Origin of the sequence: Dyadobacter alkalitolerans DSM 23607, from assembly GCF_000428845.1 — a bacterium.
Classification (GTDB): domain Bacteria; phylum Bacteroidota; class Bacteroidia; order Cytophagales; family Spirosomataceae; genus Dyadobacter; species Dyadobacter alkalitolerans.
Window position 1 is genome coordinate 56,306 of record NZ_AUAS01000016.1, and the last position, 57,671, is coordinate 113,976.

The 57,671-nt window shown below is 44.7% G+C and carries 41 protein-coding genes (2 of these 41 running past the window's edge); 16 read left to right on the top strand and 25 right to left on the bottom strand.

Going from position 1 to position 57,671, the window contains the following annotated elements:
* The 11 genes from G395_RS0123055 to G395_RS0123105 form a co-directional block, all read right to left on the bottom strand.
* Positions 1-873: the 5' portion of a glycoside hydrolase family 92 protein gene (locus G395_RS0123055; protein WP_035361911.1), read on the bottom strand. Its footprint begins 2,292 nt before the window's first position; 873 of the gene's 3,165 nt are visible here — the first part of the coding sequence; its start codon is at positions 871-873; its stop codon lies beyond the left edge, outside the window.
* A gap of 17 nt (positions 874-890) precedes the next feature.
* Positions 891-3,050, bottom strand: coding sequence for an FN3 associated domain-containing protein (locus G395_RS0123060; protein ID WP_026632231.1), 2,160 nt, complete (start codon positions 3,048-3,050; stop codon positions 891-893).
* A gap of 13 nt (positions 3,051-3,063) precedes the next feature.
* On the bottom strand, positions 3,064-4,524 hold the full coding sequence (locus tag G395_RS0123065) for a DUF1501 domain-containing protein (protein WP_026632232.1): 1,461 nt from the start codon (positions 4,522-4,524) through the stop codon (positions 3,064-3,066).
* A 16-nt stretch (positions 4,525-4,540) separates the two neighbouring features.
* Complete coding sequence (locus tag G395_RS0123070; RefSeq protein WP_026632233.1) at positions 4,541-6,862, bottom strand: PSD1 and planctomycete cytochrome C domain-containing protein; 2,322 nt, start codon at positions 6,860-6,862, stop codon at positions 4,541-4,543.
* A gap of 291 nt (positions 6,863-7,153) precedes the next feature.
* Positions 7,154-9,019: a RagB/SusD family nutrient uptake outer membrane protein gene (locus tag G395_RS0123075; protein ID WP_026632234.1), complete on the bottom strand. Its 1,866-nt coding sequence runs from the start codon at positions 9,017-9,019 to the stop codon at positions 7,154-7,156.
* Positions 9,020-9,033: 14 nt separating this feature from the next.
* Positions 9,034-12,201: a SusC/RagA family TonB-linked outer membrane protein gene (locus G395_RS30075; protein ID WP_051350320.1), complete on the bottom strand. Its 3,168-nt coding sequence runs from the start codon at positions 12,199-12,201 to the stop codon at positions 9,034-9,036.
* A 314-nt stretch (positions 12,202-12,515) separates the two neighbouring features.
* Positions 12,516-13,247, bottom strand: coding sequence for a GntR family transcriptional regulator (locus G395_RS0123085; RefSeq protein WP_026632235.1), 732 nt, complete (start codon positions 13,245-13,247; stop codon positions 12,516-12,518).
* Between the two features lie 67 nt (positions 13,248-13,314).
* Positions 13,315-15,066 carry a class I mannose-6-phosphate isomerase gene (locus G395_RS0123090; RefSeq protein ID WP_026632236.1) on the bottom strand — a complete coding sequence of 584 codons (1,752 nt, stop codon included), beginning with the start codon at positions 15,064-15,066 and terminating at the stop codon, positions 13,315-13,317.
* Complete coding sequence (locus G395_RS0123095) at positions 15,047-16,006, bottom strand: ROK family protein (RefSeq protein ID WP_026632237.1); 960 nt, start codon at positions 16,004-16,006, stop codon at positions 15,047-15,049. Before G395_RS0123095 ends, G395_RS0123090 begins: the two co-directional genes overlap by 20 nt.
* 44 nt (positions 16,007-16,050) lie before the next feature.
* Entirely contained in the window at positions 16,051-17,421 is a 1,371-nt protein-coding gene (locus G395_RS0123100; RefSeq protein WP_084439787.1) for a sugar porter family MFS transporter, read from the bottom strand.
* Positions 17,422-17,423: 2 nt separating this feature from the next.
* On the bottom strand, positions 17,424-18,641 hold the full coding sequence (locus tag G395_RS0123105) for a DUF5005 domain-containing protein (RefSeq protein WP_026632239.1): 1,218 nt from the start codon (positions 18,639-18,641) through the stop codon (positions 17,424-17,426).
* A 181-nt stretch (positions 18,642-18,822) separates the two neighbouring features.
* On the opposite strand from G395_RS0123105, the gene G395_RS0123110 reads away from it, so the two are divergent.
* Positions 18,823-21,207 (top strand): GH92 family glycosyl hydrolase, encoded by a 2,385-nt coding sequence (locus tag G395_RS0123110; RefSeq protein WP_262485403.1) that lies wholly within the window; start codon positions 18,823-18,825, stop codon positions 21,205-21,207.
* Between the two features lie 18 nt (positions 21,208-21,225).
* On the opposite strand, the gene G395_RS0123115 is transcribed toward G395_RS0123110, so the two are convergent.
* The 11 genes from G395_RS0123115 to G395_RS30095 all read right to left on the bottom strand — a co-directional run bounded on the left by G395_RS0123115 (position 21,226) and on the right by G395_RS30095 (position 34,758).
* Positions 21,226-22,254 (bottom strand): LLM class flavin-dependent oxidoreductase, encoded by a 1,029-nt coding sequence (locus G395_RS0123115; protein ID WP_026632241.1) that lies wholly within the window; start codon positions 22,252-22,254, stop codon positions 21,226-21,228.
* A 105-nt stretch (positions 22,255-22,359) separates the two neighbouring features.
* A complete protein-coding gene (locus tag G395_RS0123120; RefSeq protein WP_026632242.1) occupies positions 22,360-22,818 on the bottom strand; it encodes a nuclear transport factor 2 family protein in 459 nt (152 codons plus the stop codon).
* Positions 22,819-22,879: 61 nt separating this feature from the next.
* Complete coding sequence (locus tag G395_RS31270) at positions 22,880-23,956, bottom strand: acyltransferase family protein (protein WP_051350322.1); 1,077 nt, start codon at positions 23,954-23,956, stop codon at positions 22,880-22,882.
* A gap of 58 nt (positions 23,957-24,014) precedes the next feature.
* The gene (locus G395_RS0123130; RefSeq protein WP_026632243.1) at positions 24,015-25,286 is read right to left on the bottom strand and encodes a hypothetical protein; all 1,272 of its coding nucleotides are present in this window, start codon (positions 25,284-25,286) and stop codon (positions 24,015-24,017) included.
* A 35-nt stretch (positions 25,287-25,321) separates the two neighbouring features.
* Complete coding sequence (locus G395_RS0123135; protein ID WP_169720066.1) at positions 25,322-26,842, bottom strand: MATE family efflux transporter; 1,521 nt, start codon at positions 26,840-26,842, stop codon at positions 25,322-25,324.
* A complete protein-coding gene (locus G395_RS33120) occupies positions 26,839-27,483 on the bottom strand; it encodes a CatB-related O-acetyltransferase (RefSeq protein ID WP_051350323.1) in 645 nt (214 codons plus the stop codon). The genes G395_RS0123135 and G395_RS33120 overlap by 4 nt, the downstream gene beginning before the upstream one ends.
* A 7-nt stretch (positions 27,484-27,490) precedes the next feature.
* A complete protein-coding gene (locus tag G395_RS30090) occupies positions 27,491-28,678 on the bottom strand; it encodes a Coenzyme F420 hydrogenase/dehydrogenase, beta subunit C-terminal domain (protein ID WP_051350324.1) in 1,188 nt (395 codons plus the stop codon).
* Complete coding sequence (locus G395_RS0123150) at positions 28,675-29,877, bottom strand: polysaccharide pyruvyl transferase family protein (RefSeq protein ID WP_026632245.1); 1,203 nt, start codon at positions 29,875-29,877, stop codon at positions 28,675-28,677. The genes G395_RS30090 and G395_RS0123150 overlap by 4 nt, the downstream gene beginning before the upstream one ends.
* Before the next feature lie 54 nt (positions 29,878-29,931).
* Positions 29,932-32,283 carry a GumC family protein gene (locus tag G395_RS0123155; RefSeq protein WP_026632246.1) on the bottom strand — a complete coding sequence of 784 codons (2,352 nt, stop codon included), beginning with the start codon at positions 32,281-32,283 and terminating at the stop codon, positions 29,932-29,934.
* A 312-nt stretch (positions 32,284-32,595) separates the two neighbouring features.
* A complete protein-coding gene (locus G395_RS0123160; protein WP_084439789.1) occupies positions 32,596-33,963 on the bottom strand; it encodes an exopolysaccharide biosynthesis polyprenyl glycosylphosphotransferase in 1,368 nt (455 codons plus the stop codon).
* Between the two features lie 72 nt (positions 33,964-34,035).
* The gene (locus G395_RS30095) at positions 34,036-34,758 is read right to left on the bottom strand and encodes a hypothetical protein (RefSeq protein ID WP_157486788.1); all 723 of its coding nucleotides are present in this window, start codon (positions 34,756-34,758) and stop codon (positions 34,036-34,038) included.
* A 922-nt stretch (positions 34,759-35,680) separates the two neighbouring features.
* Here G395_RS30095 and G395_RS0123170 point away from each other — a divergent pair.
* The 15 genes from G395_RS0123170 to G395_RS0123245 all read left to right on the top strand — a co-directional run bounded on the left by G395_RS0123170 (position 35,681) and on the right by G395_RS0123245 (position 52,889).
* A complete protein-coding gene (locus tag G395_RS0123170) occupies positions 35,681-36,160 on the top strand; it encodes a glycosyltransferase (protein ID WP_026632248.1) in 480 nt (159 codons plus the stop codon).
* A gap of 35 nt (positions 36,161-36,195) precedes the next feature.
* Complete coding sequence (locus tag G395_RS30100; RefSeq protein ID WP_157486789.1) at positions 36,196-37,044, top strand: polysaccharide lyase family 20 protein; 849 nt, start codon at positions 36,196-36,198, stop codon at positions 37,042-37,044.
* A 148-nt stretch (positions 37,045-37,192) separates the two neighbouring features.
* Positions 37,193-38,821 (top strand): DUF1800 domain-containing protein, encoded by a 1,629-nt coding sequence (locus tag G395_RS0123180; protein ID WP_026632249.1) that lies wholly within the window; start codon positions 37,193-37,195, stop codon positions 38,819-38,821.
* Positions 38,822-38,835: 14 nt separating this feature from the next.
* Positions 38,836-40,359, top strand: coding sequence for a DUF1501 domain-containing protein (locus G395_RS0123185; RefSeq protein ID WP_026632250.1), 1,524 nt, complete (start codon positions 38,836-38,838; stop codon positions 40,357-40,359).
* A 283-nt stretch (positions 40,360-40,642) separates the two neighbouring features.
* Positions 40,643-41,458, top strand: coding sequence for a polysaccharide biosynthesis/export family protein (locus tag G395_RS0123195; RefSeq protein ID WP_051350328.1), 816 nt, complete (start codon positions 40,643-40,645; stop codon positions 41,456-41,458).
* A gap of 5 nt (positions 41,459-41,463) precedes the next feature.
* On the top strand, positions 41,464-43,821 hold the full coding sequence (locus G395_RS0123200; RefSeq protein WP_026632252.1) for a GumC family protein: 2,358 nt from the start codon (positions 41,464-41,466) through the stop codon (positions 43,819-43,821).
* A gap of 56 nt (positions 43,822-43,877) precedes the next feature.
* On the top strand, positions 43,878-45,230 hold the full coding sequence (locus tag G395_RS0123205) for a flippase (protein WP_026632253.1): 1,353 nt from the start codon (positions 43,878-43,880) through the stop codon (positions 45,228-45,230).
* Between the two features lie 9 nt (positions 45,231-45,239).
* A complete protein-coding gene (locus tag G395_RS0123210; protein ID WP_051350329.1) occupies positions 45,240-46,472 on the top strand; it encodes a hypothetical protein in 1,233 nt (410 codons plus the stop codon).
* A gap of 3 nt (positions 46,473-46,475) precedes the next feature.
* The gene (locus G395_RS0123215; protein ID WP_026632255.1) at positions 46,476-47,423 is read left to right on the top strand and encodes a glycosyltransferase family 2 protein; all 948 of its coding nucleotides are present in this window, start codon (positions 46,476-46,478) and stop codon (positions 47,421-47,423) included.
* On the top strand, positions 47,413-48,570 hold the full coding sequence (locus G395_RS0123220; protein ID WP_026632256.1) for a glycosyltransferase: 1,158 nt from the start codon (positions 47,413-47,415) through the stop codon (positions 48,568-48,570). The genes G395_RS0123215 and G395_RS0123220 overlap by 11 nt, the downstream gene beginning before the upstream one ends.
* Positions 48,557-49,618 (top strand): glycosyltransferase family 2 protein, encoded by a 1,062-nt coding sequence (locus tag G395_RS31275; RefSeq protein ID WP_051350330.1) that lies wholly within the window; start codon positions 48,557-48,559, stop codon positions 49,616-49,618. The genes G395_RS0123220 and G395_RS31275 overlap by 14 nt, the downstream gene beginning before the upstream one ends.
* A 32-nt stretch (positions 49,619-49,650) precedes the next feature.
* Entirely contained in the window at positions 49,651-50,178 is a 528-nt protein-coding gene (locus G395_RS0123230; RefSeq protein ID WP_026632257.1) for a serine acetyltransferase, read from the top strand.
* On the top strand, positions 50,175-51,299 hold the full coding sequence (locus tag G395_RS30110; RefSeq protein WP_051350331.1) for a glycosyltransferase family 4 protein: 1,125 nt from the start codon (positions 50,175-50,177) through the stop codon (positions 51,297-51,299). The genes G395_RS0123230 and G395_RS30110 overlap by 4 nt, the downstream gene beginning before the upstream one ends.
* A gap of 51 nt (positions 51,300-51,350) precedes the next feature.
* Positions 51,351-51,791 (top strand): glycosyltransferase family protein, encoded by a 441-nt coding sequence (locus G395_RS0123240; RefSeq protein WP_026632258.1) that lies wholly within the window; start codon positions 51,351-51,353, stop codon positions 51,789-51,791.
* An 84-nt stretch (positions 51,792-51,875) separates the two neighbouring features.
* Positions 51,876-52,889 (top strand): acyltransferase family protein, encoded by a 1,014-nt coding sequence (locus G395_RS0123245; protein ID WP_026632259.1) that lies wholly within the window; start codon positions 51,876-51,878, stop codon positions 52,887-52,889.
* Between the two features lie 30 nt (positions 52,890-52,919).
* Here the strand turns inward: G395_RS0123245 and G395_RS31280 are convergent, their stop codons facing one another.
* From G395_RS31280 to G395_RS30120, 3 genes are all read right to left on the bottom strand, one after another.
* Positions 52,920-54,122: a T9SS type A sorting domain-containing protein gene (locus tag G395_RS31280; protein ID WP_026632260.1), complete on the bottom strand. Its 1,203-nt coding sequence runs from the start codon at positions 54,120-54,122 to the stop codon at positions 52,920-52,922.
* Positions 54,123-54,238: 116 nt separating this feature from the next.
* Complete coding sequence (locus G395_RS0123255; protein WP_035361914.1) at positions 54,239-54,928, bottom strand: hypothetical protein; 690 nt, start codon at positions 54,926-54,928, stop codon at positions 54,239-54,241.
* A 164-nt stretch (positions 54,929-55,092) separates the two neighbouring features.
* On the bottom strand, positions 55,093-57,671 hold the 3' portion of the coding sequence (locus G395_RS30120; protein ID WP_051350332.1) for a response regulator. Its footprint extends 736 nt past the window's final position; the window shows 2,579 of its 3,315 coding nt (coding positions 737-3,315); the start codon falls outside the window, past its right edge; it ends in the stop codon at positions 55,093-55,095.

The following is a 57,671-nucleotide window of genomic DNA, read 5'->3' on the forward strand; positions in this document are numbered from 1 at the left end:
GGCATATACCTGGAATGTGGCCGATGCAGGCCGGCTGACGGCAGGCATAGGCGCTTCCAGCATATAGCGATCCTTTTCGATTTTCTGATTCAAAATGGACTGTCCCTCGAGCTTCACTTCAATCACCGGCTCGCCGCTAAGCTGGGTAATGTCAACTAGCAGAGGCTGAACCTGTTTTCCGTTAACGTTCAGCTCATAATCAGCTGCGCTGACGTTTCTGAGCAGCGCTTTGCCCGGAGCTGAAAGCATGGCCTGGGCAGGGCCATCAAGTCTGAGCTGATCAAATGCAAGCCAGCCGCCTTGCAGGGTCGTCATGACAATTTCGTTTACTCCGGTTTTAATCAGCTCGGAAGGGATTTCAATTTTAACCAGCTGCTCTTTTGAATGCGTGGTTGTTCTGTCAGGGTCCTTCAAGCCGGATCCTTTTGCCAGCTGAAAACCCCAGGATCGGCCGTTGATGAGCACTTTAAAAAAAGGCGCAGACAGTGAATCCGTTTCAAGAACATCTATCAGCAGAACCCATTTACCAGAAACAGGTTTATTTCTAATGTCAAATAATACGGTCAGAAAGTGCGAGCGGATCCCGGAAGTTCCTCCTGTTCCACCCCAACCATTAACAGGCCCGGGCAGCACGTAAGGCCAGTCTTTGCTCGCATCGGATGCCCCGATCAGAAAAAAATTATCCTCATAACCAAAATCCTTTTCCAGAAACCGATTATACTGATCAGGCGCCAGGGCAAAACCTCCCGGTGAGTTATCAGCCTCCCCTATCTTCCAAACCACTTTTTGCTGACCGTAACTCTGGTGAAAACCAAAAAATAGCAGTAAGAAAAATAGCATTAACAAAGAACGGATTCCGACCTGTCTAAACATGGTGATTTTGATTTACTTTAATTGACAAACACCTCATCGATAAATACCCAAGCCTTGTTGCCTTTGCCCGAATGCCAGCCTGGCAGTTTTGGCAAATGCCTGGCAACCAATTTGATGCAGCTCAGTTGCTGCGGCGCAAATGCGGCTTCGTACAGGATCGTTTCTACGCCGGGAATATCTTTGACCGGCATTTGCGGCGTGATGACTTTGAGTAATTTAAGCGAGTTCTCATCGGCGCCTCCCCACACCTCTAAACGCGTAGGCGGAAAAATAGAGCCGTTCAAATTTCGGAGCATGCTAAGCGTAACGCGGCTGGCCTGCACGGGCTTTTTGAAATACAGATAACCCTGAAAATCTTCATTATAGCCCAGCCACTTTCCGCTGTTTTGCTCATCTTCACTTTTTACGCCATCGATCAGCGTCGCCCCGGCTTTGCCTGCATAGCGCTGATCGGCTGGCTTGACCAATCTTACACTGTCTATTTTCATACTAGCCTTAAAGAAACGTCTGCTGACGGGCTTGCTGCCATACCACCCGTCTTTGTAGGCTCTGGCTTTTAAAAGCGTGTTTTCAGATAGCTGAATCGGTTTTTTATACACCAGCGACTGGGTGCTGTCGGGCTCAGAGCCGTCTAATGTGTAGCGAATGGTGGTCTGGGGAATCTGGTGTTTGAGAGAGACCAATCCGTCGGCTGCAAGGATCTGGCTTTCGTTGACAATAGTAGGCGGCGAGAGCGCAAGAATAACGGTATCGCTTCTAAACCCTGTTTCGAAGGCTATTTTCTGGCCTTTCCGCAATGCAGCAAGCTCGCTGGTATTCAGGCCGGTGCTCCATATGAAGACCTTTTTCAAGGAAGGAAAAGCTTCCAGCGACTTTACATGCTCCATTTTCACGGCTGTTCCGCTCAGTGAAAGCTCTCTTAGCTTTTCGAGTTTTTTTAGCTCTCCTAATGTTGCCCCGGTAATGTCTGTGAAGTTCAATATCAGCTTGCGCAGCTCGGTAAACTGGGTAAGGGTTTTAAGATCAGCATCTTTCAATGGCATTTTACTTAAATCCATAGAAACAATCTGGTCCTTTAAGGGCAGCAGGCCTGCTATTTCTTCACTTGTAAAATTAGCGCTGTTGTAAAAATTCACATACAATGCTGGAGATTCGGCAGAAAGCGACTTGATGAGCCTGTAAGTGGAATTTAGGTTCTTTACCTCGTCTACATCTGCTGCACTGAAATCGTACTGCTCCTCGGTGCGGTCGCCTCCTAATGTATTCTGGGCATAAGCATATACAGGATCCTGGCTTGATAATGTGCTGACCTTCTGATCAAAACGCGAACCGGCCTTCACCCAGGCTGCCAGTAAAACCACCTCCTCTTCGGTAAGCTGAACTTTCCCGCGTGGCGGCATGTGTTTTTTGTCGTCCAATGGCAAATGCAGCCTGCTGATCAGCAAACCCAGGTCTGCTTTGGTCGTATCCCAAAGCGCGCCACTTTTCCCTCCTTTTACGAGCAGTGCCTGCGTCTGCATTTGCAGATTGCCTTTTGATTTTTCTTGATTGTGACAGGAAATGCATTTCTGCTCCAAAACGGGCTTTACCAGATGCTCATAAACCTCTGCCTGCTCCAATGCAACTTTGGGACGCTCCTCAGCCGAAGGGCCAAGCGGCGAGATCAGAAAATCCTCCCCATGCGTTAAATTTCCTCCCAGGTGTCCTCCTACAAATAGTACCAACAAAAAGATGCCCGCAACTAGCTTTGATAGCAGCTTCCAGGGCATCAGATACTGCCGTAGTCCGTACCAGCTAATGCTCATAAGCGAAATAGCAACGCCCAGCCATTTGTGCCACTGCAATGTATCCGACTCGTATCCATCCTCGCGCGAGAGCACAAAGCCCGAAAATGCGGCAACCGCCGCTGTAACTGCGCCAATGGCCAGCAGTGTATCAGCAATCTCTGCATTCCAGCGGGTAGAGTCGGCCTTCTCGATGGTTACCACCCAAATGCTGTACAAAATCAGCACCACCAGCGGAAAGTGCAGCACCAATGGATGCATCCTTCCCACGGCTTGCATCCAGAACGGAACCGCAAAGCGGCTTTCGAAGATCAAAAGAAAAACGAGTAACCCATTCAGAAAAAGGGCTGTGTTGAAAATCAACCCTTTCCAATCTGATACAAATCGGCGCATTGTAAGCTTTTATTTACGCAATAATACCTTTTACCAGTTTGCCTGCCACATCCGTCAGGCGGTAACGGCGTCCCTGGTGTTTATAAACCAGTTTTTCATGATCCAGTCCCAGCTGATTGAGTATCGTAGCGTGAAAATCGTGCACGTGCACCGGGTCTTTGGCAATGTTGTAGCCAAATTCATCCGTTTCGCCGTAAACGATGCCGGGTTTTACACCGCCGCCCGCCATCCACACGGTGAATGCCCTCGGGTGGTGGTCGCGCCCGTAATTATCTTTGGTTAATGTTCCCTGGCAATAGTTGGTCCGCCCAAATTCCCCTCCCCAGATCACCAGCGTTTCATCCAGCAGCCCGCGTTGTTTTAAGTCCGTCACCAGCGCTGCCGAGGCCTGGTCCACATCCATGCACTGGCCTTTGATTTCATTCGGCAGCCCGCCATGGCTATCCCAGCCCTGATGATATAGCTGCACAAAGCGTACGCCCTGCTCGGAGAGTTTTCTGGCCAAAAGGCAATTAGCAGCATATGTGCCCGGCACCAGACATTCAGGCCCGTACATTTTGACAATGGACTCAGGCTCCTTGCTCATATCTGTGATTTGCGGAACGGCTGTCTGCATCCGGAAAGCCATTTCATACTGCTGGACTTTGGCCGTAATTTCAGGATCACCGAACTCGTTATACGTTCCCTGGTTGAGCTCAGAGAGCTTATCGAGCATCTTACGGCGCTGGGTCCTGTCCATGCCCTCAGGATCATTCAAATACAAAACCGGATTTTCACCACTGCTGAACTGCACGCCCTGGTGCACTGAATCCAGAAATCCATTCGTCCACAACTTGGAATAAACGCCCTGCCCATTTCCTTTACCACGGGAAAGCAGCACGCAAAAACCCGGAAGATTTTGATTTTCACTGCCCAGCCCGTAACTCAGCCACGAGCCGAAGCTTGGCCGGTTGCCTACCTGGGCGCCCGTCTGAAAAAACGTCAGGGCCGGATCATGGTTAATGGCCTCGGTATTTAATGTTTTAATGATGCAAAGATCGTCGACTATGCCAGACATATGTGGCAGCAGCTCGCTCATCCATGCACCCGATTTTCCGTATTGTTTAAAATTGAAAACGGAGCCTGCCAGCGGAAATTTCGCCTGATTGGCCGTCATCCCCGTTAAGCGCTGCGTGCCGCGTATGGATTCGGGCAGGTCCTGCCCGTGCATTTTATTAAGCATGGGTTTGTAATCAAACAAGTCCAGCTGCGATGGCGCCCCGTTCTGAAAGAGGTAAATCACGCGTTTGGCTTTGGGCGCAAAATGCGGCAGGCCGGCCATGATCGCATCCGAATTAACTTCCCCGCCGCTTCCCTTAAACAGGTCGGGAATTAGCAGCGAGCCCAAAGCTGCACCTCCAAGGCCCAAACTCATTTTGGACAAGAAGTGTCTTCGTGTGGTATTCAGTCCGTAATCAAAAACTTGTTTTTCCATGATTTGAAGCTGCTAATCAGCCTTTTGTAATGGTTTCTTCCATGTTGTACAGTGTATTGATCACCCGCATCAGGGCGGCCGCCTGCACTTCATTTACTTTTTCATTCCTGGGATACTCACCCACATTCAATACTTTGAAAGCATGTTTTTTATCCTTTGCAAACATGGAAGCTTCACTGTTGTAATACTCGGTAAGCAGCTTGACTTCCTTATCCGTAGGCTGGCGGCAGACGATTCTCTGAAAAGATTCCTTAATGTTGATTTCGATGTTGGATGATTTGGCTGTGAGCCTTTCTGCCAAAACCCGGGATGCTTCCAGGACCGTAGGATCATTGAGCATAACCAGCGCTTGCAAGGGTGTATTGGTCTTGGAGCGTTTGATTTCACAATGGTCGCGGTTGCTGGCATCAAAAATAATCATGGACGGCGGCGGAACCGTCAGCTTAATGAATGTATACATTCCCCTTCGGTATAATGCTTGCTCTTTATCCTGCTGGTAGGTTTTCAATGTGCCCCTTCCTGAGGTAGCCGCCTCCCATAATCCCTTTGGCTGGTAAGGCTTCACGCTAGGCCCTCCTATTTTGGATACCAATAACCCGCTCGTAGAAAGCACCATATCCCTGACCAGTTCAGCAGGAAGCCTGTACCGGGGCCCGCGCGACAGGAATATATTATCAGGATCCGCTTTGAGCTTTTCCGCGGTAATCTTGGCCGATTGGCGGTAGGTAGCCGATGTTACAATCTGTTTAACAAGCCTTTTAATATCCCAGCCATGGTTCATAAAGTCAACTGCGAGCCAATCCAGCAGCGCAGGATTGGTAGGCAAATCACCCTGCATTCCAAAATCGCCTGTGCTTTTTACAATGCCCCGTCCGATAAATTCCTGCCATATCTGGTTTACAAAAACGCGGGCAGTAAGCGGGTTGCTCTTGCTGGTGGTCCATTTGGCCAGGCCCAATCTGTTTTGAGGAAGTCCGTTGGTATCAAATTTCATGACCGCTGGCAGCGCTGAGGCCGTAACCACGCGGCCGGGGGCGTCATACACGCCGCGGTTTAGAATATGGGTGGGCCGGAGCGTATCGCGATCTCCCATCACCGATACCATCAGCAGACTCGTATCGGGCTTGTTGATAAATGTCAAAAGGGATTTGGCCTCCTCGTCTGAAATACGCAGAATAGGGTTTTTGGCAGGCTTTGTGCGCGAGATATCTCCTTCAAAACCAAGCTCCTTGGAATTATTGAAAAATGCAAAAAGACGGTAATAATCTTCCTGTGAGATGGGGTCATACTTATGATCGTGGCATTGGGCGCATTCGACAGTAAGCCCCAGCACACCCGTACTGTATGTTTTGGTTTTATCAATGTTGTATTCGATCCTGTACTCCTCGGGAATTACGCCACCCTCCTCGGTATATTTATGATTTCGGAAAAATGCGGTTGCCAAAATCTGCTCTTTGCTAGCATTAGGAAGCATATCGCCGGCAATCTGCCAGGTAAGAAACTGATCATAGCGCATGTTTTTATTGAATGCACTAATCAGCCAGTCGCGCCATGGCCACTGCGTGCGTACTTCATCATCCTGATAGCCGTAAGAATCGGCATAGCGCGCCACATCCAGCCTGTAAATAGCCATTTTCTCTCCATAGGCTTTCTGGCTGAGCAGCTCATCGACGACCTTTTCATAGGCGCCTTCGCTTCCGTCAGCGGCGAACCGGTTCTGTAAATCCAGCGAAGGCGGCAGGCCCGTCAGATCCAGCGAAACCCTTTTGAGCAGGTGGCTTTTGTCTGCCTGCTCGTTGGGAGCAAGCCCGGCTCCTTCCATCTTTTGCAAAACAAAATGGTCAATCTCATTCTTGGGCCACTCTTTGTCCGAGATTTCGCGCAGAGCCGGCAAAACCGGCGCTGTAAATGCCCAGTGCTTTTCATACTTGGCACCTTGCTCGATCCACTTACGAACGAGGCCAATTTCAGTTTCACTCAGTAAGCCCAGGTGTGATTCCGGAGTGGGCATCTGATAGGCCGGGTCCACCGAAGTGATCCTTTTGTAAACCTCCGATTGCTCGGGCTTACCCGGAAAGATCGCAACCCCTTTTCCATCTTTCAGCTTGGCATAAGCATTTTCGGCTACATCGAGCCTAAGGCCCGCCTCGCGTTTGTTAGCATCCGGGCCGTGACAGGCGTAGCATTTGTCGGAGAGGATCGGACGAATGTCAAAATTGTAGCTCACAAGCCCTTCGCTGCCGCCTTTTTGTAAAGTATTATTTTTTTGAAAGCAGGAGACGACCACAAAAAAGGCTACGCTACTCAATGCCACGAAAAGGAAAAGCTTTTTTTTCATATCTAAAACAGGCTCACAAAGCCTGCCGTTACATACTATGTTTGTACAAACTACTAACCTAACGCAACTTTATCAGCACAATATTGCTTTAAGCCAAATAATTAAATACAAAGTTAAATTATTTACTGGCAATGCAATGCTAAAACATATACTTTGTACATACAAAGTATCGCTATTTATCCCGGGATGCTTTAAAACGGAATATCACTAAAAAAAACAATGGCTGAGCAATGCCCGGCCATTGATAAAGTACATGAAACGATTTATCTAACCTAACTAAAAGGTAGATGATCAGTAACCAGGGTTTTGTTTGAGCGCCCCGTTGCTTTTTCTGATCTCGGTGTTTGGAATCGGAAACAGATAGTAATGATCCCCTTTCCATGGTTTTCTAACCTCAGCTTCGGGGATGACACCATAAGTGTAGGTAAGCTTTCCGAGCGCATCACCGGGCTTGGCCCCGGTCCAGTCCATGGTTACTTTGGTCAGTCCGCGTACGGCAATGTCCACATGCCCGGGCGCCGCCTTCCAGCGCATCAGGTCAAAAAAGCGCGAATCTTCCAGATGCAGCTCGATGGCCCTTTCGTTGCGGTAATCCCTGACAAGTGCAGCTCCCGTGCTTTTGATATCGGGCATGTTCACAGAGGATCTTTTGCGGACCTTGTTGATGTACTCTCTGGCCATGGCCTCATTTCCCAAAGCCATTTGTATTTCGGCATAGTTCAGATAAAACTCGGTTATGCGCATAAATACGATGACCTGGTTGTAATCATTATCATAGCTTGCCCGCGGCCCTGCAAAGTCATCCGTTTTTTTGAATGTATAACCTGTCTGCACGCGCCAGTGGAAGGGAGTAAGCCCTTTCACCCAATAGGTTTTCGAATCCCTGCCAAAGTCAAAAAGGTTCTGGCCATTTTTGGGATCCACCTTATTGGGGTTAATGTAGGGAGCTGCATTGTCGGGGTTGGGATTGGCATCTTCCCAATATTCATAGGTGCGCACCGTGCTCTTTGATCCATCGATAATGTTAAGCGGACCTGCTCCCGGATAAATGACGGCGTCATAGAAACGCGGGTCGCGGTTCTTTTCGGGCTTTTGAGGATCATACCCTGAGGCTGGATTCACGGTCACGCCGTCAGCAAGATAAGGATATTCACCATTTTTGAGCTGAAACATATTGACAAAATTCTGGGTCGGAACCAGCCGCTGCTGGGCGTCAAAGCCACTGGGCCAGTAATCATAATTGTAGCCCCAGCCTGGTATCCTGGTTGCGGGTGTAAATGATTTGCCAAAGATCGTCTCGTCGGTTTTCAATGGTTTTTTAAAAAGCTCGGCATACTGCGGGTGCAAGGTAAAACCCAGATCAAGGACGGCTTTGGTGGCAGCCTCGGCGGCCTTCCATTTGGCCAGGTCTTTGGTTGGGTTATTCAGCGGGCTGGCCAGGTACAAAACTACCCTTGCCTTGAAGGCCAGGGCTGCGGCCTTGCTGACTTTCCCTGTATTTACCGGCAGGCCATCCAGAAAACCAATGGCAAGATCTGTTTCACTGAGTATAAACTGGGCGCATTCCTCAAAGGTATTTCTGGGCACATCAAAGGTCTCTGAATTCAGCTGAAAGCTGTTTGTAATGATGGGCACACCGCCAAATGTCCGCATAAGCTCAAAATACATCCAGGCGCGCAGAAAATGCACTTCTCCTTTCATGGGCGCCAGCTTGTCTTCGGCGATGGCAGAGCTTTCTATATTTTCAAAAAACACATTCGCCTTCCGGATGAAGCCATACTCATAGTCCCAGAGCGGGATAGGCACGGGCTGTTCCTTGGCAACCGAAAGCAGATCATTTACATTGTCGGGTGTCAAATTGCCTTCCAGATAATTGCGGATACCGGCTGAGCGCTCGTGGGTTTCGGGCTGATTGACGGCAATATCTGTCAGGGCGTCGAAGCCTCCGGTACCCGGGGCCCAGGGCGGCTTGATGCCATTATAAATGTTGTAAACATAGTTTTGCAAAAACACAGCATCATTGAAAACCGCTTCATCGGATATGGCATCAAGCGGCTTTTTGTCCAGAACATTACAGGAGGTTGCCGTTGCAATGATGCCGATAAATGAGATACTCAGCGCCCTTTTTACCAATCTATTTTTAATGAAATATTTCATAGGTCGTTCTCAGATTAAAAAGTAAGATTAACTCCGAAGCTCAGCGTTTTCATGTTGGGATAAGCACCGCCGTTCCCGCTCAGGAACTCAGGATCACCATTACCGTATTTTTTGAGTGAATTAAATACCATAAAGATGTTGTCGCCCGAAACATACACCCGCAATGCTGCGATCCTGACTTTTGAAAGCAGGCTTTTGGGAAGCGTGTAGCCCAGCTGAACATTCTTCATGCGCATCCAGGTTGCGGCGCGGTAATAAAAGTCGCTGTCTGAACCTGCAAAGCCTGTGGGGGAGATCATGGGAAGTGCTGCGTTTACATTCGTTAATGTATAGCTGTTCAGGGCCACATACTCCAAACCATTACCACCCGCGCCCGAGTTGAATGCATTACTCATGCGGAACTTTGCACCGCTTTGCCCTTGCATGAGCATGGCCAGGTCAAAATTCTTGTAATTCATCCCAATACTCAAGCCATACTGCGTACTCGGAAAAACAGTGGTGACATCTGCGCCAGTAACCGGATCCTTTGCCGTGTTATTGGTTGTATTAAACATATACTGGTCATTGCTGTCTATGATCTTGTCCCCATTCAGATCGGCGAAAATCAAACCCCCCAATGATGCTCCGGGATAATTAACATTGTTATCCAGGTCCTGCTGGGTGCGGTATATGCCGATGGATTTGTACACCAGCCTGGATCCGAAAGGCTCACCTTCCAGCTTTTGATACTCCTCTGCCTGGGGCGTTTCGTCGAAGTAAATGATCTTGTTTTTGTTATAAGAAAAGTTTCCGTTGACCCGCACGGTAAGATCTGAGAAATTGTGCCGGTAACCTGCCTGAAGCTCGATACCCTGGCTGTTCATTTTACCAATGTTTTCATCGGGCAAAAGCAGCCCGGTATAACTCGGAATCGAGGCCTGTCTTTTTCCCAGAATGTTTGACGTTTTGTTCTGGAAAAGGTCCAGCTCGAAGGTCAGGCGGTTATTGAGGAAAGCTGCCTCCAGACCAATGTCCGTTTTCTCGCTCACTTCCCAGGTAATGTTGGGATTAGGCGTGGATTGCACGGCGATACCGCGCGCGTCTACGCCATTTACAACCCATCCGTCGGTATACCCGTAAGCGGCAATGTATTGGAAAGGATCCACCCGGTCGTTACCCAGCTTTCCCCATGAAGCTCTTAGTTTCAAAATACTAAGTACATTTTTTGGAATAAATGCCTCGTTACTGATCACCCAGCCTGCTGAAACCTGCGGAAAAAACCCAAAACGTTTGTCCTTTGGAAAGATAGGCGAACCATCGTAGCGGGCGCTGAAGCCGAACAGATATTTTTGCTTAAAATCATAGCTTAACCGTCCGAAAAAATTCTGGCGGGCCGACTCCGTAGCAGAACCATCGTTGTTCCAGTTCAGTCGGTTGGTAGTGCCGGCAAATAGCTGATCGATCAGCGGGGAATCGTAACCAAGGCGCTGGGCAAAAAAGGTGTTATCATCATAAGTCATCTGCTCATAAGCCACGAAAGCTGAAAGTTTGTGATCCTGTGCAAACGTCCTGTTGTAATTGAGCTTCACATTTCCGGTGGTGCGCAGGCTTTGTCTGAAATCTTCGCGCAAGCCAATGTCCTCTACGGATCTGGACTGCTTTTCTACAATGTTGCCGTCCGGATCCTTTTCAAAATAAGGCCAGATGTAATTAAACTGCTTATCGTATCCCACAGTTTTAACAACAGACAAATAACCATCGATGCTGAATCCTTCCAGAAAGGACATATTGTACTTGAAGCGGACTGTTCCGCTGGCTACATCGGTTTTGTATTTACGGTAACCTGGGCTCAGCAGGCGGGCGGCGGGGTTCAGATGCGACCATCCTTCTCCCGGATAACGGTAATCGCCTCCTATATAGGCTTCCTGCAAAGGGCTGGTGGTGGCCAGAGAGCCTACTTCCCCGCCCGGGCCGCCCTGAGGCGTTTGCGTTGCTTTTTCACGGATCGACAGGTCCAGGCCTACTTCGAGGTCTTTGGTCACGGTCACATCTACATTGCTTCTTACATTATATTGCCTGAGCTTGGATTTGTTGTCGCCCCGAAGGATTCCACCCTGGCTGGCTGTACCCAGCGAGACAAAATACCGCACCTTATCCGTTCCGCCGCGCATAGTCAGCGAGTATCTGGTCTGCCTGACGGGCGGACCGATCAATGCCTTCCACCAGTCCTCAGGCCTTCTTGTTCCGTTCCGGAATGATTCTACCAGAGCGTCAGGAAAGTCGGCCGGTGTTCCTTCCAGTGCCCTGCGGTCATTGAGGGCCTGCATATATTGGAATGCATCAGCTGATTTGACCTTCATAGTCGGCGACTGCCAGGACTGCGTTGTGGAAAAATCAAACGCGGGTTTGCCTGTCACGCCTCTCTTGGTGGTGACCAGGATAACGCCGCCCGCAGATTGCGCCCCATATATTGCCGCCGAAGCATCTTTGAGCACCGAAATAGACTCTATATCATTGGGATCAAGCCTGTTCAAACCGTCGGGATCTGCATTGGCAACGCCGTCGATTACGATCAGGGCGGAGGTGTTGCGGTAAGTACTGGCGCCCCTGACCAGGATCTGGGCGTCGTCAAAACCCGGGGCAGCGCTCCTTTGCGTCACATAAACGCCCGCCATCCTTCCGGCCAGCGAGTTGGACAGCGATGCTGCGCTGGATTTTTTGATCTCCGCACCCGTCGTTTGCACGACGGCATTGGTAAGCTCGGATCTTTTCTGGGTTCCGTAACCCACAACCACTACATCGCTCAGCTCCTGGGAGGAAACCTCCATTTTCATGTCCAGAACGGCCTGCGATCCTGCCGTTAACTCTTTGGTAATGTAGCCAATGTAGGAAAATACCAGTACGCTGCCAGCGCCTTTTACCAGGATCGAGTACTTTCCATTTGCATCTGAAACCACACCATTGGTAGTTCCTTTTTCCAGCACGTTTACCCCTGGTATGCCCGCATTGTTTTCGTCGGTAACCGTTCCGGTAATGGTCTGTTCTGCCGCAGGGCGGGCCCCTTTGACATTTTTAATGGAGCCCGAGGCCTTGTGCAGGGGAATAGCGGCCTGGACGGCAGAAGCCAGAAAGATTCCCAGCGCCAAGCCCAGACAGGTGCTCAACGATCTCCGCCCGTTTTTTGCAAGTAGTTTTGGTTTCATAAAAGCAGTTAGTGGTTAAATGGCTTTTTTCCCACGAAGTGAGGATTTAGGATTTAATCAGTACGCAAAGCACTCTATCTCAATACATTTTACATATGTACAAACATATAAACATATTTTTGAAAAACAAGGACTCCTAATATATTTTAAAGAAATAATGACATTTATAGAGAAATGCGAAAGAGCCGTTGATAGGAAGATAATCGCGCAAGCTGCCACTACATTCGGGCGAGATACTTATATAGGCAAAGACGGCGCAGGCAATAGCCTAACGATTAGCTGTAAACGCAGCGCAATTATATTTGAATGCTATATTATTCCCGTACGCTTTCGACGGTGTAGACAAAACTGTCGGCGCGGTAATAGCCCAGGTTGTATTCAATGGGCCTGTCGCCCTGATCAAAAACAAAACGTTTCCTGAACAAAATGGGGCTTCCTACCTCCACTTCCAGTTTTGCGGCAATAAATTTATCGGCAGCAATGGCGCCAACTTCTTCCTTGGAAAGCGTGGCTACAACCAAATGGTCTTTTTCTAGAATGTCGTAAAGTGGCCGCTTGAAATCTTCCTCTCCTGTCAGGCCCACCCGGGGATGGAAATAGGAAATGAAGTAAACAAAAGGCCCTTCGACTTTACCCCTGAGCCGTTCGAGTTTCAGGATCTTTTTGGAAGGATCTATGTCAAAAAAATTGGCCGTTTTCTCATCGGCCGTAACCCAGGTAACATGCAGCTCAAAATTTTTGACATTAATCCCCCTGGCATTCATTTCCTGGGTAAAGCTCAGCCAGTTCTTTGATTTTGAACTGATTACGGGCTCTGCTACTTTGGTGCCAATTCCTTTTTTTCTGATCAGCAATCCCTCGTACACCAATTTGTTGAGCGCCTGACGTAGCGTAGACCTGGATATAGCCAACTGCTTGGCCAGCTCCACCTCGTTGGGAAGGAATTTACCATTTAAATGCTCGGGATCATTGATCATCGTCCGCAGCAGGTTTTCTGCCTGAATATGTAATGGAACCGGGCTTTTATGATCTATGCTAAATTTCATGGTCGACAAATTGAGTAGAGAATCACAAAAATAGCGAATTCAGATTCCTTTCAAGCAACCAGACCCGCTAAGTTCTCACGTATGCTTTCAGCGTGGCGCATTGGGTTCCTGCCGCATTGCCCGCTGGCGTAATGGTGTAAACAGCCACACTAGCCGGCACTATAAAGGTTTCAGCATAATGGATCACGTAAGGCTCAAACAGATTATCCGGACTTTCCACAAGCACCTGGCTGCCTTCCACCAGATTGACCACATTCAGGGACCCGTTGGTATAATGCGTTACTTTTGAATCAAACCAATGCCTCCGGGTCTCAATGAACTGCGTTTCATGCAGGCCGGTCGATTCCTCTTTGAGATGACCATTGAGCGAAATGCTGGTAATGTTATTCACCAAATGCTCCTTAACCCAATCCTCATCCCTGCTGTAATCGATCACATTTTTGCCGTGCTCGATGTTGATCGGCCGCGGCTTGCCATCCATGCCCAGGCGCCCCCAATCCCACAATTTGAAAGTGAAAATGTAGGGTGTGGCCGAAATTTCCAGCACCACAGCATTTTTGCCAGAGCAGTGGATCGTTCCCGCAGGAATCAGAATGTGGTCGTGCTTTTTTACAGGCAGTTTGTTGACATATTTCTCCGCGTCAAAATCAGTCATTTCTTTCTGGGCTTTTTCCAGGTCGGCGATCATGGCTGCCGCATCTACATTATTACGTGTTCCCAGGTATACGCATGCGCCCTGGTCTGCTTCCAGGAAATAATAACTTTCATCCTGGGTATAGCTCATGCCGAAATGCTCCTGGATATAGGCCCGCGTGGGATGCACCTGCAAGCTTAGATTACCGCCCTGCATGGTGTCCAGAAAATCAAAGCGGATCGGAAATTCGGCTCCAAACTCCTTATAGACCGCCTGCCCAAGCAGCTGCTGCGGCCGGGTGAGAACCAGGTTGATCGAGGGAAGCTCGAAGATATGCTCACCAATCTTAAAAAGCAGACTGTTCTCTTCGGGAACGCAGTCAAAACCCCAGGCATAGTTAATTTCATCACGGTCCAGATCGGCGACTTCTTTGAGCCATTGTCCGCCCCACGGGCCTGGATCAAAGAAAGGCACCACCCGGAAGGGCCGCGCGACGGTCTGATCCAAACCGCTGCGGTATAGTTCAGCGCCAAGCATTTTAGGGTCGCCGGCCATGTTGGCATCAATGAAATAGTCGATCTGATCAAAAAAAGCGAGCTTATGCTTGTCAAAAACCCGCCAGTCCAGAAAATAACCCTGTTTGTATTTTGCTGCAAAGCTCTCATCAAGATTATTAACTCCAAAATTGCCTACCTGTCCGCGCTTCATTCTCTTCTGGATTTCCCAGCGCGCCAGGTCTGCGTAAATTAAAATGTCCGCATCAGCAAACAGCGCCGCTCCTTCTCCGAAAACCACCACTGTGCCTGAGGCTACCTCTCGAATCTGGTCTTTTTGTTTTTCCAGCTTAGGCCTATCAAAAAAGTCGTGGATTTGAAGATTATTTATTTTACCAAAAATAGCATCATCGGTTACATATGGAAACACCATTTGCTGGATCTGAGCTGCATCTTTGAGAAAAGCATTTGTTTGGATAACTGTGGCTGTTGGCAGATGCGTCTTTATGGCATCCAGCATTTCCGCTGCGTCCACGCCATGATACACGTCCATGCAGATCACGGTTTTGCTTTGGCCTTTCAGCTCAGCGAGCCGCATTATTTCATCAAAAATGTGCTGCCAGCCAGCAAAACACAGCTCCGAGGATTCACTAATTTCTACGTATGGATACTTATCGTAATTCGATTGCATTATCAGTAATTTTTTGTTTCAATAATTCATATACACCCAATATCCCCGCATGTTCAGGGTGCGCAGCCACAACCAGATCCACATCGGTAGAGCTGATCCAGCTGTGCTTATCGAGCATTTGTTTGATGTAGGGCAAAATAATGTGACTGCTTTTGATGATCCCCCCGCCAAAAATAACTTTCTCGGGATCATAGGCATGGATTAGGTTAATTACGCATAACGACCAGACTTTCAGGCAGCGCTCCTGCAATGTTATGGCCAGCGCGTCGCCCTGAGCTGCCAGATCAAACAAGTTTTTAAAATCAATGATCTGTAATTCAGCCAGTTTGCTAGAAGCAAAATCGGCAGATGCTTTTGCAAGCTGGGTCAGTGCCCAGGTGGAGCTTTCAGTTTCCACGCAGCCCACATTGCCGCAGTTGCAGATGCTTCCCTCGAAGTTGATGGTGGAATGTCCTCCCAGGTTGCCGCCTATAAAGTTCTTTCCCCGCAGCGGAGCGCCGTTGACCAGGGCGCCTGTGCCCACACCGGTTCCCAGCGTTACCAGCACCAGATCGGTGCTCGTCATGCCTGCGCCATGTTTCCATTCCCCTATGAGGGCGGCCCTGGCATCATTTTCAACGGCTATGGGAACGCCAAAATTCGCTTTCGCCCACGCTTGCAGATCTACATTTTCAGCGCCCGGATATTTTACATATTTGGATAAAATCCTGCCTGTATAAAAATTGACAATGCCTGGAAAGGCAAAACCGATCCCTATCAGCCTGTATGCGCCTTGCGATAGCAAATGCTTCATTTCCAATGCAATATCAGTGAGCCTTTGCTCAAAGCTCCGCTCAGAAGCCGCTTCAATGTTGGCATCGGCAATGATCTGCCCCTGAAAAACAATCCCTAATTTGATGCGGGTACCGCCAAAATCAACTCCTATAAAAATGTCTTTCATTTCAGGTTCTGCAATAGCCTTTTCCCAGATTATTCTTTGTTCTCCTACCAGCTTCTTTCAATTTCTTCCAGGGTCCTGTTTTTGGTTTCCGGGATTTTTTTAAGTGTAAAAATCCAGATAATGACTGCGTTCACCATGAAAATCCAGAATGTAACCGCCCCGCCGAATGTTCCTAAAAAATAGGGCGTAAGCTGCGTGATGGCCACAACACCAATCCATAATATCAATGTAGCCAGCGACATAGCAATCCCCCTGATCTTAGTGGGGAATATCTCAGACATCAGCACCCAGGGAATGGGCCCCAGCGATACAGCAAAACTGGCAATGTAGCCCAGGATAAATATAAGCACCCAAGGTCCTTTGTCGAAATGAAAATAAAAGCAGATTCCTGTTGCAAAGAGGCAGATTATCATGCCGGCCACACCCCAGATCAGAAGACTTCGCCTGCCGGCCCGATCGATAAGCCAGATGGCCACCAATGTAAAAAGCAAATTGACTACGCCGATAATGATGGTTTGTGTAAAAGCCGATTCGGCGCCAAAACCAATGCTTTTGAATATTTCGGGTGCATAATAAATGACTGCATTGATGCCGGTAATCTGTGAAAAAAGTGCCAGCACAATTCCGATCAAAAGTGGTTTACGAAGCTTTGGGTCCAATAAATCGCTTAGCCTGCCTTTTTCGTCGCGCAGACTTTCGGAGATCTCTGTAAATATCTGCTGGGCAACGGCTTTACCGTTGATCTTTTCGAGGATCTTCTTAGCGGCTTCATCTTTGGCCTGCGCTGCCAGCCACCGCGGACTTTCGGGCACAAAGAACAATAATATAAAGAACACCACGGCCGGAATCACCTCCGAGCCCAGCATATACCGCCAGCCGTATTCAATGTTCCAGGCCTGGTCACCTGCCTGGCTTATTTTCAGATTAATGACGTAGATGATGTTAATTCCCAGCACGATGGCAAGCTGGTAAAGCGTCACCAAACGGCCTCGCAGGCGCGAAGGAGCAATCTCAGAAATGTACATGGGGCACAGCATGGAAGCTGCCCCTACCCCAATGCCCCCAAGCAGCCGCATGATAATAAAGCTCGTCAGATCATTGACGACGGCTGAGCCGTAGGCGGGCAGCGCAAAAAGAACCGCTGTGGCTATCAGAACGGCCTTGCGGCCATAACGGTCGCTGAGATAACCTGCCGACATGGCTCCCAGCACACAACCCCATATGGCACTGCTGGCAGCCCAGCCCACCATCAGCGGAGACAAATTAAACTTGACTTGCAGGTAACCAATCGCCCCGGCGATCACGGCCGTATCATAGCCAAAAAGAAAGCCTCCGAATGCAGCAACGCTGGTAATGAGCATGATGTAGGGCAGCCGGTTTTTAGCTGGTAATGTATCGGTCTCTTCGCTTATCATACTCAATGGTTTGTTTGGGAAGATTGTTGGCTGAACTTAACCTTTACAAACCGCGGGCGATACAGGTTAGGTTTTCTTGTGATGACCTCAAAAAATTTAAAACTATTCACATTATAGGAAATCAGCAGCTCACCCGTCCCTGACAATGCCGGGTGAGCTTTGGCATTATAAGTAAACAAATCCGGGTCCTGGATATCATTCGTGGTTTTATAAAGCACAATCCTGGGGCCAAACGGGCCTACTGGCGTGGGGCCGAGCTGCATGCAAATCTGGGGAAAAATACTGCCCAGCTGATAAACCAAGGCGTATTTGCCTTTGGCCAGCCGGCTTACGCTCATTTCATTGGAGACTGAATCGCTTAATGCTTTCACAGACTTGACATCCTTAGACCAGCCCTGGCCATTCCAAAACTCCCATTCGCTGAAGGAATCGATCCGTCCGGGCTTGACCCGGGCTGAAACGAGTTGCTTACTTTTGCCTTTTATCCCATAAACATATGCAAAACCATCCGGCTCGGCCTCTCCCGCAGACGCACTGTTGTTAAAAATGCCTGCTCCAAAAGATATGGTCTCTCCCTCACTTTTGTAATCATTGAATGGCAGCGGTTTTTGCTGCTGGTTGGCATAAGGGAAAGGACTTCCGGCTGGCACGCGGATCAATACATTACCCGTTTCTTTGAATGGAAAAGGCGATTTGTCGTGCGTATTGGTGATTTGATAAGCAAAAATAAAAAGGTCTTTACCAGCATCGGGATTCACAAACCCATCGCCTAGCCAAAAGTAGGTGTCTTTGTCTGGCTTGTTTGTTTTGGGGCTGAAAATGGCTTTATAGGTCCCGTTTTCGCTGGCTATTTTGAATGCCATCTTGGAGGAATCAGCCGATTTAGCTTCTAATAGCGACACGGAGTTATTGACCATGACAAAGCCCGGCTGCAAGGAATCTCCCTGAATTTCTCCCACCATTGTATCACTGAACAGAAACAGCAGACTGTCATTTTTCTCATTATCGCGGCCCGAAAGCGGAATAGCAAAGATCCCGTCACCGCCGAACCATCCTGATTTTCTAAGGAACATGTTGGTCCACTCCGAATCGGGTTCTGCCGTAAATTCCTTTTCATTGATATAGACCTCATCCTCATCTTGCTCCTTTGGCCCGCCACAGGAGGATAGTGCCGTCAGCAGAATCAGAATGCTAGAAATAAAGAAGGGTTGCAGTTTCATTTGTTTGCGATAAATGTCAATGCTAAACAATATGTTCGTATGTATGAACATTTAAATGTATAGAAATTATGGTGAAACAACAATAGTTTAAGTAAATTTTGCCTGAATCTGTGATCAGCATGTTGACACATTGAAAAATACAAACAAAAGATCATAAGTTTATAAACAAGATCCAAAAGCGATTACTAAATCTACCTTTATGAAAGCCAAATTCCGTGTTGCCATTGCCTGGCTGTTGTTCTTATCAGCATATGATCCTGCTAAGGCGCAAAGTTTTCTTAAATATGTCGATCCAAACATTGGTACTGCACATAGCCGCTGGTTTTTTTATACACCTGCTGCGGTTCCTTACGGCATGGCTAAGCTTGCTCCTTCTACAAACGGGCATTATGGCAACCCGTCGGGATGGGAAGCCGTTGGCTATGATACGCGCCAGAATTCGATAGAAGGTTTTGTGCATTTTCATGAGTGGCAGGTAGGCGGTGTAAGCTATATGCCGGCGACTGGGCCGCTGAAAACCAAGCCGGGCGATCTGGATTCTGCCCATACCGGTTACCGTTCCGGCTTTGACCGAAAAAGCCAGGTGGCCCAGCCCGGTTACTACAAGGTTTTACTGGAAGATTATAACATTACCGCTGAGCTCACGGCCACCAAAAGGGTTGGTTTCCAGCGCTATACATTCCCAGAGCACAAGCAATCCCACATTATCCTTGATATCGGAAACAAGCAGGGTGAAAGCGACATTGTAACTGATGCCCGCATTAAAATGCTGGATGATACGCACTTTGAAGGCTACGTGATCACCTATCCCAAATACGTGAAAATATATGATCCCAAGGGAAAAATTGCCATGTTCCTTTATGGTGAGCTTAGCAAAAAGCCAGCCTCCGTTACAGCTTTCACTGCTGATAAGGTAACAGCAAACCAGCGTAGCTCGGCAGGAAAGGGTGCAGGCCTGGCACTTCACTATCAGACAAAAAATAAGGAAATCATTGAAGTGAAAACCGGCCTGTCCTACACCTCTATTGAGAACGCAAAACAAAATTTTCTTGCTGAGGCAAAGGGCTTGTCCTTTGAGAAGGCCAAAGCGCAAGCCCAGACCGTCTGGCAGCAGCAGTTGGGGAAAATTGCAGTTGAAGACGGCGATGAGCAAAACAAAATCAAATTTTACACCGGCCTTTATCACGCCTTACTGGGAAGGGGCATTGCCAGCGATGTCAACGGCGCCTACCCCATGCACGGCGGAAAGACGGGGCAGCTTCCTGTACAAAACAGTAAGAACCTTCCCTACGAATTGATCAACACAGATGCTATATGGGGCGCCTTTTGGAACATTACCCAGCTGTGGGCCCTATCCTACCCGGAATGGTATGGCAGCTTTGTCAATACACATTTGCAGATTTTCAAGGATAAAGGCTGGTTTGGTGATGGCATTGCCAACAGTGAATTCGTATCGGGCGTAGGCACTAACTTTGTGGGGCTAGCCATTGCAGGAGCTTATAACGCAGGTATCCGCAACTACGATGTAGCATTTGCCTATAATGCAATCAAGGCAAACGAGCTAAACTATAAAAACCGGCCGGTAGGCTCTGGTAAGCTGGACACCAAAGCCTTTACAGCGCATGGCTACGTGCCTTTTTTAGAGCGGACAGGACAGGATTTTATCACCGATTCCACGGGGTCTAATTTTTCAGGATCACATACTCTGGAATACAGTTTCAGCGCATTTGCCGCCGCGCAAATGGCCAAGGCATTAGGTAAGACCCAGGATTATAGTCAGCTCATTAAACTATCAAACGGCTGGCGGCATATTTTCAACCCGCAAAACAAACTGATGCAGCCCAAGAAGATAGATGGCACTTTTATAGGCAGGTTTGATCCTTATCAGCCATGGCGCGGCTTTCAGGAAGGAAACTCGGTACAATACACATTCTATGTTCCGCATAACCCGGCCGGCCTCATTGATGCCATTGGCAAAGACAACTTCAATAGCAGGCTCGACAGCATCTTTACTGTTTCTGAAAAACTGGGTTTTGGCGGCGGTAAAACCATTGATGCATTTGCCGGTGTAAATTCCATTTATAACCATGGAAACCAGCCAAACCTGCATACCAGCTGGTTATTTAATTTTTCCGGAAAACCGTGGTTGACCCAAAAATGGACCCGGGCCATCGGGCGCGAATTTTACGGAACCGAGCCCATACATGGCTATGGTTACGGCCAGGACGAGGACCAGGGCCAGCTTGGATCCTGGTATGTAATGAATGCACTGGGACTCTTTGATGTGAAGGGCTTCACTGATCTAAGGCCGGTGATAGAACTGGGCAGTCCCCTATTTGATAGGGTTACCATCACTTTGGGCAACGGTAAAACCCTTGTGATTGAAACAAAAAATAACGGCAAGGATCAGGTGTATGTCCAATCGGCAACATTCAACGGAGCGGCTCTGGATAACTGCTGGCTGTATCGTGATGAGCTAATGAAAGGCGGCACCCTCAGCTTTGTCATGGGCGATAAGCCCAACAAGCAATGGGGAACAAAGACGCCGCCTCCATCAGAACAGTAGATTACCCGGCAGTTATAATCATGCTGAATGCGCTGCTAATACCTGATTCTGCACGCCTTTCAGGATCTCATAGCTGTGGATACGCGCATCAGGATCATAGATGTGGCTGGTAACCATCAGCTCGTCGAGCTGCGTATGCCGCTGGAAATAAGCCAGATCTGCGCCAATTTTCTTCTGGGCACCGATAAAGGTGTATTTCATCATTTGTCTAACGGCCGCTTCTTCGTAATCTCCCCAAAGTCCGTCCATGCTTTCCACGGGTGGTTGCAAAGGCCGGCGTCGGCCCGTAATAATGCCCGTAGCCAGCTGAAAGAAAGAGGTAGCAATCCGCTCCGCCTCCTGATTGGTGTCTGCGGCAATCACGTTTACGCAGGCCATTACATATGGCTGGGCAAGATATTGAGAGGGCCTGAAATTGCGGCGGTAAAGCTCTATGGCCGTCAGGAAATGGGTCGGAGCAAAATGGCTTGCAAATGCGTAGGGTAATCCCAGGTGGGCAGCCAGCTGCGCACTATCGGTACTCGAACCCAGTATCCAGATGGGTATGTCTGCCCCTTCACCGGGAATAGCACGCACTTTGGCGTTTTTATTGTCCGGCGAAAAATAGTTCTGCAATGCAATCACATCATCGGGGAAATCCTGAGCGGATTCCATGTAGTTGCGCCTGAGCGCGCGGGCAGTAACCTGGTCGGTTCCGGGCGCGCGTCCGAGTCCCAAATCTATACGCCCCGGATAAAGCGAGGCAAGCGTGCCAAACTGCTCGGCCACGACCAGCGGGGCATGATTAGGCAACATTATACCGCCGCTGCCTACACGAATTTTCTTTGTGCCACCGGCAATGTAACCGATCAAAACCGAGGTTGCCGAGCTGGCAACACTTTCCATATTATGATGCTCGGCAAGCCAGTACCGGTTATAGCCCAGCTCTTCGACACGCTGTGCGAGCCGGAGGCTGTTTTTAAATGTTATGGATGCATTATTCCCTTCGGTGATCGGTGCAAGATCAAGAATGGAAAAAGGTATATCTTCAATAAGTTTGTCTGCCATATCTGTTTTTACTAACAATAAGAATACTGTTAGTAAAAAACATTTAGCTGGCCACAGAGTTCCCTCTTACCGATCATTGCTCAAATAAACAGGCGAGCTTCTGAGCTACTCGGTAAAATTGTCGTAGTAGGTAAAATCCTGTGTAATCTTGCCGTCTACTATTGTAAAAATGGTGCAGATGGGCATGGTGAATTTTGACTTATCAGGAGCGGTGCCCATCGAGATGAACTCGACGATCATGTGCTTATCGCCGGAAGGATAAATGTTGACAAGACTATCGCGAACATCCGGGATCATTTGCTGCAACTCGCCATACTTCTTGATGATCTGCTCGTGGGACTGTTTGACAATACCCTCACCCAGCGATGGATCTTTAAATTCTGCCGTATCTGAATACATGGCTGCCATCTCTTTCCAATTGTGCTGATTGAACTTCTCAAAGTAGTCTTTGAGAAGTTTTTCATTGTCAGAACTGGCAGTTACCGGGCTATCCTGATCCGCTTTTCTGGACTGGCAGGATGCAAAGATTAATAGGCTTACAATTAAAATGTGGAGGGTTTTCATTGGTTTCTGGCGGCTCATAGTCGTTAAAGAACAAATAAGAGCCAAAATATATCAAAAATTCCTAGCTTCTACTCACAGCAACATCAGTAAGTTTGGCAGCAACAGGATTTGCGTGCGAAGCTCCTTTTTTCAACAAAAATGGCTTTTCAACCAAAATCCAGGAAAGATATCCCAGCAGACAGGCGCCAAAAATCACAATCCACAGATAATTTATGTTGCCCGTCATGCCTAGTGAAACAAGAATATTGAGAATAAGGCCGTGATAAATATAAACGCCATAACTGATATCGTTGCCTTGGAGCAGCCTCTTAGACAATCCAACACCGGAATAAGCCACCGAAATGGTGCATACTGACAGGTAAAGCAATGAGAAAATGGAAAGCACGGGAGAACTAAGGGCTGGGAAGAGAATTTTAATGAGAATGAACCCAGCAACCCAGTAAATCCCTTTTCCATAGATCCACCTGGATTTGTATATCTGAAAGCGCTGCATTGCCACACCGGCCAAAAACAGGTAGAAATGGGGAAAGTACGTGTATCGCAGCAACTTTTCGAGGCGGACCTCACTGCTGGTACCAATGCCGGGGAAATAAATTTTGGCAATGAAGGCGAAAGCAAAAAACAGAAGAAACGAACCGACGATGAGGAAGTTCAAACGCTTTGTCCTCCGGCCGAGAAAGTAAACAACAGGAAGAACAAAATAGAACTGCATCTCTACACAAATCGTCCACAGACTACCATTGTATGAGCCAAAGCCAAAATCAGACAGAAAATCCGGTGTATAAATTATTCCACCCATCTGGCCCAGGAGCCAAATTAAGGCTGCCTTATTAAAAAAATTAAAACCAAAGAAGCTGGCCACGCCAATAGTTATGATTAAACATGCCCAAAGCCCCGGGAAGATCCTTAAAAATCGGTTGCGAAAATAGTGCCTAAGATCGCTGCTGCGCTCAAAGGAAGCAGAGATCAGATAACCGCTGATGGTATAAAATATCGGTACGCCCGGAAAGTATAATAATGGGGTCGCCCAATCAGGCGTAGGGATGTGCAGGTGATCAAATGTATGGAATATCAACACTTGAATAGCAGCGAAGATCCGGATAAGATCGAAATTATTGATTCGGAAGGACTTTTCCATTAGAGTAGGGAATAAATAGAATAAAAATTTTGGGTGTAATACACATAGATACTGAGAATTAGCGCGTGCCAACTTCGAGTGATAAGGGAAGAAAGTAGCTCTCCTCTTTTAAATCCTCCTGAAAACAACGCTCAAGGATATATAAGCAAAAACAGATAATAATTGTATCATGGAAAACCCATGAAGCGGCAATGTTGGCAAATGCAAGATATACGATAAAGAGCTTAGCATAGACGAAGGGGGCAGGAACCCTTTGCCTAACGGCCCGAAAAAAAATTAGACAATAACAAATCAAGCCAACAATACCAAGCCTTATATAGATTTCGGCATATCCGACATCACTACCAAAAAAAAACTTCTCTCTTGCAAGTTTAGACTCCATTTCACCAAATGGCCCTTCTGAGTGTGCGAATCCATTTCCAATAAGAACCGTAAGCCAATTTTTGGAATATTCACTAAAAAAATACTTATACTCTTGTAGTCGTATATCCTCTTCTTCAATTTGATTCCGCTCTATCTGTTCCTCCGAGATCGAAATCAGTCTGCCCAAAATCCCACTATCATCTGCAAAAAAACCAGATCCAAACCAAAAGCATAGTAATGAGACAAGTGCAATTTTCCAGCCTATCTTCTTCTCACTTAATAAATAAAATGCACTTACAACCACTGTAATAAGAATAACTTGACGTATCACGTGCATAACGATCACGGTAAACAATGCGACTGCGACAATAGTCCATAGATACCGCCCAGTTGTACAAAATTTGTTTAAGGCGAGAAAATAGCACAACACAATAATGGTCTTTCCGGGAATAAACAAACGATAAAAACCCCGCTCATTTGAAACTACACCATCTCTGTCCAGCCCGAAAACAAGCTGTGGGGCCTTATATATCCCAAACATCCATAGAACTATATACTGAATACATAAAAACCAAATTACTTTCTCAATGAATGCGAGATCCGGCTTATGCTTTTGCAATAAGAAAAAATAGCAAATTGCTAGATAAACAGCGGTTACTCGATAACTTACTGAAAAGTCCTGATCCCAAAATAGATATGCGCATATCATTGAAATAACAATAAGACAAAATATATTGCGAATAATCGAAGAATATAATGTTATGGGATTACGTCTAAACATCTCCGGGAAAACCGCAACTAATATTATGGGAAGTGTAATAAAATAAACAAACTTTAGTATTTGATCATTAATACCAACATATCTATAACAAAAATAGGATGCAATAGGAAAAAATAGAATTCCAAACCTGGCCAAATTACCCAAGTTCCCAGCATTACTCTCAGTTATATCCTTAGTTAAAATCATTAGTCAAATAGGTACATCGAGGGTATATATACTTACTATTGTGATGAGAGTGACGCTCTTGCCCGTAGCTCCCGAATATTTTGAATGGGAATAACCTTGAACAACACCAGCATTGATAAAAATAGCACCATCCACAAAGCACTTTTTATTACAATAAGAAAAAGCAGATTGCTGAACTGAAAATTCATTAGACCCACTATTACTGCAACTATAATACCTATTGCAGCCGGTACGATGAACGATTTAAACACTTTCCAGGATTGCAATTTTAGGACCGCCGTATTAAAATACAAATAGTAAAATGACATTTGGATCAGCACGTAAATTGCGTATCCTAAAACAGCAGATCCAGCACCTAGTTCTGAGCAATAAAAAGCGTTAACTGCCAGCGATATTACACAAGCAATACCAGAGCTATAAACAAGCATCTTAGTCTTTCCAGTGGCCAGAACCAAGCTGGCGATCGGGCTATTATGCAACGAACAAAGGATGGCAATTATCCATAAAGATAGCCAAGGCATTAGATGCAGATAGTCGGGGCCAACATAAATCAGTATTAACTCCTTCACACTCAGAATCAACGGCACACATAAAACAACACATATAATCGAGGAATAAGTTGTTGCCTTATATGCAAATGAAGTCAGTTTACTTGGTTCCGTTTCCAAAATAAGTTTCGATGCTTTCGGCAGGAAAATGGTAGTTAACATGCTGCCTATCGAGATAGTGAACATGGTAATGGTCTCCATCACCTGAAAATCTGAAACAATTTGTATTCCCGATGTAGTAAAAATACTTAGGACGATAGGTCTAAGCTTAACGGCTGATAATTGAAATAGCGCCATGACCATAATGGCCATGCTGTATTTGAAGATGATTCCGAATTGCTTCCAATTGGTAGCAGGGTAAAATGAGGCGACCAGTCCACTGCGTCTACACCTGAAATATAAGGGAAAAAGCACTAAGCTGTTGATTATCAAATAGCACAGGAAATATGTTATTATATCAAAACCCAAACTTATAACAGCAATGGTAAGGATCAATTCGAGAATGCTTCGGATTATATTCACTTTTTGAATGTAATCAAGCTGCTCGTTCGCAGTAAGCAATTGATTATAAATGGATGTACTCCAGTTGACGACAGTGAAAAACGCTAAAATGACTAAAAGGCGGCCCATTATAACCTGCTGGTCAGCAGTTATAGAAAAAACGGAAAGACCAAATAATGCCAAAAGCACTAAAAAGACAGCATTTGCGATTCCTACGACTCCATAAAATGTCACACTGGTTCGCGCAACCGAATCTATAAGGTCAAAACGGCCCTTTGCTATCCATTCAGAAAAGTACTTAACAGAACCGGTATTGATTCCCATATCAAGCAATTGAAGATATCCGTTTATAGAAAAAACAAGTGCAATGATCGCATTCATATCTTTTCCAAAATAATGAAGTAGAAGTGGTACGGTTATTACCTTAACAACAGCTCCTATTATTTTTGAAAAAGCTCCCCAAATAAATGACACGATATAATAGTTCTTCGCGAGATTCTGCATCAATTATTTTCGAGTTGAGAAAAGTTAATCATCGAATTTAACTTGTTAATATTTTTAAATAGTTCTTCTTTTTCCAAAAGCCACCACTTTGAGTTCTCCAAGGTCTGAATAGTAGCAGTATCAAAGCGGCTCTTTATTTTCCTCGCAGGATTACCGGCAACAATTGTGTAGGGAGCGACGTCTTTGGTCACCACCGAACCGGCACCAATAATTGAGCCATTACCTATTGTTTTGACATTTGGTAAAATCACTGTCCATTCACCTATCCAGACATCATGCCCAATTTCGAGTGGAGGCCTGTTCAGCATATCGTTTTTAACATATCCAAGGCTGGGATTATAAAGAATAGGGTGCGAAGTAAAGGTGTCTTTGGGATGATTGGCTCTAAAAATTTTAATACTCGGTGCAATGGAGCAATAATTACCAAAACGTACACCCGGTGCCAAATTTCGCGGCGTAAAACAGCCACCATAAGATCCGTATCCAATTTGAATTTTGTGACGTCTTGCATATATATGTCTTATTCGTTCAGACCACATATGCCCTCCATCCAGTTTTGCAATTAAATTCTCTAATCTATCTAATAAAGAGTTAGGTAACTTCAAATGCAGCCAAACCAGTAATTGCAGAATTATAGCTTTCATGTGCGATTTACAAAAGCCTTTTTAATGTACCCAAACATTCCCTTACAATGACAGTTGGCGAAGCACTTATCATGTTTCTCCATAAATTCAGATTTATAAAACGGATATTCCAAAACCGAGCTATTTTAACTGCAATTATACGCGCTCCTACGTGCTTGCGGCGATAGTATTGAAAAGGCTGCATTTTTTCAATCACACCTGTTTGTAATTCTTTTCGGACCACTTCGTTGGATGCTGCAATAAGATTAAAAATCTCGACAGCTTTTTCTGATCTTAACAAGACAAGGCTTTCGCCTTCTCTCTCTTGGAAATCCGGATATCCGCTCTTTGTTTCCCAAGCATCGCCAACAGCAATGTCCGCTTGCAGTCCTATGCCGTCAGGACAAATTTTACATCTGAAATGAATCTGCTTTCCTAACACCTTCCCCCACGAATCATTATAAGACATTTTGTAGGTTTTTGCAGTTGCATCCTTGAAGGAAAAGTATCCGGGCCATCCCATTCCTCGATAACTTAGATCAGTTACAGGCATCTCTGCACCTTCAAATGAGTTGATTACGTCGTTCGTAGCACTAAAAGACGGCATACCAGCACAAAAAATTGCAATTGTTAATTTTAGCCGCGAATCATACTGGGGATATAGGTTTACTAAATTCTTTAAAGCCGAAACGTCGCAGGGCTTTCCGATAAAGCAGAATGTACCCGATGTAGATTCAAGGATATTTAATATATCATTAAATACACTAGCCGGAGCATACCTTGATGCGGCGCACGCCAGTACATCTTCTCGGCTTCTTGAAACCTTCAACTTATTGTTATAATGGTTACTCGGGTCTCCTCCAACCTGTAAAACAAAGTCGACCATTTTGTTCTCAAGAATATGAATAGCAATGGCGCTTATTATCCCTCCTGAGGAACCTTTCGTTCTTATCTCATTATCAGTAGAATGCCCTGAATATAGCCCGAGAATTTTCCCCCAAATGCCATCAACGTTGTCAGAATTCTGTTGATTGTCAACCAGGATACTGGGGCAAACTTTTGAAATGATTGTATTTAATGAATTATTGTTTTTGCTGGCAGGCAGATGAAATCCCTGAGGAGTGACTTGCATCTCTACCGATTCCCTGCCACTAATGCTCTCGCAAAGCCCACACCCTATACATAAACCCGCCTTTACAACTTTTGTCGCTATCATGCTATATCCAGGAACTTTTTAAATTCATTCATGAGTATGCTATAACGAGGCGTCACAATGGTAGTAAGAGAATGTTGTAAATTCTTTGACAGCTCCTTGCGATTATAAAAGGCGTGTTTCATTCCGTCTAGCAATTCGTCAGAGTCCTGATTTCGAAGGTCCCCCAAATATGGATATTTAAGCGTGTCTACAAAAAGCCCATTAAACTTTCTACTGTATGCGATTGGATATACGGGGACGCCTGATGAAAACGCTGCAATGCAAGCGTGCATTCGGGCACCAATGAAAAAATCCAAGCCACTTATATAGTTCTTTGCGTCAATTGGATCCAGGAACAACGGCGCCGTTACAAGTTGGCTAGAATGATATTCGTCGTGAATTTCTCTTGAAATTTCGTAATCATTTTCAACATTTGATTCTATGTCAACCACGTGCGGAACCAGATGTAGCCGGACCTCAGAATTGGCTAGAAAAAAATCAATTATTGCTCGCATGGCCAGTTGATAGTCTGCCTTGAAACTAAACTGATCCTTTTCATATCCATTGTACCACATCAAGGAAGAGATATTCAGCCCAACATTCAACTTATCGTTCAGATGTTTCTTTTTAACGTAAGGCATATAAAAGGCAACGTCAATCAACTCCCTCACATTGGTTTGCGTTGTATTGTCTAATACATAATTATAACTTAATCGATCTCGAACCAGAACCGTTTGGCTTTTCTCCAAAGTTAATTTTGCTGCATTTTTTAGACTAATGTCTTTGAAGGGTCCGATGGTTTGCGGTAAGAGAAGTAACTTCTTACCAAAAAATCTAAACAGTCTTTGTGGCACATTTATAACATTGAAGCGATCAAGGCCGTAAATGTCAGAAAAGCTGTCTCCCTGGCCCATATCCATAACGTATTCTGCATCTTTAATCGATTTCCTTGAAATGATAAGTGAGATTAGAGTACTAATTTTACCTTTAACACCGCTTCCAATTTGAAGGGGGAACTGGGTAAATTTAATTTTATTTGCTCCTATGGTCAATTCTTTATTTTCCATCTTCTTTGACGATCCGACTATTTGAATGTCAAAAGGTATATCACTACTTTGCGATAATAGATCTAAAAGGTAAATAGTAGAATATGCCAATGCACCAACTCCTCTGTTTCCACTATAAGGGTTTATTCCAAGTAAAATTATACGTTTCGTCATTTGATATTATTCAGAGATGTAAGGTTTACGGTGAGTATTATAATATGGTTCATGTTAAAATCTGTCTTTAAAATCACTAAAAATCGCCAGGCTCTGCTTCGTATGATAGTAACTTTGATCATTACCCTCTCCATATCCATATTTTACCGGATTTATTCCGTTAAAAATTAATTCAAATCTGCCTAAAACATTCTTAATAAAAAGCTGATGGATAAAAGATAACTCAGTTCTATACGTATGACCTTGCCTAATAACGTATAAAACTTTATCCACGAACCTGGAAATAACTATTGCATCAGGAACCAAATGAACAGGTGCCGTATCAATAATAATGTAATCATAGAAGCTTCGCAAGTACATGATCAAATTATCTAACCTTTCAGATTCAAGCAATCCCGAAGAATTTATAAAGTTGGAGCCGCTCGTAATGACATCAATTGGTTCGTTAAGATCTAACGTCTGAATTATATCACCGATATTGGCTGATCCATTCAAGAAATCAGTCACACCTAAATGATTTTCGTTTAAATTAAATATTTTCGCCATTTTAGGTCTGAAAAAGTCCATTTCCAAGATGATCGTTTTCCGACCTACCTGGCCCATTGAGAGCGCTAAGTTTACACTTACAAAGCTCTTGCCTTCACCAGATAAACTTGATGTTATTAAGGTAACTCTACCTCCATCTTGCTGATCGGCTGGATGTCGCAGTTTAATTCGCAAAGTACGAATCTGCTCAGCTATGGCAGATCCCAGATTCGAATGATGCAGGGCAACCAGGTTTTTCACGGGAGAGAATGAAAGCTCACTAATTATGGGAATGTCAACGGCATCTGCTATTTCAAACACACTTGTTATTTTTGGTTTGAGAACGCGCCTGAAATATATAATTCCGGCTGGTAACCCAATTCCCAATAACAGTGCCGCTAATAGGGCGATTTGTTTTTGCTTGTTATTCCGGCCCCATAAATAGGCATTATCGACAATTCTATTATCTGCAAAGGCTGATGCGTACTTAACAGAAATCTCCTCTCTTTTTTGAAGAAGATAGATGTAAAGACCCTCTTTGATTTCCTGCTGCCTTTTTATATTGATAAACTGACGCTCCTGAATCGGTATGTTTTTTATTGATGATTCAAATCTATTATTAATTGATTCCAGCTTGGCACGTGTGTTCAGCAATGAACTTTTAATGCCGGCGACATATTGCTTTATTGAAAGCTTAGTTGCCACTATCTGCCTATTGATGGGCTCAAAGTCAGGATTCGATTCGGGGGTTGTTGCCAACAATTTTTCCCGCTGCAGCTGCAGCTGAGAAAGCTGCTCGACAAGGCTACTTAGGGCAGGATCTACTATTCCCATGGTTGCAGGAACTTTCTCTGCGCTATGTGAGGAATTGATAAAATCTTCTATTCCTTCGACAACACTTAATTTTACACTTACTTCATTAAGCTGGCTATCATTTTGCTGTAAGTTTTCAAGACTAATTTGTGATTTGGATTTAATATCAGTGAGTCCTCTGGTACTTTTAAAGTGCTCTATTCCTTTTTCTGCCGAGTTTAAATCCGTTGCCAGAGCCGCCAACCGTTCATCGATAAAAGCGAGTGTGTTCTTAGTTCGACGGGCTTTTTCCTGATCTCCTTCCAGGTTATAATTGTAAATAAGAGAATTCAAAACATCTTTTCCGCGATTACTTACTACGTCATTAATCGAAAGCATTAGAGTTGTTGAGGACTTATTGGACAACTCAACCTTCAACGAACTCTGATATTGACGTGCTGCGTCGTCGGCATTCAAAACTGAAATGGCAATCTCTTGACCAGCATGTTCTTTCAAGTGCTTTGTAGCCGTCAGCTCCCATGTGCCAAAGTCGCTTCTCACTTGTTTATTGTATTGAAGAAGGTTGGAATGACCGTCTGGCCCTAACAATTTGAAACTTTTACCATCAAGCGGAACTATTCGAATGGTAGCGGGAAGAGCCGTGCTGATTGTTTGCCTTAATTTAAGCCTAACGGGAGTTTCGTCATAAAGATCAGTTGAGTAGAATTCGTGCTTACCCTTATATGAAATATTCAATTGAAGATCAGAGACAACTTTGTCCATTATATCTTTTGATCTTAAGATCTCGAGCTCATTGTCAATGATCCTACTTGAATTCAACAAATCTATCTCGTGAAGCGGCGACTGGTCCGTGGGTGCCTTCTTTTGATCTGGAATGAGAATGGATGCTTTGATCTCATAAATTGGCTTGATAGTTTGTAAGTAGCCGACCAATACGATACCTGCAATCCCCAAACCGAAGGCAAAAAGCGGCCAATGGTAAAGGTATGTTTTGATATTACTAAATATCTCGGTCAACTGGTTTCCGTTGACAAAAATGGAGGAAGATTTATAACGTGCTTGTTGCATGCTTGTATACTTGCCGGTAAAATTTAGACGGTCACTATGGAATCAGATGTCGGATTGTGATATCGCTTTGCCGACAACCTTGGCACTTGTATTAGGTTCATGAATTTTTGATTCGGTTGCAGCAAATTGGCATTAGCTAACCTTTAATGTGAAGTTCGCACTCTTAAGAGCAGTATAAATAGCTGCACATTAACGAGGGCCTTCACCGGTATACGAAATAACAGCCTGCGGGCCACTTAGGTAAGCCTTTTGTGGCATCTATTGTCGACTTTGGGGTACAACGACCTTAATCAGGGGTCAGCAACTGAGCAATTATCTTCCTTTACCCAGTAAAATCACCTGGATCGTCAAGAATATAAGGTAGATATCCGTTGCAAGGCTGTATGAATTCAGATAAAGCATATCATATTTGAGCCTGAGCAGATTTTCTGATATATTACTTGCGTAGCCGACCTTTATCTGCCCGATGGATGTGATTCCCGGCCTGATTGTCAGGACCTTCTGAAATGAATGACTGGCCTCACCCATTAGCATGTCAACGTCATATTTGTGAAGTGGCCTTGGCCCGACAACTGACATATCACCTTTGAGCACATTGAGAAACTGCGGAAGTTCATCTAAACGTGTACGGCGGAGAAATCTGCCTACTACCGTGATACGAGGGTCCAATGCACCCAGGGAATGCTGAAGTCCGTAGGTGTGCGCGTCGGTATACATGGTGCGGAACTTGATAATTTTAAACTTTCCACCCCACCTTCCTGTACGCTCCTGCAAGAAGAAGATGCTGCCCTTTGAAGAAACCTTCACAGCAACCATGACCAGTAAGAATATAGGAAAGCCTAAGACCATTACAATAGAAGAGAACAGCAGATCGAAGGCACGCTTGGTAAATTGCTCGTTTGAGCCCGTATGTGCTTTGGTCTTGACATCGATGATTGGGAAATCTTCAAGTCTTCCCGTGTGAAGCTTTCCGGAAAGAAATTTCGGATAGTCTGGCACGAGGCGAAGGTGCGTATTTTTTCTTTCGGCCAGCCTGATCACACCTTTAACTTGATCTTCATTCATCTCAGCCAATGCACAATAGACAAAATCAGGTTTACGGGTTTCTATGAAATTTTCCAGTTTTTCGAGTTGCGTCTGCTCGCTATCAAATTGGAATGAGCCGCAATAAGAATGTCCAAATTCATAATGGTTCTCATAGAAAGGCTTTATCAGATCATTCAGATCCTCGTCTCCCACGATAACGTACCGCTTCACCATGACCCGGGACTTTTTAAGCAACCATAGCGCAGCAGTGATGGTAAGGTGTACGATAAATACGAGAATTGTAAACACCTGGTATCCGGCAAAAATCCAGTTCTCACTTATCTGGGTTGGATTTCCGCTCAGATAAATATAGACCTCCATGCAAACTAAATGTACCGTGCTGGTTAGCAACAGTCGCCAGAACCGGCCCAGATTATTTTGCGAATTAAATGAGGGCGTATAGATCTCAAACAGATTTACACAAACGATCCATAACAAATTACTGATCACGAGTATACCGGAGTAATCTTGATCGTCGAAAGATCTGGCACCATACCAGTTGATACCGGAGGCGATCATGTAAGCGCAATTCAATAAAAGGATATCAGTCCATAAGTAGAACAATGAACGGCGTTGAGCAGAGTAGGTTTTCATAACATTTAGAGGATTTTAAAAAGAGGCGGGAGTAGTAGTATTGGTTATCAAGCATACTTAATCTAAAAGCGGCTAAATACGGCTCTCTTTTCGAGCTATACCCAGCATTACTGAAAACTTGTACAGGAGTCTTGCGGCAAGAGAAGCTTGTCCCTGGCTTTGTGCACGGCTCAATGTGTTCTGTGCCAAACCTTTGGCAGCAGAACCTAGCTTTCCATTCGGGTAATCGGAGGAAGGCTCCACATCCGATTCATGGCGAGCGTTAAACGTTAACATACCGCTGATATCTTTGACCAGATGCGTAGTGGGAACTACAGCCAGGCCATAGTTCTTGAAAAGCGTATATTGCCATTGGACTTCCCAATTTTGCTTTTTACCATCTTCAAAAACCCTGTCAAAGCGCTCGTGCCAGTAATTGGAAATGTGCTTGTCTCTGACGAGCCGCTGAATAAGCTTCTGACTCTTCATATCCGAGAGTTGTTCCATCCAAAAATCGTACTTTTCCCAGGCATATTTCCAGGTAGCCCAACCGCCGGTTTCCGCTATATGGCTGAACATATGATCAGCATCATTCGCCTCGACCTTTTCACTTTTATGCGCTCCGGAAATATGCATGATCCGATCATTATCGCGGTAGGTTTCCAACATTGATTTACAAAAGCTGAAAAAATCGGCCTGTGGGAAAAAATCGTCTTCTAAAATGATCAGTCGCTCGCTTGATTCAAATGCCCATGAAATTGCAGAAGACACACCGAGTGCACAACCCATGTTCGTTTCCGGGAACCATCTTTCCACATGACAAGTCCAATCAATTTGAGAATCATTGAGAAGACATCGACAAGTTTCCACCAAATCAATATCCTCGGTATTACCTGATCGGGGTGCGTCAGAAAATAAATATAAATGAGTGGGTTCTAATTTCCTGATTTGTTCAAAAACCAGGCAAGTTGTTTCCGGTCTGTTAAATGTGATTAACAAAATAGGAATGTCAAACAATTTCTTGTTCATTCAATTACGTTAAATTAAATTCAGGCTTAAAGTGCAAATGTGTTGACAAGACCGATTTGACGATTCAAATTTACAAGACAGTTATTCTAGCCACTTCTTTTTGGGGTCAAATCAATTAATTGTGGGGTGATATTAAATACCTCGGGGGTTAGTTAATTATTAGCACCTATATATATAACGAGGCGAACACAATTGACACATTACTTAACAAAAAGTAAATTCAGATGCATATTATATTTAGACAACATATTTTCTCAACATAGTTATATATATGGCAAAATATCGATTCGGCTAATCCGAAAATTTTATAGGTTAAACACCAACTAGATCATTATGTATTTCAAAAATATAATTCGGTTAGCTAATATGTTATTATGTATGCAGTACCAAGTTGATTTTCACTAAAACAAATCAATATTTCAAGTATTTATACAGCAGATAAGTATTTAGTTTTTATGCCAATTAGATTTATATTTATACTCACAACTAACACCACATCTTTTTAGTTGTACGGTCATTTGTAGAAATAGTTTATTTGCTATTTTCATTAAATAAATGCCTGAAAATACTGCCCCCAAATAAGTGCAGACTATACCCTAATAATTGATACGATTACCCCAAAAAGTTACAGAGATGGACTTTGAAGAGCTAAACTTGCAGAGACAAGACCGACACCTGAAACCTGTGTCAACTTTTAATCCTCTATCTCATGATTTTTGTTACCGTCGGAACCCAAGGCCCCTTTGATCGATTAATCACGACAATGGATGAACTTGCGCTTTCTATGCCAGACATTCCTATTGTTGCTCAGGTTGGTGCGAGCAAGTATAAAGTCAGGAATATGCACAGCTTCGAATTTACGAGCTCCCTGGAAATGGAAATGTATTTTAATAATGCGCAATTGATTGTAAGTCATGCAGGAATGGGTACAATCATCTCCGCCTTTGAAAGAAAAAAGCCCATCGTTATCTTTCCAAAGCTTGCCAAGTTTGGCGAGCATCGCAATGACCACCAGCTAGCCACAGCAAAACGGCTGGAAAGTCTCAATTACCTGCACGCGGCTTATGATTTGACAACTTTAAAAGCCAAGATTTCTGCCGCAATGGTCGACCTAACGCCATTGCATAATGTTGGAAAATATGCTTCTAATGAGCTGATTACATCTTTGCAGACATACCTGACAATGTGAGTCAGCTGACAAACTCTTCAAAATACGCGCACTATATGTCCGCTAAATCTATCCCCGGTTGGGTTATGATGCTCCTGGTTACAGGTTTGCATGTGTTGCTAAGCAGCTGTGAACCCATGAAAATTGACAAACCACAAGAGGTGACCGACCCTCAGCAACCAGCTGACAACATACTGGCCAGTTATAATTTCAACGAGACAATCGGTGAATGGGCTGAAAGAAACACCTGTTGTGACTGGTCAGCAACCTTATCAGACTCGATCAAAAGGGACGGCTTGCGCTCAGCCAGGATCGAGCTCAGAAAGGGTGACTTGTCTCTGGGCACGCCCTGGTCAGAACTCGGCCTTTCACCTAATAAAAACCGGGAGGAATGGTACGCATTCTCCGTCTATTTTCCCCGAAGTTTTGTAAAGGATACCATAGAAGAGAGTATCGTTCAGTGGCAGGCGTTGCCTGACTTTTCCAAGGGTGAAAAATGGAGAAGCCCTCCCCTGCTTCTTGGCGTTTTAAATGATAGCATTGTGCTGGAAGTCAGGTCTGACAGTAAGGAAGTGAATCATCAGGGGGACTATACGTTCAACCGGTTGAACCTGGGAAGACTAGACAAAGAGCAATGGCTGGACTGGGTTTTTCACATCCGCTGGTCTTATGACAACACAGGCGTTATCGAAGTTTGGAAAAACGGGAAGCTTGTTTTACAGCGAATCAATGAGCCAAATGCTTATAATGACGCAATGTATCCCTATTTTAAAATTGGTTTATACAAATGGGGATGGGAGCGGAAAAGCAAGACGGTCACAAATTCAAGGATCATGTTTATAGATGAGGTTAAAGTGGGTAATGAGAGCTCGGGATACGAAAAAGTTGCTATCCAAAGCCGCTAATTTCATGTAATGCTAACCAGTTCGGCAAAAAAATAGAAATAGTGTGTAGAATTGTTTGCGGTATGCTTATAAAATGTTAACTAGAACCATTAAGATAACATTGTATAAACTTAACGCTATGACAAATCTCTAAGCAATCCGAGCTTCTATGCCCTATCTGGACAAATACCAACCCCCTCTAACATCCCGACAAGCAGCCCATTTATTAAGAAGGGCCACCTTCGGACCGACTCCTGATGAAATCATTCAATTTACAGGTCTGACTGCACAGGATGCAGTTCAGAAACTTTTTGACAATGTGACTGTGACAGCTACTCCTCCGCCACCCGTAGTGATGGATGAGTACAGCAGCATTGCCGGGCAGACATTCATGGAGAAGCCCTTTGACTACCAGCGCAGGTTTGAATATTCTTATTTCTTGAAGTATTGGTGGATCGGCCTGATGGCAGAACAGAATGGAGCGCCATCGGTTCTTGAAAAGCTGACCGCATTCTGGCAAAATCATTTTGTAACTACGCATAAGGTCGTCGAAGATTACCGGTACATATACCGATATCTAATGTTGCTTCGCAATAAAGGATTAGGAAGCTTTAAAACGCTGACAATCGAAATAACCAAAGACCCTTCCATGCTCGTGTACCAGAACGGAAATGAGAATGAGAAAAACCACCCTAACGAGAACTATGGCAGGGAATTGCAGGAGTTGTTCACGGTTGGCCAGCGCAATAAAGCGGACCAGGCCAACTATACAGAAGAAGACGTAAAGCAAGCAGCGCGCGTTTTGACCGGATGGCAAGCTCTGAATCAGTATGTTAATGGCTCTACCACCATCGGTACGGTGTTTAATAGCAGCAGACACGACACGTCAGATAAAAAGTTTTCCCATCATTATAACAACAAGGTGATAACCGGGCGCTCAGGGCCTGACGCCGGAGATCAGGAAATAAGTGAGCTGGTGGAAATGCTTTTGTCACACCCGGAGGCACCCAAATTTATTTGCCGGAAATTGTATCGTTGGTATGTAAATACAAACGTGACAGATCAGATAGAAAACAGTGTAATCGCTCCATTGGCGGCGTTTTTTGCCAGCCCTGAAAATAATTTTGCAATCGGGCCCGTCCTCCAAAAGTTGCTAACGAGCGAGATATTCTTTGATCGTTCCAACGTAGGTGCCATCGTAAAATCACCCGCAGAGCTCGCTATTGGCTCACTCAGGCTTTTCAAACACAAGGTTCCTCACCCCGTAAAGGAATATTCGGCATTTCGTAATTATACCCAGCCGACTTACTGGCGCATGGTAAACATGCAATTGAATTTTCTGGATCAGCCATTAGTCTTTGGCTCCTTGCCCTACTATCAGACCGGGTATTCCATGAACTGGATTAATGCTTCTACAATTGGAATGCGGCGCAAAATGGGTGAAACCTTCATCTATCCTTATCAATATCATCAGGGTTACACATACGGCATAGACTTTCTGGCCTGGGTCGTTTCTTTACAACCGAACTTTTCGGATGTTGACGGCACTCCTTGTATCACCTGTGAACAAGTATTCGAGGAATTTTCGAAAAACCTGTTTGCTAACGAGCTTTTTCAGTCGCAAAAGGATTTTTTGATTGATAAAATCATGATGCAAACTTCTACGCGACGCTCATGGACCTATGAATTTAATGCCTATCGACGAAATCCATCCGAATCCACAAAAGCCAATTTTTACTGGCGGCTGCAAGTTTTGATGAAGTATATGGTCGGCATGGCTGAATTCCAGGTTTTTTAATAACTGCTAATAACATGAATAGAAGAGATTTTATAGCCGCAGCGGCAACTATGGCTGTCCCTGTGACGCTGAATGGCTTCGGTCTGAGAGCTTTCACACAGAATTCAGCGTTGGTCCAATCCCTTGCACAAGCCGGCGCGGCCTATTCGGACCGTATACTGGTGATGGTTTACCTCAATGGAGGCAATGATGGGCTCAATACGGTCATTCCGCTGGAATATTATTCTGCATACAACAATTTGCGAAGCAACATCGCAATCCCCGAAAAAAGTGCACTACCATTAGCTGGTAGCCCTGAAACAGGCCTTCATCCGGCAATGACTGATATGCAGCAACTGCACGCGGAAGGAAAGCTAGCCATTGTCCATTCCGTATCCTACCCTAACCCGACCTTCTCACACGTGCGATCATCAGACATTTGGATGACGGGCGTCGATTCGGATCAATATGCTACCAGTGGATGGGCCGGCAGGTATCTTGACAACAGGTTTCCCGGATATCCTGAGCAGTATCCTAGCAGTGAGATGGAAGATCCTTTGGCCATACAAATCGGCTACGTGGGATCCACCAGCCTGCTGGGAAACAAACAGTCAATGGGTATTTCGCTGGTCAGTCCTGACGAGTTTTACCAGCTCGTGGGCCAGGAAAGCTTTGTGCCTGCAACAGATCTTCCCTGCTGCGACTCAGGGGACCTGATAAAAGCAATAAGACAGCAGCAGGTTTTAGCAATCGAATATAGCTCTGAGATAAGAAAAGCGGCCAGTTTAGGAAAGAACCTTGCCGCATACCCTGAGGGCGAGAATGAATTGGCACAGCAGCTGAAAATCGTGGCAAGGCTGATTCAAGGCGGGCTGAAAACAAAAATATATTATGTTGAGATGGGCGGGTTTGATACACATGCGGCCCAGGTGACCAATTCAAGTACAACAGAGGGGACTCATGCGGTGTTACTGAAAAATCTATCGAGTGCAATCAGCGCTTTTCAGAAAGATCTTCAAATGTCGAATTTGGAAGACCGTGTAATGGGAATGACTTTCTCGGATTTTGGCAGACGTGCCAGCTCCAATGCGTCCAAGGGGACCGACCACGGGATTGCAGCACCGATGTTTTTGTTTGGAACTGGTTTGAAAAGGCAGCAGGTTGGTACAAATCCGGACCTGATAAAAGATCTTGTTCCTCCCAGCGAAACTGGGCTCAATAATCAAGACTTAAAGATGCAAATCGATTTCCGCAGAGTATATAACGACCTTCTCACCGACTGGTTTGGCACCCAGCAGTCCAAATCAGACCAGCTTTTGTTTAAAAACTTCAAAACCACGTCCCTATTTTCCGACTTGGTTCAAACGATCGGCTCAGGAAACTGGCAAGACCGTTCCATTTGGTCTACCGGAAGGCCTCCCGGCTTGAAGGATTCCGTTCAGATCAATGGAGGACACACGGTAAAAGTGCAAGCAGACGCCGCTGTTAAAGAAGTGTTTGTGAGCTCGGGCGGGGAGTTGGAATTTGCAGGTAACTTCACCGTCTCAACTAGCAAATAGCAAGCTTTTACGTATAGAAATACAGGTTCTGCAATTGATAAAAATATCAGAGCTTCAATATAATTTTGAACTATTCAAATGTTCCTGGCGAATTAGCTCTTTGGCAAATTCCAGCCAGGAACTTTCTTTTGAAAATGGGTTCTAAATATGCGCATCCCGGACCTATTTTCACACCCCCCTTTTTCCCCATTGCACCCCAGAGTCCTTACGAAACACCCCAAAAACTTGAAGCAACTCAATTACTATAACGTATTTTATGCTGTAATCAACGCTCCTCCTCAGCATGAAGTCAATTGCACAGACATTATTTAAATCGATTTTCAGATTTTCTATTTACTCCTTAATCACTGCATTTCTGCTGATCCAGTTTGCGTGCAGTTCTTACAAAAAAGTACCCTATTTTACTGATTTAAGAAGAGATTCACTTGTCACGGAAGTTGTCAAAAATTATTCTCCGTTAACAATCCAGTCAGCCGATATATTAGGGATAAATGTGACCAGCAGAAACCCTGAATCTTCCTCCATATTTAATTACAATTTAAACCGGGTCAATGGCAGTAGTTATGATCAATCATCGAGTAATCCTATTACAGGGTACATGGTAGATCCTAATGGAAATATCCATTTGCCTTTAATTGGAAACATGAAAGTGGCGGGGTTAACAACAACGTCTTTAAGCGATTCATTAGCCAAAATATTACTTACTTATTATAAAGATCCGGTAGTAAATATCCGCATCATTAATTTCAAAGTTGCTGTTTATGGAGATGTGCAACATCCCAATATTTATACCCTGCAAAACGAGCGGACAACCATTACTCAGATTTTAAGTATGGCAGGTGATTTAAATATTACAGCGATGCGTAATAACATTATTTTGGTCAGGGAAGAGAATGGAAAAAGAAATTTTATTCCAATTGACCTTACATCAAAAAAGCTATTTGAATCTCCCTATTTCTATCTCAAAAATAATGATGAAATCTATGTGCAGCCTGATCGCACCAAGTATGCCACAGTAGATCGGGGTTATCGCGTTACTACGCTCCTGCTATCAGGACTTTCCATCATCGCCATTGTTCTTTCGAACTTATATAGATAAATCTAATGAGTACCCAACAAGCCACGCTTGCCACATTCACATTGCCTGAGGCAAGAAAACAATCTTTCAATATAGGTAGTACAATCAACAAGTATTTGTATCACTGGCCATTGTTTGTAATCAGCTTATCCATTTCGATTGCCGCTATCATTTTTTATCTGAAAATTGCCCGGCCGATTTACGAGATCAATGCAACCATTGTCATACAGGATGAGAAGAAAAACCAAAACCAGGCTTCGCCGCTTCACGAAATTGATGCATTAAGCTCTTCGAGGATCATCGAAAATGAAATTGAGGTTTTCAAATCCAAGCAGCTTATCAAGCAAGTTGTTCAGGAACTGTCACTAGGCACTGGCTACCAGGAAATGGATGGTATATTTTCGCAAGATTTATACAATTCCGGACCGGTAAAATTAACAGTCCTCAAAGCAGGCAGTCAGGATGGAACCGTTACAGTGACCATCAAGGACCGGGACACGTTTTTCATCAGAATGCCTGATAAAACAGACCAGGCGTTTAGTTTTAAAGATAGTTTCAGCAACAAGTTTGGTACATGGAAACTTGAACCTACCGAAAACCTGGATGCATTCATTGGTAAACAAATCAGGATTTCTATTTCTGATGTTGAGAAGACAGCTTTAAGTTATCAAAGCAAACTGTCTGTTGCACTTTCTAATAAGCTGTCCACAACCATCATTTTATCCATTGATGATGAGGTCCCTCAGCGGGGAAAGGACGTTCTGAACCGGATCATCTTCAACTACAATTTGGCGGGCACGATGCAGCGTAACCGCGAAGCCAGAAATACGCTCGACTTTATTGACCAGCGTTTGTCATCCCTTAGCAAAGAACTTAATGATGCCGAAAAAGGAATAGAGGTTTTCAAAAGTGCGCGCGGCCTTACTGATATCAGCTCGAATTCCAAGATAAGTCTGGAAAATATGCAGAGCAATGATGCGCACCTGAATGAGGTTAATGTTCAATTGAGTGTAGTTCAAGGAATTGAGCGATATATCAACTCGAATCAAAGTCAGGACAAAACACCCACGACGCTCGGAATAGACGATCCGGCTTTACGAAGCATGATTGAAAGACTTGCCCAGCTAAATTTACAGCGCGAGCGTTTGCTGGCAACGACTCCTGAAACAAACCCGGACTTTGAACCCATTAACCGGCAGATCGTGACAACAAAAGCCGCAATCCGCGAGAATGTGGGAAGCATCCGGGCATCACTGCAAAATACCCAGCGCAAATTAATGTCCTTCAATCAGAACTTCGAGTCTTCCATTAAAAGCATTCCAACGCAGGAGCGCCAGTATATCAGCATCAAAAGGCAGCAGGCCATCAAGGAAACATTATATACCTATCTGCTGCAAAAGCGTGAAGAAATCTCGGTGAGCTATGCATCAAAACTGGCTGAGGATCGCATCGTCGACCATGCTTATTCTGGCCCGGCAAAACAAACACAGCGGTCCATGGCTTTTGCCGGCGCGCTTCTGATCGGACTGGGACTTCCCATCGGCCTGATTTACGTGCGCGGACTTTTCAGCTCCAAAATCCAAAGCATACAGGAAATCAAAGATGAGCTAGACTTGCCGGTTATTGCCGAAATTCCCTTGGAAAGATCCAGCAACACCATTCAGATCAAGAGCAGCAAAGCCACCGCCATCGGCGAACAGTTCCGGTCGTTACGATTGAAGCTTTCCTACTTGTCCAGCAATGCCTCTACAGGACGGGTAACCCTGATTACATCGAGTGTGCCCGGTGAAGGAAAGAGTTTTGTGAGCAGTAACCTGGCGGTGAGTCTTGCATTGTCGGGCAGAAAAACGATCATTTTAGAGCTCGACCTTCGTAAGCCCAAGCTGAATGCCATTTTCGGCACCAAGAACCAGCATCCTGGCATTGCCGACTTTTTGAACGAAACTGCTTTGCTTGATGAAATTATCCAGGTGTCCGTCTCCGAATCCGGGCTGGATATGATCGGATGTGGCGAACATATATCGAATCCAAGCGAATTATTGGAAACGCCCCAGCTTGCTTACCTGATTGAATATTTACGCAACCATTACGATGATATCGTCATCGACAGCCCTCCCGTTCACCTGGTGTCTGATGCGATGATTATCTCGCGCCATGCGGATACTACCTTCTACACTATCAGGCAGGGCGTGACGCAAAAAGCAGAGCTGAGCTTTCTGAAAGAAATTCAGGAGCAGAAAAATCTAACCAATATCAACATCATTTTTAACGGCATCCAAAGGCTAAAATACGGCTACGGATATAACTACAATGCCAATTATTATTATGACACAAAGCATAAAGGCATAGCATCGCCTTTCAGTGACTTTTGGGGAAGATTTTAGATCCGGCTATCCGTCCTTCCTGCATTCAAATCCCGACTTTATTACCTACAACGTTAATGGTTCAATCAGTTACTACGCAGAAATCAAAGCAGCAGCTTACAAAGAATGTACTGTCCCTGACAGTGGTACAGATTGCTACCTATGTGATGCCATTAATCTCAGTCCCCATCATTTCACGCATCATCGGACCTGAAAAATACGGCATAATCAACTTTGCTGCTGCTTTGATTACGTATTTCACGCTTATAATAAGTTATAGTTTCGACTTTTCAGCGACCCGGAAGCTGGCCAAAAGCCCGGATGATGCCGCACTGCGCAACCGGATTTTCAGTGAAGTTTTTTTTACGCAGTGCCTGTTATTTGCCTTATCGACGGCTGCCTTTGCTGTTCTGCTTTTTACCGTAGAAGACTTTAAAGCAAATCAAACCGTCCTGATATTCTCCTACACCTTGTGCATCAGCCTCTTGTTTACCCAGAACTGGCTATATCAGGCCATGCAGGATCTTTCCAAGGTTGCCCTATTTAACCTGATCAGCAGGCTAATGTTTACAGGCTCTATCATTTTGGTAATACGCCAAAATGAAGATTACATCTGGCAGCCACTTTTGATTGGACTTTCACAGACCATTGTCGCATTGCTGTCGTTTTTCTGGGCGGTTCGCAGATACAAGCTTAAATTCCTGCACACCCCGCTACGCAGATGCGCACAGGTGCTTTGGGAAGAAAAGACCATATTCCTGTCACTAATTTTCGTCAACCTGTATTCCAGCACCAATACCGTCATACTGGGTTTTTTCCAAAGCCAGGAGCAGGTCGGATATTATACGGCCGGGCAGCGACTGATCATCATTGCACAGTCGGTACTAGCAATGCCGCTGGCGCAAGCGTTCTATCCATTTATCGGCAAAGCATTTGGAGAAGGCCGTCAACAGGGACTGCAAGTCGTACAGAGGCTGGTGCCTATGATCGTACTTTTCTTAGGGACTGCATCAATTGCCATGTTTGTTCTTGGTCCCTTTGTCATTACCCTGTTCTATGGGCCGCAATTTGAGGCTGCTGTACCCGTCTTTCGTATACTGGCTATTGTTCCCTTGCTTTTCTCTCTGAACAATGTATTTGGGATCCAGATCATGCTCAATCTGGGAATGGATACGCAGTTTTTTAAAATATCCGTGGCCGCAGCGTTTGTAAGCATTTTATTGAATTTAATGCTCATCCGGCAATGGGGATACATTGGAACAACACTGAACTGGCTGGCAACGGAATTATTTATCCTAGTCTGTATGTGCACGGTTTTGATCAAAAAAGGGATAAATCCATTTAACAAAGCGTATTTCAGGCTCTCGGTGATAGGGGAATATATTCAGCCTATGATCAAAAGATTTCAACCTGCCAAAGTCAATCCATAAAAGCGAAATATGCAGTCTTTAACCTATCCGAGTACGCGCGACATTATCGTTGATAAAAAGACCATATTCCTGTTCTTTTTAGTGATATGCTCTCTGAAGTATTTCGGAGCTGTGGCCGCTCAGGCGGGAATCCTTAAAAACATTTGCTATGCATATATGGTGGTGGCGATTTTAATCTCCTTACCAAATTTTTTCAGATACAGAGGTGGTTTTGTTTTACCGATCCAGCTGATATGCATTGCAATAGTCATATCGATTTTTATGGCAAAATATACATGGGGTCAGGGTCTGGAACACAGCGTTTCTACGATTCCCTATATGATATGGTTTGTTTTCTTTTATCTGCTGGGTTCAAATGTATCGATCAGAACCATTGAAAATATAGTCCTTATCTATGGATTGATATACATGCTCCTGTTCCTTTTCCAACTCACGCATACGGGCACCATTTATTTTGGAACTGTTGAAGAATTCAAAGAAGATCGTGGCATCATCCGGGTCAATTTTCCGGGTGGAGGCGTATTCTTCCTGGCTTGTTTTATTGCCATCAATAAAGTTACAAGTGATTTAAAGAATAAGATGATTTGGCTTGGATATGCATCATTTGGACTCATTGTGAATGTATTGCAGGTAACAAGGCAGACCATTGCTGTCATGCTTTTTATATATATGCTGCATTTTCTGCGCAATGTAAAGCTGCCCTTGAAAATTGCCACAATCACTACATTCGGCCTGGGCTGCTATCTTTTCCTGGTGTCCGACAACCCCATCAGCAGAGGTTTGGCAGAGCAGCAAAAGGCAGATGCTTCTGCCGGAGAAGAATACATCCGTATTTTATCGGCCAGGTATTTCCTGACCGAGTTTACACCCAACACGGTCAGCTACATATTTGGAAACGGGTTTTTTAATGAAACATCCAATTATGGAAAGACATTGAACGCCCTCAGCGTCAACTACGGGTATTTCCTTTCTGACGTAGGACTGGTAGAAGTATATATCGTGTTCGGGATACTGGCCATCATTGGCTTTGCAATGATATTCGTTAAGAGCTTCACAATCCCTGTTGATGCCGACCATTACTATTTAAAATATTATATCTGGATGATCATGGTCACTTCCCTATCCTCTGATTTTCTGGTTTCCTACTATTATGTTATAACCACGGCGCTTGTCCTATACTGTTACCACAGGCTGTATGAAGAACAGAAAGTTATCAGCATGTTCCAATTGAAACGCAACTAAATAATGAAATTCAGCATTGGTATCCCCGCATATAAAACGGTGTTCTTCCAGGAGTGCATTGACAGCGTACTCAGCCAAGACTTCACTGACTTTGAGCTCATCATCGTTGATGACAATTCGCCCAACGACATTGAATCCTTTGTCAGAAAGTACGATTCTGATAAAATCCGATATTTCAGAAATGAAAAAAACTTCGGGGCTTTACACGTTGTAGATAACTGGAACAAGTGTTTGTCGCTGGCGCAGGGAGAATTCTTCGTACTGCTGGGTGATGATGACAGAATGCGCCCCAACTATCTTTCAGAATTCGCGCGCCTTATAAGCAAGTATCCCGATTGTGGCGTATATCATTGTCGTTCTGTGATTATCAATGAGAATTCAGAGCCTGTTAGCCTCACGGAGACACGTCCTGAATTTGAAAGCGTATACGATGCCATTCTTCAACGTATAATGGGAAACCGTCATTTTTTCATTTCGGATTATGTTTACCGCACCAGCACTTTGAAAAGCAATGGTGGATTTTATAAGCTTCCACTCGCCTGGGCCTCTGACGACATCTCCTCTTACATTGGTTCCATGCAAAATGGCATTGCTCATACCAATGAGCCTGTTTTTGAATATCGTTTAAATACACATTCCATCTCCTCAAACGGAAGCCTGTACAACAAACTGGCAGCGATCAAAGGCGAGGAAGAGTGGCTCAATACATTTTTGCAAAAAGAACCACAACATGCCGTGGATGTGATTTTACGAGAGAATATCAAGAACCAGATGAAGGTCTTTATCCAAAAAAAGAAAATACAGACCATTTGCGATTCAAACGCAAACAATCTGATTTCGCTTGTTAAATGGCGTTTAAAGGATACTGCAAAGCACCTGTCCTTTCAGGAATTCTGCTACGCTTTGATTTTAAGTCTTAAAGAAAAAAGAAAATACCAGTATGCTTCCTAAACTCAAAGCTCAAAACGCAAAACGCAAGATCACCTGGGTTACGCCCGATTATTTTGTCGACTGCGATTTTAACATCGACATCTTCAAGCACATTCTGAACACATTTGATGTGCACTGGATCGTATTGCTTCCTGCAAAAAATGCCCGGTTTTCCGAAGTTGATTTCCAGGAGCTGATGAAACTGGATGGACTGCGCATTGAATTCCTGTATTCGTCTTACAGACAACGTGATCCGCGGAGACTGGGTTACTATCTGAATTTGCTCAGAAAGATCAATCGGGACGGCTCGGATATCAATTATTTCAACTGCGTGCCTGATCCTTATTCTATGCCGCTATTTTGGCTTTTAAATAAAAACAGGACCATCTTCTGTGCCCATGATGGCGAGGTGACAGGCGCATTTAATTTTGCAGCAATCACTAAAATTGCTTTCAAGTATTCCTATTCCTTTGCCCGGTTTGTCAATATGTTTTCAAAGTCACAAGCCGGCAAGTTCAAAATAAATTATCCTCAGTCAGAGATATTTACCACCTATCTCGCGCTAAAATCCTTTGGAGCCTACAAGCCCATTGATACAGACCAGGATAAAATTACATTCCTGTCTTTCGGAGTAATTAATTACAGTAAAAATATTGAGTTGCTCATCGAGGCGGCATGCAACATTTACGAGCAGGGATATGATAATTTCAAAATCTCCATTAACGGCTCTTGTGCAAACTGGGAATACTATCAATCTTTCATACGCTATCCTGAACTGTTTGAATGCCAGATTCGCATGATTGATAATGGTGAGATCCCAGCCCTTTTCAGCAATGCATCTTATTTTGTTCAGCCCTACCGGCAGGTCTCTCAGAGTGGTGCAATGAAGGTTGCATTTTATTATAACCTGCCCGTGCTGGCCTCAGACTTCCCCGGTTTCAGAGATGAGGTGGTTGAAGGTGTAAATGGATATCTTTTCGATCCCTCAGATGTTAAAAATCTGGAAAAATTAATGATTGACAGGTTAGAGAACCACAACCGGGACTATGGACAGCTCAGAAGTAAGATGCAAGAACATATCACCCGCCGCTACGCCAACAAGGAATTGGCTCAGAATTATATCAGCATGTTTAACCAGGTAATCAATTCGTCACATGCAGCTGCCTGAAATTTCAGTAATTATGCCCGTCTATAACGGCGCCAGCTTCCTCAAAGATGCCATTGAAAGCATCCTGAATCAGACATTCAGCAATTTTGAATTCATCATTATTAATGATGGCAGCACCGATAATACGGAGCAGATCATCCAATCCTATCAGGATGAGCGGATTGTATATGTAAAAAACCCTTTTAATCTAAGGTTGATTAAAACCTTGAACCTGGGTGTAAAAATGGCACGGGGTAACTTTATTGCCCGAATGGACGCCGATGACATTTCGCTGCCCCAGAGGCTTTCAAGGCAAAAAGCTGCTTTCGATGCCGATCCGCAAATCGACATCGTCAATATCAACGCTTTTTATATGCAGGAAAGTGGCATCTATTTCCGGCAGCAAAAGTCGACGATTACATTGGGGCCCGAGGCAATCAAGCATCTGAGTATTCTTCAGAATTTCATTTCACATCCCGGAGTCATGCTTAAAAGCAAGCTATTGAAGCACTACCAATACTGTGATGAAGAATCCAGAGAACACATTGAGGACTTTGATCTTTGGAACAGGATGTTACAAGACGGCTGTGTTTGCCATACCATTGATGAATGTTTGCTGTATTATCGCGATACCAATTCCAGCATCAATCATACGCAAAAGGACAGACAGTTGAGCAGAATGTTTGCATTGAGCTCGGGATTGCTTCAATCCAGATTTGACTTCCAGATCGAGCCCGACAATCTCAAATGGCTGCTCGGTCAGGCTCGCGCAGTCGACTACGGAATGCTTAAAAGGATCAACACGCAGATACAGGATTACTTCTCAACAGTCAATAATAGTGAGCCCTTATCAAAGGCTGCCTATACCGAAATGAGTGTCTGGAGAAAGCAAAAAATCGTCGTGCTGAGCTTGCGGTCACTAGGGTATTGCAACATGGTTCAAAAAGCGCAGGTGTTAGCTTATCTAATTTGCCACATCAATTGGTTTGCACATAAACAGCTGCTAGCCTTTGTAGGGAGGATCGCTTATCCAAAATATCAAAAACGGATAGCCAGCCAACACATTTAGACCTCAAACTTGCTCAACAGTTCAACATTACCATGGCCAATATCTATAATTTTATCACGCAGGATTTTTCGGAAAATGCTGTAAACACCAAGGGCAGGATTTTCGGCTTATTTTTCAGATTGGCCAACTTCCAGACCCGTAACATACTACTTCGGATTGTGTTGGTGCCAATCCGGACATTTTATAAAATATGCTTCGAATGGATTATCGGCATTGAAATCCCTTCCGTTGTCACCATCGGAGCAGGATTGAGGGTCTACCACTTTCCGGGAATTGTTATCCATCGTGATGTTAAAATCGGCAAAAACTGCACGCTGCGCCAGGCAACAACAATCGGAAATAAAACCGATAACGGCGGATGTCCTGTCATCGGAAACAATGTCAATATCGGCGCCAATGTCTGCATATTGGGCGATATAGTAATTGGTGATCATGTAACGATCGGCGCTGGATCTGTGGTCGTTAAAAGTATTCCTGCCCATTCAGTAGTGGCGGGAAACCCGGCAAGGGTTATAAAAAATACGAATATCAATCAAAAAATATACGAGGAAGTACTATGAACTTACCTATATCTTTCAAAAATGTGCTGCATGTTGGGCCTAATTACATCCGCCACAAAGGCGGGATGGGTGCAGTAATCGAAACCTATAAAAACAATATCCCAGATTTCGGTTTCATTGCATCCTACGAAGGAAACTACGGTTCAATTGCCAACATTCCGTTTTTCTTTCTTTCATTTTTCAGAATCTTGCTCAGACTCTCTACCAACCGGAAGATAAGCGTGGTTCATGTGCACGGGGCCTCATTTGGCAGTTTTTATCGCAAGTACATGATATTCCTTCTCAGCAAATATATTTTCAATAAACAATTTGTCTACCACCTGCACGCTGCCGAATACCATACATTCTATCAGGAAACTAATGGTTTTGCCAAGCGTCTGATCCAGCATTTAATCAATGATGCTGACTGTATTATCGTTCTTTCCGAGAGCTGGGCAAACTTTATAAATAAAGAGTTCAGCCCTAAAAAGGTAGTGGTTTTGCACAATCCGGTAGAAATACCGCTTAGAAAGCAAAAGGCGCGGAATGCTGATTTTACAACAACCTCCTTTCTGTTTCTGGGAAGAATCGGTGACCGAAAAGGAATATTCGATTTGCTTTCGGTGATTAGTAAGAATAAAGATGAGTATCAAGGGAAACTGTCGCTGACAATTGGCGGGGACGGTGAAGTTGAGCGATTGAAAACTTACCTGAAAGATCACGATCTTGATCAAATCTGCAAGTATGTGGGCTGGGTGGATGGTAACATGAAAAAAGATCTGTTACAGGCTTGTGACGTTCTGGCACTGCCTTCCTACAATGAAGGATTGCCGATTGCGATTCTGGAAGCCATGAGCTATGGTAAACCAATCCTTACCACCCATGTCGGTGGGATTCCGGAGGTGGTCAAGGATGGCATCAATGGCTACGTCATCACGCCAGGCGATAAAGTTGCCATGGAAGCTGGTGTAGACAAGCTCATCAACAACAAGTCCCTTCAAGAGCTTATGGGTCGCCAATCATTGAAATTAATAGACAGCTATGATATTCATACAGTCACCAAACGACTCCAAGCCATCTATGAGGACCTGCCTGCCGATACAATCCGCGCGCAGGTGGCCACAAGCAGCGAAATTATCTAACACTTGAATTATAACTTTTTAACCCTTCCATAACCATCTAACTTTCCAATTATGAAAATTGCAGCAATCTCCTCAGGCGGCGGACACTGGATCGAACTACAACGCATCGCACCAGCATTTGAAGACCACGATGTATTCTATATCTCCACGCATAAGAACTTGGGTGATACCGTACAAGGGCATAAGTTCTATACGATCCCGGATGCAAGCCGCTGGAATAAATTCAAATTACTTATGGTAGCTTTTCGCGTGATGAAACTGATGGTATTTACAAGACCTGACATCGTCATTTCAACTGGCGCGGCACCGGGTGTATTTGGCATTCTGGCCGGAAAATTACTGGGAGCAAAAACGATATGGCTGGATAGTATTGCCAATGTAGAACATATCTCCCTAAGTGGCCGGCTTGCTATTCACATCGCTGACCGCGTATACACGCAGTGGCCCACACTTGCCGATAAAAAGATTATATATGCCGGCAATGTACTCTGATGAAATGAGCGATTATCAGTGCAAATAGTGTTTCCATTTTGAACAGCCCAAAATCTTGAATTTTTGAGCAACTTCAGTAATATCATGCAAAAACATCAGGCATTTTTAGCCTATGGGCGCGGATTTGCGATTACCACAATTGTGTGTTTTCATTTTCTGCAACCCATGAGCCTGCCCGCTTTTATGGCCAGTGCCATTAACCTGGGGGGAGCAGGCGTACACTTCTTCTTTTTTGCCTCAGGTTACGGCCTTATGAACAGCCGATATAATAGTGTCGCGAATTTTTTCAAAGCCCGGTTCAACCGGGTAGTAAAACCCTATTATTTCATTATTACGGCGATATTTTTGTTAAATATCCCGCTCAATTTATACAATGATGGCTGGCAAAGCTACCTAAGCCACATTCTGCTCTACAAAATGTTCACTTCCGACATTTCAAGTTTTGGCGGGCATTTCTGGTATATCTCTACCCTATTGCAGTTTTATTTAGTCTTTCCTGTCCTAAGACACTTAGTCGATAAAACAAAGCCTGCAACTGCTGTGCTGGTTTCCACATTGATCTCGCTGATCTATAGTGGCTGGGTGGTATATATCGGTCAAACGGAAACCAGACAGCTGAATAGCTTTTTCCTTCAATTTTTATGGGAATTTGTTGTGGGAATGGTAATCTGCAAAACCGGTTCCCTGGAAAGAATCATTTCAAAACCATTGTGGCTATACGCGGTCATTACTGTGGTAGCCACCATCGTAACAGGTCTGCTAGTGACGTATTTTGGATCCGTAGGCAAAATGTATAATGATTCCTTTTCTTTCCTTGCCTACTTAGGGATATGTATCATATGCTACCGAATCAGATTGTTTTCCAATATCCTCTTCTATTTGGATAGCATTTCCCTTCCGCTCTATCTGACGCACGTATTTGTGATCAGCTTCTATATTGCCAAGATATCGATTGATAACCAGATTCATTATCTGGACTTGCCGGTATTACTAGTATTGGCATTGGTTGTAGCCGTGATAGTCAACTACTTAACCAGTAAGAAAACAGTTAAATCTGTAACGCTCGCCAAAAGTAGCCGGGATGCTCAAAATGCTTAGGCAGAAATCGTAAGGGATCTGGATAAATAGCTACCGCTCAACCGCAACCTTATGACTCTCAGACATCCCGTTTTTGTCAGTTAGCAATAGTATATAGATGCCCCGGGGAATACTTGATACGGAGATGCCATCGGAAATGTTGGTAAAACTGGAAACCACGGCGCCTCTGTGGTCGACAAGAGCAGCATTTTTAAGCTGGTTTAGCGCAACACCTGCTAAAAATACCTTATCAGAGGCAGGATTGGGATAAACAGAAATTTGTGATCCAACATTAAATCTGATTTCCCTGATTTGACTATAAGCATAGGAAGAGTCCGTATCAATCATTTTTAAGCGATAATAGCTGCTGCCATCCAAAGGACGTTCGTCCTTGAATTGGTAGTTTTTGTTGTAAATTTCACCGGATGCAATATCTGGTGAAATAGCAACTTTGCCAATCGAAGCCCAGCTCTTGCCGTTTGCGCTGCGCTCTACAAGGAAGTGACTTGCATTTAGCTCAGAGGCAGTGGACCATTCCAAGAGAGCAGCCTTTTCGATTACCTTCGCATGAAAGCTGGCCAGCACAACGGGAAGGGCACCCTCGCCAAGTGCTCCGAGAGCATATGCAGAATAGTCATCGGGTACCAAAGACGCGTTTGCAGTGATTGAGCCTGTTGCCAGGGAGCTGGTTTCACCTGAGATAGAGACATTGTCAACGCTTGATGGGATTCTTAGCCATTTGCCTGCTTTCCATCCAACAATGGTTAGTTTGCTCAAATCTTCGTTGTTCAATAGATTCCCGATCTGACTATCACTGTTCCAAGTCAGTGTTAATTTTGTATTTCCTTTGCCGGCAATATCCCAAAATTCCAATTTACTTACCGCGCTGACATCATTATCCCTGGATGAGGTTGAAAAAGGTCCCTTAGCTGGCAGCTCGCTAGATTGCATTCCAGGATCTGACTGAAAGTACGCACCCGTTATTTCGTCGGCCGCTGCTTTGAAGGGCCTTAGCTTACCGTTATCCCCGACCGGAAAAATGAATTCGTCGCCCCCCTTTTTTCTTACATAACCATCAATAAAATTCCCCTCGCCCAGCAAACCCGAAATAACCTCTTTACCAAACGTGACCCTGCCGATTTCCGGACCACGTTTGGTAGAAATGCCTGAGGCCTGCTGGCTGAAAGCGTTCCGGTAAGAGCAACTAAAAAGGCAAATTAGCAGGTATGTGATGCAGACGCCAGTTCTGAGCATATATGTTCGATAAGCTTGTAGATTGAAACATTTTCAATATACAATACTTTCAAACTAATATTCAAACATTTTCTACACAACTCGCTATTTATGCATAATCCGCTATCTAACTACCTCTATTTACCTTCCTCATCGTCAGCAGCGTCGGCATGCGTTTCGGCTTCGTAGCTATCAGCATATTTGATTTCATCGAGCCAGTATGATGAACTGACGATTTCATAGGTGACCGATGTCTCACTTTGGGAAACCTGCTTTAATTGCCAGATGATATCCTTGGCTTCTTCAAATTGGCTACTTTCAATCTGGTCAGAAAACAGACGATGGATCAGGCTCCTGTCGGACATGCCGGCAGCAAGTATACGAACGATCGGTGCTTCGGGATTTTCATTAAAAATACTGATGTCTCCGCTTATTTGAATCGTAAACTGGACTGCTTCTACGCGTGGGAACTTGCCGTTAAAAGCTTCGTATAGCAGCTGCGTGGAGCGGTAAAGATCCGGATGCAAGGCTAGCTCCGGGTATTCTTCCCAAAGTTTTTCAGTTAAGATCTCATGGGATAGATTTTGGATCTGGCCCTCGGTCAGCCGCCCGGCGATGGTGTAATCCAAAACAATTTTTGCCGCCTCTTCCGGCTCAAAATCAGTCAGCGACATCATGCACATTTCCTTCAACTCAGCTTCCTTTATTTCGTTGGGATTTTGGTAATCCATTGCCTCCAAGAGGTTCACCAAATCATTTTTTTCCCAGGATCCAGGCAATTCCTGAATGTGCTCAAAAGACAAAACTTCTACTTTAAATTTACTCATCCCGTTAATTAGATTAATACGAAAGCAATACTGTTGCGCTATATTCGATATTAGCGATATAGACGCTAATATCATATATACTAAACTCGGGCCAATGCCATGAGATTCCTTAAATATTGGTCAGTGAAGCAGTATTGAGAATGCAATTATTGCTTGCATTCGTTCTATTTGGAATGATCGTTCAAATCTAAAAACCGCGCAAATACCTGCCAAATTGTATTTTGGACAAATGGTTTGGCCACGAAATCGTCCATACCGGCTTCAAGACATCGTTCTTTTTCTCCGATCACATTTCCGGCAGTCAAAGCGACAATGGGCACTTTATCAGCACCCGGCAGCTTCCTGATCTGCGAAGTTGCCTCATGACCATTCATCAGCGGCATCTGAATGTCCATAAAGATCAAATCCGGTAACTGCTTCTGACACAGCGCCAATGCTTCCAGGCCGTTGGCCGCTTCCCATATCGTTGCATTCGCTGCAAGCTTTTTAATGACGGTTTTGGCAAGGATCATATTAATAAGATGATCCTCGGCAACAAGAATGTTAAGCGCTTTGGAAGTAAAACCCTGTTCCTCAGCCGCAGCGGGAGTTTGCTGCTGAGGTTCGTCAGGCGACAAATTGGCAAGTGAAAGCGCTATATTCCCCAATTTAATGGGTTTCATCAACCGCGAGTTAATATGCGCCTCCTGGGATGCGCGAAGAACGACTGCGTCATCTGCCGAGCTGTTAAGTAAAATGATAGGAAGCTGAGCGGCCGAAAATGTCTGCCGGATCCGGCGAACCGTTTCCAGCCCATCCATATCGAGCATGTGATAATCTATTAACACAACATTATAAGCTGGATCAGCCGAAAGTATATCCAATGCCTGCGCTCCATTCCCAGCTTGATCTGATTTGATTCCCAGCTGGTCCAGCATTCGTTCTATCAGCTGGCGACTTTTCGTATTATCGTCAACGATCAGCACCCGGTCAATGTTGGTGATGGCCTCGTTTGGAATGGAATCTCCGCGCTCTGACCTCATGGTTAGATCAAAATATAGCGTGCTGCCAACCCCAACGGCACTATCCAAATGAAGGCTGCTGCCCATGAGGGCCAGAAGCTGATTAGAGATCGTTAGCCCTAACCCGGTTCCTCCATACCGCTTCGTTGTCGAACCGTCTTCCTGTAAAAAGGCTTCAAATATTTTGACCTTCTTTTCTTCTCGGATGCCGATGCCTGTATCACGCACAATAAAGCGGCACGTAATCTTATCGTCATTTTCCGGGCGGTAGTCCAGAATCTCAATTTTAAGCTCAATTTCTCCGCATTCGGTAAATTTGGCCGCATTACTTAATAAATTTATTAACACCTGTTTCAGTCTGATATCATCCACCCACACATACTGCGGCAGACAAGCCGGAATATCCAGTAGCATTTCAAGTCCTTTATTTTGTACCTGAAACGAAATAATGTCGGCGGTTTGCGCTGCTATTTCATAGATATCATATTTGTCAATATCCAGTTCGAGCTTACCCGCTTCAATTTTAGAAAAATCCAGAATATCATTGATAATGCTCAGCAATGTGTTGGCAGATTGGTGAACGAAGCTCAGATATTGCTTCTGCGTATCGCTCATATGCGTTTTAAGAACCAGGTCTGTAAAGCCGATTACGCCATTCAGGGGCGTTCGTATCTCATGGCTCATGTTGGCCAAAAACTCTGACTTGGCCATATTGGCCTGTTCAGCGAGATGGCGGGCCGTTTTCAGTTCCTGCCGGTGCAGCTCCATTTCCGTAACATCCTGAATAAGCGTTATAATGCCTCCAATGGCGCCATCAAACTGAAACCAGGGCCAGACTTCCCACGTCAGATACCGGTCATGGCTCCATCCATCCGGTCGGGATACTTGCTCTCCACGCAGCATGCGTTTGCCTGCAAGGGCCTGTTGGTGTATATCCTTCCACTCCTGCTCCGTATCGGTAAAGACATCGTAATGACTTATGCCGATAATATCTTGGCTACGCAATCCATATTCCTGTTCCCACTTACGACTTACGGCCAAATACCGGATATCATTGTCGAGCATGGCCACAACGGCAGGAATGTGCTCAACAAATGCCAACAGGCGCGCCTGCTGCATGCTAAGCTGCTCTTTGGTATGCTCAACCTGCAATGCTGTTTTTTTCTTCTCATCAATGTCCTGAACCGTCCCGTAAAGCTTTTTACATTTCCCTTGTCGGAATTCTGCATTGACAACGAGCCGCACCCATCGCTCTTCGTGTTTACCGGTTACAATCTGAACTTCTATGTCCTTAGCCGTGCCATGATTGGTGGCATCCGCTATGGCCATTATCACCTTTTCCCTGCTCTCCCCTGCTTTATAAAGGTTCAATACATTATCAATATTGAGCTTCAAATCAGGATCCTGCTGGTAGATTTTGCTAGCCAGATCAGACCAGTAAAGTTCTTTTTCATTCAAATTGTATTCCCATCCTCCTATCCCTGCTATCAGGCTGGTCTGCATGAGCATTTGCTGTGTTCGCAGCAGTTCTTTGGCCTGATTATGCATTTGGGTAATGTCTATGCAGTTACCCACAACATAACCATGTCCATTTCCGTCCATAACCAGTGCGTTGCGATAACTCCAAATAACCTGACGCCCGTCCTTATGCACGGTTGTCATCAAACCGCTGGATTTGCCCAAATGCGTGATCTGCTGGAAGTAATCCTGTAAGCCTTGCCGGTGTTTCATCGGGGTCACAT

Coding starts and splice junctions, on each gene's coding strand:
- G395_RS0123060 (WP_026632231.1), bottom strand. CDS start 3,050: ATGCGCCGATTTGTATCAGATTGGAAAGGGTTGATTTTCAACACAGCC.
- G395_RS0123065 (WP_026632232.1), bottom strand. CDS start 4,524: ATGGAAAAACAAGTTTTTGATTACGGACTGAATACCACACGAAGACAC.
- G395_RS0123070 (WP_026632233.1), bottom strand. CDS start 6,862: ATGAAAAAAAAGCTTTTCCTTTTCGTGGCATTGAGTAGCGTAGCCTTT.
- G395_RS0123075 (WP_026632234.1), bottom strand. CDS start 9,019: ATGAAATATTTCATTAAAAATAGATTGGTAAAAAGGGCGCTGAGTATC.
- G395_RS30075 (WP_051350320.1), bottom strand. CDS start 12,201: ATGAAACCAAAACTACTTGCAAAAAACGGGCGGAGATCGTTGAGCACC.
- G395_RS0123085 (WP_026632235.1), bottom strand. CDS start 13,247: ATGAAATTTAGCATAGATCATAAAAGCCCGGTTCCATTACATATTCAG.
- G395_RS0123090 (WP_026632236.1), bottom strand. CDS start 15,066: ATGCAATCGAATTACGATAAGTATCCATACGTAGAAATTAGTGAATCC.
- G395_RS0123095 (WP_026632237.1), bottom strand. CDS start 16,006: ATGAAAGACATTTTTATAGGAGTTGATTTTGGCGGTACCCGCATCAAA.
- G395_RS0123100 (WP_084439787.1), bottom strand. CDS start 17,421: ATGATAAGCGAAGAGACCGATACATTACCAGCTAAAAACCGGCTGCCC.
- G395_RS0123105 (WP_026632239.1), bottom strand. CDS start 18,641: ATGAAACTGCAACCCTTCTTTATTTCTAGCATTCTGATTCTGCTGACG.
- G395_RS0123115 (WP_026632241.1), bottom strand. CDS start 22,254: ATGGCAGACAAACTTATTGAAGATATACCTTTTTCCATTCTTGATCTT.
- G395_RS0123120 (WP_026632242.1), bottom strand. CDS start 22,818: ATGAAAACCCTCCACATTTTAATTGTAAGCCTATTAATCTTTGCATCC.
- G395_RS31270 (WP_051350322.1), bottom strand. CDS start 23,956: ATGGAAAAGTCCTTCCGAATCAATAATTTCGATCTTATCCGGATCTTC.
- G395_RS0123130 (WP_026632243.1), bottom strand. CDS start 25,286: ATGATTTTAACTAAGGATATAACTGAGAGTAATGCTGGGAACTTGGGT.
- G395_RS33120 (WP_051350323.1), bottom strand. CDS start 27,483: ATGAAAGCTATAATTCTGCAATTACTGGTTTGGCTGCATTTGAAGTTA.
- G395_RS30090 (WP_051350324.1), bottom strand. CDS start 28,678: ATGATAGCGACAAAAGTTGTAAAGGCGGGTTTATGTATAGGGTGTGGG.
- G395_RS0123150 (WP_026632245.1), bottom strand. CDS start 29,877: ATGACGAAACGTATAATTTTACTTGGAATAAACCCTTATAGTGGAAAC.
- G395_RS0123155 (WP_026632246.1), bottom strand. CDS start 32,283: ATGCAACAAGCACGTTATAAATCTTCCTCCATTTTTGTCAACGGAAAC.
- G395_RS0123160 (WP_084439789.1), bottom strand. CDS start 33,963: ATGAAAACCTACTCTGCTCAACGCCGTTCATTGTTCTACTTATGGACT.
- G395_RS0123170 (WP_026632248.1), top strand. CDS start 35,681: ATGATTTTTGTTACCGTCGGAACCCAAGGCCCCTTTGATCGATTAATC.
- G395_RS30100 (WP_157486789.1), top strand. CDS start 36,196: ATGTCCGCTAAATCTATCCCCGGTTGGGTTATGATGCTCCTGGTTACA.
- G395_RS0123180 (WP_026632249.1), top strand. CDS start 37,193: ATGCCCTATCTGGACAAATACCAACCCCCTCTAACATCCCGACAAGCA.
- G395_RS0123185 (WP_026632250.1), top strand. CDS start 38,836: ATGAATAGAAGAGATTTTATAGCCGCAGCGGCAACTATGGCTGTCCCT.
- G395_RS0123195 (WP_051350328.1), top strand. CDS start 40,643: ATGAAGTCAATTGCACAGACATTATTTAAATCGATTTTCAGATTTTCT.
- G395_RS0123200 (WP_026632252.1), top strand. CDS start 41,464: ATGAGTACCCAACAAGCCACGCTTGCCACATTCACATTGCCTGAGGCA.
- G395_RS0123205 (WP_026632253.1), top strand. CDS start 43,878: ATGGTTCAATCAGTTACTACGCAGAAATCAAAGCAGCAGCTTACAAAG.
- G395_RS0123210 (WP_051350329.1), top strand. CDS start 45,240: ATGCAGTCTTTAACCTATCCGAGTACGCGCGACATTATCGTTGATAAA.
- G395_RS0123215 (WP_026632255.1), top strand. CDS start 46,476: ATGAAATTCAGCATTGGTATCCCCGCATATAAAACGGTGTTCTTCCAG.
- G395_RS0123220 (WP_026632256.1), top strand. CDS start 47,413: ATGCTTCCTAAACTCAAAGCTCAAAACGCAAAACGCAAGATCACCTGG.
- G395_RS31275 (WP_051350330.1), top strand. CDS start 48,557: ATGCAGCTGCCTGAAATTTCAGTAATTATGCCCGTCTATAACGGCGCC.
- G395_RS0123230 (WP_026632257.1), top strand. CDS start 49,651: ATGGCCAATATCTATAATTTTATCACGCAGGATTTTTCGGAAAATGCT.
- G395_RS30110 (WP_051350331.1), top strand. CDS start 50,175: ATGAACTTACCTATATCTTTCAAAAATGTGCTGCATGTTGGGCCTAAT.
- G395_RS0123240 (WP_026632258.1), top strand. CDS start 51,351: ATGAAAATTGCAGCAATCTCCTCAGGCGGCGGACACTGGATCGAACTA.
- G395_RS0123245 (WP_026632259.1), top strand. CDS start 51,876: ATGCAAAAACATCAGGCATTTTTAGCCTATGGGCGCGGATTTGCGATT.
- G395_RS31280 (WP_026632260.1), bottom strand. CDS start 54,122: ATGCTCAGAACTGGCGTCTGCATCACATACCTGCTAATTTGCCTTTTT.
- G395_RS0123255 (WP_035361914.1), bottom strand. CDS start 54,928: ATGAGTAAATTTAAAGTAGAAGTTTTGTCTTTTGAGCACATTCAGGAA.